This window comes from Actinoplanes sandaracinus (assembly GCF_030009775.1).
In the GTDB taxonomy this organism is placed as follows: domain Bacteria; phylum Actinomycetota; class Actinomycetes; order Mycobacteriales; family Micromonosporaceae; genus Actinoplanes; species Actinoplanes sandaracinus.
The window spans coordinates 330,956-388,626 of the sequence record NZ_JASCTH010000004.1 but is presented as its reverse complement, the minus strand read 5'-3'; the positions used below and the strand labels follow the sequence as shown (position 1 = coordinate 388,626).

The 57,671-nt window shown below is 71.2% G+C and carries 48 protein-coding genes (1 of these 48 cut by a window edge); 30 read left to right on the top strand and 18 right to left on the bottom strand.

All coding sequences use genetic code 11. The features are described from left to right. Nucleotides 1–161 precede the first annotated feature (161 nt). Nucleotides 162–1,004 carry a hypothetical protein gene (locus QLQ12_RS08625; protein WP_282758439.1) on the bottom strand — a complete coding sequence of 281 codons (843 nt, stop codon included), beginning with the start codon at nucleotides 1,002–1,004 and terminating at the stop codon, nucleotides 162–164. 407 nt (nucleotides 1,005–1,411) lie between these two features. On the opposite strand from QLQ12_RS08625, the gene QLQ12_RS08620 reads away from it, so the two are divergent. Both QLQ12_RS08620 and QLQ12_RS08615 read left to right on the top strand, forming a co-directional pair. Next, the gene (locus QLQ12_RS08620; RefSeq protein ID WP_282758438.1) at nucleotides 1,412–6,184 is read left to right on the top strand and encodes an ExeM/NucH family extracellular endonuclease; all 4,773 of its coding nucleotides are present in this window, start codon (nucleotides 1,412–1,414) and stop codon (nucleotides 6,182–6,184) included. Nucleotides 6,185–6,379: 195 nt separating this feature from the next. After that, a complete protein-coding gene (locus QLQ12_RS08615) occupies nucleotides 6,380–7,105 on the top strand; it encodes a hypothetical protein (RefSeq protein ID WP_282758437.1) in 726 nt (241 codons plus the stop codon). A gap of 35 nt (nucleotides 7,106–7,140) precedes the next feature. Here the strand turns inward: QLQ12_RS08615 and QLQ12_RS08610 are convergent, their stop codons facing one another. The 4 genes from QLQ12_RS08610 to QLQ12_RS08595 form a co-directional block, all read right to left on the bottom strand. Next, nucleotides 7,141–7,437: a DUF3040 domain-containing protein gene (locus QLQ12_RS08610; RefSeq protein ID WP_282758436.1), complete on the bottom strand. Its 297-nt coding sequence runs from the start codon at nucleotides 7,435–7,437 to the stop codon at nucleotides 7,141–7,143. A gap of 406 nt (nucleotides 7,438–7,843) precedes the next feature. Then, on the bottom strand, nucleotides 7,844–8,908 hold the full coding sequence (locus QLQ12_RS08605) for a 3-deoxy-7-phosphoheptulonate synthase (RefSeq protein WP_282758435.1): 1,065 nt from the start codon (nucleotides 8,906–8,908) through the stop codon (nucleotides 7,844–7,846). Nucleotides 8,909–9,113: 205 nt separating this feature from the next. Then, nucleotides 9,114–10,682 carry a sensor histidine kinase gene (locus QLQ12_RS08600; protein WP_282758433.1) on the bottom strand — a complete coding sequence of 523 codons (1,569 nt, stop codon included), beginning with the start codon at nucleotides 10,680–10,682 and terminating at the stop codon, nucleotides 9,114–9,116. Between the two features lie 2 nt (nucleotides 10,683–10,684). Further along, on the bottom strand, nucleotides 10,685–11,422 hold the full coding sequence (locus tag QLQ12_RS08595) for a response regulator transcription factor (protein ID WP_282758432.1): 738 nt from the start codon (nucleotides 11,420–11,422) through the stop codon (nucleotides 10,685–10,687). A gap of 208 nt (nucleotides 11,423–11,630) precedes the next feature. Here QLQ12_RS08595 and QLQ12_RS08590 point away from each other — a divergent pair, with 208 nt between their 5' ends. From QLQ12_RS08590 to QLQ12_RS08580, 3 genes are all read left to right on the top strand, one after another. Next, the gene (locus QLQ12_RS08590) at nucleotides 11,631–11,858 is read left to right on the top strand and encodes a hypothetical protein (protein WP_282758431.1); all 228 of its coding nucleotides are present in this window, start codon (nucleotides 11,631–11,633) and stop codon (nucleotides 11,856–11,858) included. Nucleotides 11,859–12,020: 162 nt separating this feature from the next. Next, nucleotides 12,021–12,392: a tetratricopeptide repeat protein gene (locus QLQ12_RS08585; RefSeq protein WP_282758430.1), complete on the top strand. Its 372-nt coding sequence runs from the start codon at nucleotides 12,021–12,023 to the stop codon at nucleotides 12,390–12,392. Between the two features lie 11 nt (nucleotides 12,393–12,403). Beyond that, complete coding sequence (locus QLQ12_RS08580) at nucleotides 12,404–12,688, top strand: Smr/MutS family protein (protein WP_282758429.1); 285 nt, start codon at nucleotides 12,404–12,406, stop codon at nucleotides 12,686–12,688. Here the strand turns inward: QLQ12_RS08580 and QLQ12_RS08575 are convergent. Both QLQ12_RS08575 and QLQ12_RS08570 read right to left on the bottom strand, forming a co-directional pair. Further along, entirely contained in the window at nucleotides 12,685–13,218 is a 534-nt protein-coding gene (locus QLQ12_RS08575) for a dihydrofolate reductase family protein (protein WP_282758428.1), read from the bottom strand. The genes QLQ12_RS08580 and QLQ12_RS08575 overlap by 4 nt on opposite strands. 71 nt (nucleotides 13,219–13,289) lie before the next feature. Next, the gene (locus QLQ12_RS08570; RefSeq protein WP_282758427.1) at nucleotides 13,290–15,644 is read right to left on the bottom strand and encodes a M28 family peptidase; all 2,355 of its coding nucleotides are present in this window, start codon (nucleotides 15,642–15,644) and stop codon (nucleotides 13,290–13,292) included. A 76-nt stretch (nucleotides 15,645–15,720) separates the two neighbouring features. On the opposite strand from QLQ12_RS08570, the gene QLQ12_RS08565 reads away from it, so the two are divergent. The 10 genes from QLQ12_RS08565 (at nucleotide 15,721) to QLQ12_RS08520 (ending at nucleotide 26,665) form a co-directional block, all read left to right on the top strand. Next, the gene (locus tag QLQ12_RS08565; protein WP_282758426.1) at nucleotides 15,721–16,077 is read left to right on the top strand and encodes a hypothetical protein; all 357 of its coding nucleotides are present in this window, start codon (nucleotides 15,721–15,723) and stop codon (nucleotides 16,075–16,077) included. Nucleotides 16,078–16,147: 70 nt separating this feature from the next. Beyond that, a complete protein-coding gene (locus tag QLQ12_RS08560; protein ID WP_282758424.1) occupies nucleotides 16,148–17,347 on the top strand; it encodes a PP2C family protein-serine/threonine phosphatase in 1,200 nt (399 codons plus the stop codon). Beyond that, nucleotides 17,344–18,942, top strand: a complete 1,599-nt coding sequence (locus QLQ12_RS08555) for a sensor histidine kinase (protein WP_282758422.1) — start codon at nucleotides 17,344–17,346, stop codon at nucleotides 18,940–18,942. Before QLQ12_RS08560 ends, QLQ12_RS08555 begins: the two co-directional genes overlap by 4 nt. Beyond that, nucleotides 18,939–19,391 (top strand): response regulator, encoded by a 453-nt coding sequence (locus tag QLQ12_RS08550; protein ID WP_282758420.1) that lies wholly within the window; start codon nucleotides 18,939–18,941, stop codon nucleotides 19,389–19,391. Before QLQ12_RS08555 ends, QLQ12_RS08550 begins: the two co-directional genes overlap by 4 nt. Next, entirely contained in the window at nucleotides 19,384–20,211 is an 828-nt protein-coding gene (locus QLQ12_RS08545; RefSeq protein WP_282758419.1) for an inositol monophosphatase family protein, read from the top strand. Before QLQ12_RS08550 ends, QLQ12_RS08545 begins: the two co-directional genes overlap by 8 nt. Nucleotides 20,212–20,270: 59 nt before the next feature. Next, a complete protein-coding gene (locus QLQ12_RS08540) occupies nucleotides 20,271–21,044 on the top strand; it encodes an SDR family NAD(P)-dependent oxidoreductase (RefSeq protein WP_282758418.1) in 774 nt (257 codons plus the stop codon). A gap of 63 nt (nucleotides 21,045–21,107) precedes the next feature. Continuing rightward, nucleotides 21,108–22,115 (top strand): coiled-coil domain-containing protein, encoded by a 1,008-nt coding sequence (locus QLQ12_RS08535; protein ID WP_407651435.1) that lies wholly within the window; start codon nucleotides 21,108–21,110, stop codon nucleotides 22,113–22,115. Between the two features lie 42 nt (nucleotides 22,116–22,157). Beyond that, nucleotides 22,158–23,714, top strand: a complete 1,557-nt coding sequence (locus tag QLQ12_RS08530) for a fused MFS/spermidine synthase (RefSeq protein WP_282758417.1) — start codon at nucleotides 22,158–22,160, stop codon at nucleotides 23,712–23,714. A gap of 286 nt (nucleotides 23,715–24,000) precedes the next feature. Beyond that, nucleotides 24,001–25,797, top strand: coding sequence for a serine/threonine-protein kinase (locus tag QLQ12_RS08525; protein ID WP_282758415.1), 1,797 nt, complete (start codon nucleotides 24,001–24,003; stop codon nucleotides 25,795–25,797). A 142-nt stretch (nucleotides 25,798–25,939) separates the two neighbouring features. After that, entirely contained in the window at nucleotides 25,940–26,665 is a 726-nt protein-coding gene (locus tag QLQ12_RS08520; RefSeq protein WP_282758414.1) for an SDR family NAD(P)-dependent oxidoreductase, read from the top strand. Between the two features lie 393 nt (nucleotides 26,666–27,058). Here QLQ12_RS08520 and QLQ12_RS08515 read toward each other — a convergent pair whose 3' ends face one another. Continuing rightward, nucleotides 27,059–27,457 (bottom strand): hypothetical protein, encoded by a 399-nt coding sequence (locus QLQ12_RS08515; RefSeq protein WP_282758412.1) that lies wholly within the window; start codon nucleotides 27,455–27,457, stop codon nucleotides 27,059–27,061. 1,445 nt (nucleotides 27,458–28,902) lie between these two features. Here QLQ12_RS08515 and QLQ12_RS08510 point away from each other — a divergent pair. Next, complete coding sequence (locus QLQ12_RS08510) at nucleotides 28,903–31,080, top strand: RecQ family ATP-dependent DNA helicase (RefSeq protein ID WP_282758411.1); 2,178 nt, start codon at nucleotides 28,903–28,905, stop codon at nucleotides 31,078–31,080. Nucleotides 31,081–31,589: 509 nt separating this feature from the next. Here QLQ12_RS08510 and QLQ12_RS08505 read toward each other — a convergent pair. Beyond that, nucleotides 31,590–32,051, bottom strand: a complete 462-nt coding sequence (locus QLQ12_RS08505) for a GNAT family N-acetyltransferase (protein WP_282758410.1) — start codon at nucleotides 32,049–32,051, stop codon at nucleotides 31,590–31,592. 567 nt (nucleotides 32,052–32,618) lie between these two features. Here QLQ12_RS08505 and QLQ12_RS08500 point away from each other — a divergent pair. After that, nucleotides 32,619–32,831, top strand: a complete 213-nt coding sequence (locus QLQ12_RS08500) for a heavy-metal-associated domain-containing protein (RefSeq protein WP_282758408.1) — start codon at nucleotides 32,619–32,621, stop codon at nucleotides 32,829–32,831. Beyond that, entirely contained in the window at nucleotides 32,824–33,831 is a 1,008-nt protein-coding gene (locus tag QLQ12_RS08495; RefSeq protein ID WP_282758407.1) for a hypothetical protein, read from the top strand. The genes QLQ12_RS08500 and QLQ12_RS08495 overlap by 8 nt, the downstream gene beginning before the upstream one ends. Here the strand turns inward: QLQ12_RS08495 and QLQ12_RS08490 are convergent. Next, nucleotides 33,824–34,960, bottom strand: coding sequence for a class I SAM-dependent methyltransferase (locus QLQ12_RS08490; protein ID WP_282758405.1), 1,137 nt, complete (start codon nucleotides 34,958–34,960; stop codon nucleotides 33,824–33,826). The two genes, QLQ12_RS08495 and QLQ12_RS08490, sit on opposite strands and share 8 nt — an antisense overlap. Nucleotides 34,961–35,227: 267 nt before the next feature. Between QLQ12_RS08490 and QLQ12_RS08485 the strand changes: the two genes are divergently transcribed. Further along, a complete protein-coding gene (locus QLQ12_RS08485) occupies nucleotides 35,228–35,527 on the top strand; it encodes a DUF2470 domain-containing protein (protein ID WP_282758404.1) in 300 nt (99 codons plus the stop codon). A 28-nt stretch (nucleotides 35,528–35,555) separates the two neighbouring features. Here the strand turns inward: QLQ12_RS08485 and QLQ12_RS08480 are convergent, their stop codons facing one another. The 3 genes from QLQ12_RS08480 to QLQ12_RS08470 all read right to left on the bottom strand — a co-directional run bounded on the left by QLQ12_RS08480 (nucleotide 35,556) and on the right by QLQ12_RS08470 (nucleotide 38,682). Next, entirely contained in the window at nucleotides 35,556–37,490 is a 1,935-nt protein-coding gene (locus QLQ12_RS08480; RefSeq protein WP_282758403.1) for a DEAD/DEAH box helicase, read from the bottom strand. A gap of 248 nt (nucleotides 37,491–37,738) precedes the next feature. Continuing rightward, nucleotides 37,739–37,963: a DUF3107 domain-containing protein gene (locus tag QLQ12_RS08475; RefSeq protein WP_106315613.1), complete on the bottom strand. Its 225-nt coding sequence runs from the start codon at nucleotides 37,961–37,963 to the stop codon at nucleotides 37,739–37,741. Between the two features lie 59 nt (nucleotides 37,964–38,022). Beyond that, a complete protein-coding gene (locus QLQ12_RS08470) occupies nucleotides 38,023–38,682 on the bottom strand; it encodes a TetR/AcrR family transcriptional regulator (protein ID WP_282758402.1) in 660 nt (219 codons plus the stop codon). Nucleotides 38,683–38,981: 299 nt separating this feature from the next. Here QLQ12_RS08470 and QLQ12_RS08465 point away from each other — a divergent pair, with 299 nt between their 5' ends. From QLQ12_RS08465 to QLQ12_RS08440, 6 genes are all read left to right on the top strand, one after another. Continuing rightward, nucleotides 38,982–40,802 (top strand): Daple, encoded by a 1,821-nt coding sequence (locus QLQ12_RS08465; RefSeq protein WP_282758401.1) that lies wholly within the window; start codon nucleotides 38,982–38,984, stop codon nucleotides 40,800–40,802. Further along, nucleotides 40,802–41,767, top strand: a complete 966-nt coding sequence (locus QLQ12_RS08460) for an alpha/beta hydrolase (protein WP_282758400.1) — start codon at nucleotides 40,802–40,804, stop codon at nucleotides 41,765–41,767. The genes QLQ12_RS08465 and QLQ12_RS08460 overlap by 1 nt, the downstream gene beginning before the upstream one ends. A 230-nt stretch (nucleotides 41,768–41,997) precedes the next feature. Further along, a complete protein-coding gene (locus tag QLQ12_RS08455; protein ID WP_282758399.1) occupies nucleotides 41,998–42,906 on the top strand; it encodes a DUF3152 domain-containing protein in 909 nt (302 codons plus the stop codon). Nucleotides 42,907–42,998: 92 nt separating this feature from the next. Further along, on the top strand, nucleotides 42,999–45,353 hold the full coding sequence (locus QLQ12_RS08450) for a DUF3152 domain-containing protein (RefSeq protein ID WP_282758397.1): 2,355 nt from the start codon (nucleotides 42,999–43,001) through the stop codon (nucleotides 45,351–45,353). A 109-nt stretch (nucleotides 45,354–45,462) separates the two neighbouring features. Further along, nucleotides 45,463–46,644, top strand: coding sequence for an adenylyltransferase/sulfurtransferase MoeZ (moeZ, locus tag QLQ12_RS08445; protein WP_282758396.1), 1,182 nt, complete (start codon nucleotides 45,463–45,465; stop codon nucleotides 46,642–46,644). A gap of 87 nt (nucleotides 46,645–46,731) precedes the next feature. Beyond that, nucleotides 46,732–47,535: a prenyltransferase/squalene oxidase repeat-containing protein gene (locus QLQ12_RS08440; RefSeq protein ID WP_282758394.1), complete on the top strand. Its 804-nt coding sequence runs from the start codon at nucleotides 46,732–46,734 to the stop codon at nucleotides 47,533–47,535. 6 nt (nucleotides 47,536–47,541) lie between these two features. Here QLQ12_RS08440 and QLQ12_RS08435 read toward each other — a convergent pair whose 3' ends face one another. From QLQ12_RS08435 to proB, 3 genes are all read right to left on the bottom strand, one after another. Then, the gene (locus QLQ12_RS08435) at nucleotides 47,542–47,712 is read right to left on the bottom strand and encodes a hypothetical protein (protein ID WP_282758392.1); all 171 of its coding nucleotides are present in this window, start codon (nucleotides 47,710–47,712) and stop codon (nucleotides 47,542–47,544) included. A 71-nt stretch (nucleotides 47,713–47,783) separates the two neighbouring features. Then, nucleotides 47,784–49,025: a glutamate-5-semialdehyde dehydrogenase gene (locus QLQ12_RS08430; RefSeq protein WP_282758391.1), complete on the bottom strand. Its 1,242-nt coding sequence runs from the start codon at nucleotides 49,023–49,025 to the stop codon at nucleotides 47,784–47,786. Nucleotides 49,026–49,065: 40 nt separating this feature from the next. Then, entirely contained in the window at nucleotides 49,066–50,178 is a 1,113-nt protein-coding gene (gene proB / locus QLQ12_RS08425) for a glutamate 5-kinase (protein WP_282758390.1), read from the bottom strand. A 62-nt stretch (nucleotides 50,179–50,240) separates the two neighbouring features. Between proB and QLQ12_RS08420 the strand changes: the two genes are divergently transcribed. Then, nucleotides 50,241–50,552, top strand: coding sequence for an MGMT family protein (locus QLQ12_RS08420; RefSeq protein ID WP_282758389.1), 312 nt, complete (start codon nucleotides 50,241–50,243; stop codon nucleotides 50,550–50,552). On the opposite strand, the gene QLQ12_RS08415 is transcribed toward QLQ12_RS08420, so the two are convergent. Continuing rightward, nucleotides 50,542–51,225: a TetR/AcrR family transcriptional regulator gene (locus QLQ12_RS08415; protein WP_282758388.1), complete on the bottom strand. Its 684-nt coding sequence runs from the start codon at nucleotides 51,223–51,225 to the stop codon at nucleotides 50,542–50,544. The genes QLQ12_RS08420 and QLQ12_RS08415 overlap by 11 nt on opposite strands. A gap of 102 nt (nucleotides 51,226–51,327) precedes the next feature. Between QLQ12_RS08415 and QLQ12_RS08410 the strand changes: the two genes are divergently transcribed. Then, on the top strand, nucleotides 51,328–52,251 hold the full coding sequence (locus QLQ12_RS08410; RefSeq protein WP_282758386.1) for an NAD-dependent epimerase/dehydratase family protein: 924 nt from the start codon (nucleotides 51,328–51,330) through the stop codon (nucleotides 52,249–52,251). A gap of 104 nt (nucleotides 52,252–52,355) precedes the next feature. Here the strand turns inward: QLQ12_RS08410 and QLQ12_RS08405 are convergent, their stop codons facing one another. After that, entirely contained in the window at nucleotides 52,356–53,747 is a 1,392-nt protein-coding gene (locus QLQ12_RS08405; RefSeq protein ID WP_282758385.1) for a gamma-glutamyltransferase, read from the bottom strand. A gap of 49 nt (nucleotides 53,748–53,796) precedes the next feature. On the opposite strand from QLQ12_RS08405, the gene QLQ12_RS08400 reads away from it, so the two are divergent. The 3 genes in view from QLQ12_RS08400 to QLQ12_RS08390 are tightly spaced (at most 22 nt apart) and all read left to right on the top strand, a layout consistent with a single transcriptional unit that may run on beyond the window. Next, nucleotides 53,797–55,134, top strand: coding sequence for an MFS transporter (locus QLQ12_RS08400; RefSeq protein WP_282758384.1), 1,338 nt, complete (start codon nucleotides 53,797–53,799; stop codon nucleotides 55,132–55,134). A 22-nt stretch (nucleotides 55,135–55,156) separates the two neighbouring features. Then, nucleotides 55,157–56,458 (top strand): beta propeller repeat protein, encoded by a 1,302-nt coding sequence (locus QLQ12_RS08395; protein ID WP_282758383.1) that lies wholly within the window; start codon nucleotides 55,157–55,159, stop codon nucleotides 56,456–56,458. A gap of 9 nt (nucleotides 56,459–56,467) precedes the next feature. Then, nucleotides 56,468–57,671, top strand: partial view of a pyridoxal phosphate-dependent decarboxylase family protein gene (locus tag QLQ12_RS08390; protein ID WP_282758382.1) — the 5' portion only. Its footprint extends 287 nt past the window's final position; 1,204 of the gene's 1,491 nt are visible here — the first part of the coding sequence; the start codon lies at nucleotides 56,468–56,470; the stop codon falls past the right edge of the window.

Here is a 57,671-nt window from a genome sequence, read left to right as displayed (position 1 = left end):
CTCGATCGGTTTCTCGGCGAAGCCGATGCCGTTTCCGCGCCCGGAACCGGCGGGCCGACATGCGGTGTCCCGAATAACGTTTCAAGGCGTGACGAAGCCGATTTCGCCGACCACACGTTTCGCGCGGGGGCGCGCATGAGCCCGCCGAACCCGCGGACGGTTCAGAGGCGGTAGCGGCTCTTCAGGTGACGCCAGAAGTCGCGCAGCATCCATCTGTCGAACTCGGTGATCCGGGTGGCGCTGCCGGCCAGCATGATGAAGCCCTGCCTGCCGTCGAGCGGGTCCCAGTCGTAGAAGTCGTCCAGGCCGTAGGTGTGGCCGATCTCGTGCAGCAGCACATGGATGTTCTCGGTGTTCAGGTTGCTCATGAAGTACTCGGAGCCGATCCGCTGGCCCCAGTCGCCGCCCGCACCGCCCTCGAAACCGCTGGTCAGCCACAGCGAGTGGTCGTAGTGGCGTGACTTCCCGCCGGCGCACCCGGAGTAGTCGCCGTTCTGGTGGAAGAAGCGGCCGCACGGTTCACCGCACTGCGGGGCGTCCTCGCGGATGTCGTTGACGTAGATGTCGACCGAGGTGTCGGTCCACTCCAACTGGGCCCGGTCCCGCACGGCCCACCCGACCACCTTGACCGGAACCTGCTGGTACGGCCAGCTCTCCCACCCGGTGAGCTGGTCCATCCACTTCTGGTACTGCTTCTGCAGCGTGGCGTGCACGGCGTCGCGCTGGGCGGCGGTGACGCGCTCGGGCGAGTCCCAGCGAACGCAGTAGTTGACGCTGCCGCCGTTCGCCATGATCTGGTCCCAGCCGTAGTTCTTGAAGCCGTACAAATCGCCGTAGGTCTCCTCCTGGTGCCGCCAGACCGCGGCGAGCGGTCCCGCCAGTGTGGACGGCGGGTTCCACGAGCCGGTGGAGGCCGGCGCGGGGATCGTCGAGGGGGTGCCGGTGGCGGCCGGGGTGGCCGCGTGCGCGGTCTGGAGCGCCGCCACGGCCGACAACGCGGCCACGGCGCAGGCCGCGATCCACGCGATACGTCCCTTCCGTAGTTCCGGGAACAATGCGGGCCTTTCCGAGAGAGGCGGAGGTTGTCTCCCTGGTAGTGGCCGTTGCCGCCGGAAAGGTTGGTCACCACCGGCGAGTTTTCCGGGATGTGACCGTGGGTCTACGATTAGGCGTCCGTACAAAAGCGAACAATGAACGGCCGGGAAATCCTCGATCCCGTACCGCGTCCAATGCCTTTCCGTTACCTTTCCGAGTGTCTTTCGTCATCAGCGTTACCTACGCTGCGGCGGATCTACTTCGTTCGGAGGGCCCTACCTCGATGCGTGATTACATACGCAGCGTGGGTGCCGCCGGACGGTCTCTCCCGGTACCGCGAACCCCCGCAGGGTTCCGTGCGCTGGGTGCTGCCGTCATGGCCACCACGCTCGGTCTCAGTCTCACCGGTCCGGTCGCCGCGGCCACCGATGTGCCGTTCATCAGCGAAATCCACTACGACAACACCGGCGCCGACATCGGTGAGTCCGTTGAGATCGAAGCCCCCGTCGGGTACGACCTGAGCGGCTGGAAGCTCCACCTCTACAACGGCAACGGCGGCGCCACCTACACGCCGACGGCCACGCTCAGTGGTGTGGTGCCGGCTTCCGGTGTGGTCGTGCAGACCTACACCGCCAGCGCCGGCCTGCAGAACGGCTCTCCGGACGGCATCGCGCTCGTCAAGCCGGACGGCACGGTCGCCGAGTTCCTCAGCTACGAGGGCGTCATCACCGCGACGAACGGCCCGGCCGCCGGCCTGACCAGCGTCGACATCGGAGTCTCGGAGCCGGACACCACCGCTGCCGGCCAGTCGCTGCAGAAGATCGACGGAGTCTGGAAGGCCCCCGCGGCGAGCAGCTTCGGCACGCTCAACACCGTGGTGAAGCCGGAGGAGCCCGAGGAGCCGGAAGAGCCCGGCGCCGGCTGCGCCACCGCGGTCACCCACACGATCGCCCAGGTGCAGGGCACCGGTGCGGCCACCGGCGTGGCCGGCTCGACGGTCACCGTCGAGGGCGTCGTCACCGCCGACCACCGCACCGGTGGCTACAACGGCGTCTACATCCAGACCGCCGGCAGCGGCGGGGATCGTCCGGTCGCCGCCGGCACCGCGTCGGACGGCATCTTCGTCTACATGACCTCGACCGCCGCGAACCACGCGGCGGTGGCCGTCGGTGACCTGGTCCGGGTCACCGGCACGGTGAGCGAGTTCAACGCGTTCACCCAGATCACCATCGGCGCGAAGACCGACGTGCAGGTCTGCTCCTCCGGAGCCACCCTGCCGGCGCCGGTCGCGCTGGCCCTGCCGCTGAGTGACGATGCCCGTGAGTCCGCCGAGGGCATGCTGGTCGCCCCGGTCGGCGCGTTCACCGTCTCGGACGTCTACAACATCAACCGGTTCGGCGAGGTCGCCCTCGCCGCCGGCAACGACCCGGCCCGGATCCCGACCGACGTGGCCCGGCCCGGCTCGGACGCCGCCAAGGCGGTGAAGGCGGCCAACAAGGCCGGCCGGGTCCTGCTCGACGACGGCCGGACCACCAACCTGGCGTCGGCCGCCCTGCCGCCGCCGTACCTCTCGAAGAACGAGCCGCTGCGTGTCGGCGACACGGTCGAGAAGTTCGGCTCCAGCGTCCTGAGCTACGGCTTCAACGAGTGGCGGATCCAGCCGTCGACCCCGGTCGACGCGAACACCCCGGCGGTGTCCCGCACCTCGTTCAAGGCCACCAACGCGCGGACCAGCGCGCCGGCCAACGTCGGTGGTGACATCAAGGTCGCCAGCTTCAACGTGCTGAACTACTTCGTTCACTTCGGTGGCGAGGCGCGCGGCGCGACGACCGAGGCGGCGTTCGTCAAGCAGGAAGCGAAGATCGTCTCGGCGATCACCGCCCTGGACGCCGACGTGATCGCTCTCATGGAGATCGAGAACTCGGTCCGCTTCGAGGCGACCGAGACCCAGCTGGCGCTGAAGACCCTGGTCGGCAAGCTCAACGCGGCTGACGGCGCGGGCACCTGGGACTACGTCCGGTCGCCGGCCGAGCTGCCGGCGGCGGCCCAGCAGGACTTCATCACCAGTGCGATCATCTACAAGCCGGCCGCGGTCACGCCGAAGGGCGCGTCCAAGTCGATCAACGACGAGACGGTGTGGAGCAACGCGCGCGAGCCGATCGCCCAGACCTTCACCTCGGGCGGCATCGACTTCACCGTGGTGGCGAACCACCTCAAGTCGAAGAGCGCCTCGGTCCCGCCGGCCGGCGACAACGTCGACACCGGGGACGGGCAGGGCTCCTACAACGGCGACCGGGTCCGCCAGGCGCAGTCGCTGGCGACCTTCGTCGAGGGCCTCGGCACCGAGAACGTGATCCTGCTCGGCGACTTCAACGCGTACGGCCAGGAGGACCCGCTCCAGGTCCTCTACGCCAAGGGCTACACCGACGCGCACCACACGTTCGCGCCGGACAAGTCCTCGTACGTCTTCGGCGGGGAGTCCGGTTCGCTGGACCACGCGCTCGTCACCGGCTCGCTCGCGAAGCGGATCACCGGCGTCGACATCTGGAACATCAACTCCGTCGAGTCGATCGCCTTCCAGTACGACGGCTTCGGACCGTTCTTCGACAGCGGCCCGTTCCGGTCCAGCGACCACGACCCGGTGGTCGTCGGCCTGGAGACCGGCCTCGCCGGCCCGGTCGACCTGCAACTGCTCACCATCAACGACTTCCACGGCCGGCTCGAGTCGCCTGCCACCGTCAACGGCCAGGCCGTCGGTGGCGCCGCTCAGCTCGCCGGGCTGGTCGACCAGCTTCGGGCCGCGAACCCGAACACCGCGTGGGTCTCGGCCGGTGACAACATCGGCGCCTCCACGTTCATCTCCGCGATCGACAGCGACAACCCGACGATCGACGCGCTGAACGCGGGCGGCCTGGCCGTCTCCGCGGTCGGCAACCACGAGTTCGACCTCGGCCTGTCCGACCTGCTCGGCCGGGTCAGCGACCGGGCCGACTTCCCGCTGCTGGGCGCGAACGTCTACAAGGACGGCAAGCGGGTCCTGCCCGGCTACGACGTGCAGAACCTGGGCGGCGTGAAGGTCGGGTACATCGGTGTCGTCACCGAGCAGACCGGGTCGCTGGTCAACCCGGCCGGCATCGTCGGTGTCGAGTTCCGTGACCCGGTCGCCGAGGCCAACACCCTGGCGGCAGAGCTCTCCGACGGCAACGCCGCCAACGGTGAGGCCGACGTGCTGGTGCTGCTCGCCCACGAGGGCGCCGCGACCGAGAACATCGCCTCGGCCGAGGCCCTGCAGGCGGACCCGGTCTTCGGCAAGTTCACGCAGGTGAGCGCCGAGATCGACGCCATCCTGACCGGCCACACCCACCAGCCGTACGCCTTCCAGGTCCCGGTTCCCGGGGTGCCCGGCAAGACCCGTCCGGTCGTCCAGGCGGAGGACTACGGCGAAAAGCTGGGCAAGGTCGTCCTGACCTACGACCCCGCCGGCGGCGACGTCACCGCCTCCACCTCTGAGCTGATCACGGTGGCCGGCTACCCGTCGAACACCGCGGTCGCCGGCATCGTGGCCGCGGCCAAGACGAACGCCACCGAGCTGGGCAAGCGGCCCCTGGGCAAGATCTCCGGGGACATCATGCGGGCGTACACCGCCGCGGGCGCCGAGAACCGTGGCGCCGAGTCGGCCATGGGCAACTTCATCGCCGACGTGCAGCTCGACCAGACCAGCAACGCGGGGCGTGGTGGCGCGCAGATCGCCTTCATGAACCCGGGTGGTCTGCGGGCCGACCTGAAGTACGGCACCGACGGCACGATCACCTACTCGCAGGCCTTCGCGGTCCAGCCGTTCTCCAACGACGTGGTGACCCGGACCCTCAAGGGCTCGGCGATCAAGGCGGCGCTGGAGGAGCAGTGGCAGCCGGCCGGGGCCGCCCGGCCGTACCTGCACCTGGGTGTCTCGAAGGGGTTCACCTACTCCTTCGACGCCAGCCGTCCGCAGGGCAGCCGGATCATCGCTTCGTCGATCAAGCTGAACGGGGTCACGCTCGACCTGAACGGCGACTACCGGGTGACGACGAACTCGTTCCTCGCCGGTGGCGGGGACAACTTCCCGTCCCTGGCCAGCAAGGTCGGCGTGGTCACCACCGGTGACAACGACCTGACGATGCTGGTGAACTACTTCGCCAAGAACACGCCGATCACCGCGGACACCAAGCCGCGTGCCACCGCCGGTGTCCTCGACGCCACCGCCCCGACGGGCACCTACGCCCTGAACACGGCGGCGATCTGGCCCGGCCAGGCGGTGACGCTGACCGAGTCCGTGCTCGACGACGACGTCAGCGACAACTCGAAGATCACCCGGGTCGTCAACTGGGGCGACGGCAGCGCCGCCGAGACCCTGGCGGCGGGCGCCACCACCGCGACGCACACCTACGCCGCGGCGGGCAGCTACCCGGTGACCGTCACCCTGACCGACGAGGTCGGCAACAGCGGCGCGGCCACCCTCACCGGCGCGTCCACCGTGGTGGTGGCGGCGCAGTCCGGCACCTTCAAGCTGGACAAGCAGTCGATCTGGGAGTCGCAGTCGATCACCCTGGCCCTGAGCGGCGTCACCGGCGCCACCGAGGTCTCGGTGAACTGGGGCGACGGCACCACGACCAGGGCCTCGGTGAACAACGCGACCGTGTCCCACGCGTACACCAAGCCGGGGATCTTCACGGTCAAGGTGACGCCGGCGAACCCGTCGGGTTCCGGCAAGACGGTGACGGTCGGCGGCGTCCTGGTACTCAAGGACATCTTCGACCCGCAGATCCGGCTGACCGAGCCGCGCAACGAGGAGCGGGTGTCCTCCTGGCAGACGCTCACCGGCACGGTGTCCGACAAGGGCGCCGGCGCCGCGTACGCGAAGGCCAAGGTGGTCCAGGAGCGTAGCGGCAAGTGGTACTACTACGCCGCCGGCACGTGGACCAAGGCGAGCTCGGAGCGGGACGCCGAGGCCAAGGCCGCGGTGCTCTCCGCCACCCTGGACGCCAAGTGCGGCTGGAGCATCGCGCTCACCGGTGTCGAGCGTGGCAAGCTGCGCATCAGCTACTGGGCTGAGGACCGGGCCGGCAACGACTCCAAGGTCCGCGTCCACACCGCGCGAGTCACCAAGTAACAGCACGGGTCACCAAGTAACAGCACGGAGAAGGGCCCTCGCCGGTAGGCGAGGGCCCTTTCGTGTTCCGCTTCCGAACGCCCGGCCTACCAGTCGGACGACCTGTTCGCCACGTCATACGGCCGGTGCCCGCGCGCCGGCCGTATCACCGCCGGTAACCGGTATCTTGATCACCAGCGGGAGGTGGAGGGACGGATGGGCGCTCGAACGAGTCGATCCTCATGGATTGTTCTCTTCACCGGACTTGCGGTTTCTGTCCTCGGTGTCGTCCTGTTCCTCGCCGGCAGCGTCGGCTGTGCCGGCACCGAGATGCATGTCGGCAACCAGTGTGTCACCTACGGTGACGGCTGGGAGGTCGCTCGCCCGCCGGACCGGCGCAGTGACGTCCAGCGCCTCGCGGCCCTGACCGCCATCGGTCTCGGCGGCCTGCTGACGGCGGCCGGTGGATGGCTGTTGTTCTTCGCCGACCGGTCGGCCCGGCCGGCCACCGGCGTCGGCGACCGGATCGAGCTGGCACGCCGGCAGGGCTGGCAGTTCGTCGACGTCGACCCGGAACTGCTGACCGACTGGAAGGACACCCCCGACTTCGGGGCGGGCCAGCCGGCGTTCGCGGTGTTGCGTGGCCTCTACGGCGATCTGGACTTCGTCGTCTTCGACTTCCGCAAACCGGACACCGGCGAGTTCGCCACCGCCTGGATCGTCTACCTGCCGCACCCGTCCCGGATGTTCGTCGAGTGGGCGACGGCCCAGGAGCCGCTCTATCGCCGTCCGCTCCACATGGTCGGGGTCCGTGCGGACGCGGTCGTCGAGATCGGCCGTGAACAGCACCGCTCCACCGAGCCGGACAGTGTTCTGCGCCAGGTCCGGGCCCTGGCCGAGATCATCCACCGGTTCGAGGCCCGGGCCTCGGCCGGTTCCTGAAGCCTCGGCTGGTTCCTGAGCTGTCGAGAGGGCCCTCAGGCCTGACGAAACGCCTTCTCGGCGCGCTGCTTGCGCAACCGGTAGACCGCGGCGCCGAGGGTGATGACCGTCCAGACCGCTACGATCGAGGCGGCGATCCACCAGCCGACCGCTCCGAGCACGATCGCGGCGACGGCGATCACGGCGGCGACGATGAACAGTGGTAGCGGAGGGCGAGTGGTTGACGACACGCTGAAGTTTCCGCCGCCCATCCGGGCACAGAAGTCGGGGTCGTCGCGTCGAAGCTGCCGTTCGAGCTGAGCCAGCCGCCGGGTGTCCTCTTTGCTGAGCATGTTCGCCACCTTCCGGTCCGCCTCGCCGGTGAAGCATGGATCGAGAGTGGGCGATCCCGATCAGAGCCCATTGTTACCTCTGAGTTGCCCCTGTGATACGCCTTCGTGTGCCGAATTTTCGGTCCGTTCCGTTCCGGACAGCCAGACCTGTTGAAATCCTCCGACATCGGGTATAACGGTCCGGTTGATCAGGAATGACGCGGGAAACACCCCGCCCGCCGCACGCTCACCCTGGCGAGGGCACCGACTCCATTTCGGATCAAAACCTCCGTGGGGTACGGCCACACTTCCCCCCACCGCACCGAGATCGTTCCCCGCCTTCGGCGGCTACCGCGCTCCATCCGGCCGTCACGCCGAAGCGGGCGGCCCCCGATTCGGGAGCCGCCCGCTGTCCAGCCGGGATCAGTCAGAGGGCGCGGCGCTTCGCCGAGGCCGCGGCCAGCCGCTCCAGCACGCTGACCGTGGCGTCCCAGCCCATGCAGGCGTCGGTCACGGACTGCCCGTAGGTGAGCTCCCCACCCAGGTCCTGCCGGCCGGGCTCCAGGAAACTCTCCAGCATCACCCCGCTGATCGCCCGCTGACCGGCTTCCATCTGCTGCGCGATGTCCTCGGCCACAATCGGCTGCCGGTTGTGGTCCTTGCTGCTGTTGCCGTGCGAGCAGTCAATCACCAGACGCTCCGGCAGGCCGGCCTTGCGCAGCAGAGCCAGCGACGACTCGACGTCCGCGGCGCTGTAGTTCGGCTTGCCGCCGCCACCGCGCAGCACCAGGTGGCAGTCGGGGTTGCCGGTGGTGTGCAGGATCGCCGGGGTGCCCGAGTAGTCGATGCCGGGGAAGACGTGCGTCGCCTCGGCGGCCTGGATCGCGTCGACCGCGGTGGAGACACTGCCGTCGGGACGGTTCTTCATGCCGATCGGCATGGACAGGCCGGACGAGAGCTGACGGTGCACCTGCGACTCGACGGTCCGGGCGCCGATCGCACCCCAGGCCACGGTGTCGGCGATGTACTGCGGGGTGATCGGGTCGAGGAACTCCACCGCCACCGGCAGGCCCCGCCGGACGACCTCGAGCAGCAGCTTGCGGGCGATCCGCAGGCCGGCGCCGACGTCCCCCGAACCGTCCAGGGCCGGGTCCATGATCAGGCCCTTCCATCCGACCGTGGAACGCGGCTTCTCGAAGTACACCCGCATCACGATCAGCAGGTCGCCGCTGAGGCGCTCGGCCTGGAGCGCGAGACGGTCCGCGTATTCGCCGGCGGCCTCGGGGTCGTGCACCGAACACGGGCCGACGACCACGATCAGGCGCTGATCTCGGCCGTTCAGCACGTCCTCGACCTGCTTACGGCCGGCCAGCACGGTGTCGTGCAACTCGCTGGTCAGCGGCAGCTCGTGGTGCAGCAGGGCCGGGCTCATCAACGGGACGACCTTCTCGATCCGCTGGTCACGGACGCGCTGCACCTCTGGGGCGGTCATAGCGATTCTCTCCTTCGCCGGCGCCGCCTTCAGGCGTGAGCCGGCTTGCTCGTGGCAAACAAAAAGGCAGCGACGTGGTCGCTGCCTCGGCCGGCTCTGGCGGGTGTCTCAGGACATGCGGTCATGGCCCGAGGCACCGGCTTGAGCCGGCCTCGTAAACCAATAAAACGACCACGTGTGAGACATGCCCGCCAGCATAGCCACTTCAGGCAACCGGATGCAGCATCTGCGGCTGCTGTTCAGCTATTGGGACGATCGGAGGCGGCCCGACCGGCAGCATCACGGTGAATACGGTCCGGCCCGGCTGGCTCTGCACACCCACCTTGCCGCGGTGCGAGGTGACCACGGCGTGCACGATCGACAGGCCGAGACCGGTGCTGCCGGCGGCCCGGGAACGGGAACTGTCGCCGCGGGCGAACCGCTCGAAGATCCGGGCCACCAGATCGGGCGGGATGCCCGGACCGTCGTCGATCACCTGGATCACCGCGGCGTTCGGCACCGAACCCACCTTGACCGTCACGGTCGACCCCTCCGGCGTGTGCGTACGCGCGTTGGCCAGCAGGTTGGCGAGCACCTGATGCAGCCGGGCGCCGTCACCGATCACCGAGACCGGTTCGTCCGGGAGATCAAGCTGCCAGTAGTGGCCCGGGCCGGCGGCGTGCGCGTCACTGATCGCGTCGACGGCCAGCATGGTCAAATCCACCGGGTCCTGGGCGAGCGGCCGGCCGGCGTCCAGGCGGGCGAGCAGCAGCAGATCCTCGACCAGCGCGGTCATCCGCTTGGCCTCCGACTCGACCCGGGTCAGCATGTGCGCGATCTCGTCGGGGACGACCTGACGGCTGCGGCGGCTCAGCTCGGCGTAACCGCGGATCGCGGCGAGCGGGGTGCGCAGCTCATGGCTGGCGTCCGCGACGAACTGGCGGACCTGTGTCTCGCTGGCGTGCCGAGCCTCCAGGGCGTTGCCGACGTGATCGAGCATCCGGTTCAGGGCGGCGCCGACCTGGCCGACCTCGGTGCGCGGGTCGGTGTCGGCCTCGGGGACTCGCTGCGCGAGCCGCACCTCTCCGGCGTCGAGCTTCAGCTCGGACACGCGCGTCGCGGTGGCCGCCACCCGATCCAGGGGCTGGAGGGTGCGGCGGACGATGAGCGCCCCACCCCATCCCGCGATCAGCAGCGACCCGGCGATCACGCACCCGGTGAAGGCGGCGACCTGGAGCAGGGTGGAATTGACGTTCTTGAGGGAGATTCCGATGTACTGGATCCTGCCGTCGGACTGCGTCTTCGCCATCACCCGGTACTCGGACAGCTCGCCACCGAGGTCCACGTCGGCTGCCTCGCCGTCCGGCACGACCTCGTCCTTCATCGCGGTTTTCGCGGCGTCGGAGAGGTCGTCGAACTTGTTGTCATCGCTGCCGGAGGCGGGGAAGCGCACGATGCCACCGGTGACGGATCCGTCGGTCTCCACGGTCATGATGACCGAGTCCTTGAGGCTGCCGCCCGGCGGCTTGCCGTTGCCGAAATGGGTGGTTTTGTTCGGGCTGGGGCCCTTGCCCCCGCTCGGGTAACGCACCCGGTTCGACATGTCCCGCAGTTCGTTGTCGATGGTCTTGTGCAGCGAAGTGTAGAGGTAGAGCTCGGCGGTGCCGCCGACGACCAGGCCCAGCACGGCGAGCAGCGCGATCATGATCGTGACGATGCGGGTGCGCAGGGACCAGCCCGCCGGGTCACGCCAGCGGGCGGGGCGCCGGGTGCGGGCCGAGGCGGCAACAGGCATGGTCAGTCGGCCGGCTTGAGCACGTAACCGGCGCCGCGCATGGTGTGGATCATCGGCGCCCGGCCGGCGTCGATCTTCTTCCGCAGGTACGAGATGTAGAGCTCGACCACGTTCGCCTGCCCTCCGAAGTCGTAGTTCCAGACCCGGTCCAGGATCTGCGGCTTGCTCAGCACCCGGCGCGGGTTGCGCATGAGATAGCGCAGCAGCTCGAACTCGGTCGCGGTCAGCGTGATCAGGTCGCCGGCGCGGCGTACCTCGTGCGAGTCCTCGTCGAGGGTGAGGTCGCCGACGACGAGCTGCGACTCGGTGCGCATCGGGGAGTGCCCCATCCGGCGCATCAGGCCCCGCAGCCGGGCCACCACCTCTTCGAGGCTGAACGGCTTGGTCACGTAGTCGTCGCCGCCGGCGGTGAGGCCGGTGATCCGGTCTTCGACGGAGTCCTTGGCGGTGAGGAACAGGACCGGCACCTCGGGTGACTCGCCGCGCAGGCGGCGCAGCACCTCGAGCCCGTCGATGTCGGGCAGCATCATGTCCAGGACGACGGCGTCGGGGCGGAAGTCGCGGGCGGTGCGCACGGCGGTCATGCCGTCTCCGGCGCTCCGCACGTCCCAGCCCTCGTAACGCAGCGCCATCGAGAGCAGCTCGGCCAGGGTCGGTTCGTCGTCCACCACGAGGACCCGGACCGGGGTCCCGTCGGGCCGGCGGAGCTCGCTGCTGGGGTCTGCGTTCGCCATCGTCATGCCCCTACTGTGGCGCCTGACGCTCAGCGCCGGCTTTCCGTTTCCTGTGTAGCAGCTGTGGGCCTGACTCGGTGACGTCACGGGGGCCGCACAGTTCCCGCACATGCCTGGACGCCATGGTTTTCGGCATGGGGAATCCGGTTCATGAGGATCCGGGCGAGCGGAGTGGCGGGACAGACCTGTAGGGGAAAGGGGACATACTGCCTTTATGGTGCTTGGGCGGCGACTCGTGGCGGTGTTCTCCGCACTCGTCCTGATTCTGCTCCCGCTGATGCCGCCGGCCTGGGCCGACTCGGAGCCGCGCAAGCCGGAGCGCGCCGAATGGGTTTCCGAGCCGCACGAGCTCCCCGGCGGCGGGCTGAGCCCGATGCTGCTCGCCGCCATCGGCGGATACCTGCTCACCGGCGGCCTGGCGCTGTTGCTGCTGCGCCGCTGAGCGAACCCGGCCATCAGCAGCGCTGATGCCGGGCTGAGCACTGGCTGACCGGGTGGCCGTTCACCCGTTTGTCGCGCACCTCAAGACGGGGAACACTCGATGTTGAGGCGTTGTTGTGCAAGCGTTGGTCAACGTCGCGGTGCGAGTGTGAGGAGCGTGCACGTGGATCTTCTCGAGGACTACCGCAGGGCCACCTTCTTCTTCGAGTCCGGCGACCCGCTCGGCGCCGCCCGGCTGCTCGAACCGATAGTCGAGGCCGAGCCGCACAACACCGCGGTCCGGCAGCTCCTGGCCCGCGCCTACTTCAACTCGGCCCAGCTCAACGGGGCGGAAACCCAGCTACGGGTGCTGATCGACCATGATCCGTCGGATCACTACGCGCACCACGTGCTCGGCCGGACCCTGGAGAGGGCCGGCCGTTTTCGTGAGGCCCTGCCGCACCTGCGGCTGGCCGCCGCTATGAAGACGCAGACCGACTACCAGGACGCCGTCCGCCGGGTCGAGACCTGGCTCGGCAAGAACACCGCGGCGTAGGGTTCTCGCTTGTGAAACTGAAGCTGGACCTGCACGACATCTTCAACAAGGGTCATGAGATCGACCGCGCCCTGCGGGGGATCATCGACGAGGCCATCCAGAAGAAGGCCGCCCTCGTCGAGATCATCCCCGGCAAGGGCAGCGGCGCCCTGAAGAAGAAGGTCCTGCGCTTCCTGGATCAGCGAGAGATCAAGCAGCTCTACCACCGGGTGGAGAAGGACGGCGACAACTGGGGCCGTCTGTTCATCCACTTCCGCCACGACGTCTCCACCGGCCGGCGCGGGCGCGGGCGCTAACGGCGGACGGCGTACCAGAGGGCGTTGGCCAGCGGTGACTCACTGCTGCTGAGCCGCTCCAGAGTGACCTGGCCGTCGCCGTCGTAAAGGCGTGTGCCACCGCCGAGCAAGACCGGAGCGGCGAACACCAGGATCTCGTCGAGGAGCCCGGCGGCCAGGAGCTGCCGGGCCACCTCGGCGCCGAGGACGTTGACGTAACGGTCGCCGGCCGCCTCGCGGGCCGCGGCCAGGCCCTCGTGCAGGTCGGTCACGAAGACGACGTCCCCCTGGGCCCGCGCCGGCGGGTGGTGGGTCAGCACGAACGTCGGCCCGTGCCAGGCGCCCTCGAAGGCGCCCTCCTTCTCCGTGCCCTTGTGCGGGTCGTCGCCGCCGAACGTGCGGTTGCCGACGAGCACTGCGCCGATCCGGGGGACCAGTTGCTCGGCCGTCGGGTTGGGGCCGAGGAACGGGGTCAGCCAGGACATGTCGCCACCGGGGCCGGCGATGAACCCGTCCAGAGACATGGTCGCCGAGTAGAGAACTTTCGCCATGCCCGCATTTCTACCCCGGGCGGGCCGGTCGCGCGCCCGCCGGAAGCGAGCGCGCGAACGGCGTACCGGCGTCAGAGGGTGTAGGTCTTGGCGACCGCGACCATCTCGCTGCTGTGCGAGCCGAGGACGCCCACGCCCGGCGGCCGTGCCTGGAAACCGGGCACCGTCGCCAGGTCGTCGCTGCCGTCCATCGCCCGGAACATGACGGGGCCGGTGCCTCGTACCGTCAGATTGATCTCCACGCCGGTCTCCGGCGGCGCGTGGAAGGCGAACCCGAAGCCCCACAGGCCGCCGTACGCCGGGTCGGCCTCGACCGGGCGGCCGCCCACCGTGGCGGCGGTGACCGTGGTCGCGGAGGCCACGTGCAGGGTGGTGAAGCGGACCGGCCGCTGCGGGTCGAGCAGCAGCCGCATCGTGCGTTCGTCGCCGGAGACGGTCTCCGACAGCAGGGTGAGCGCCGGGGCGGGCAGCGCCGCGGCCGGGGCCGGGCCGCTGCGCAACTCCTCCGAGCCGAACGCGGGAAGCCGGTCGGCGACCGTCGCGGGTGTTCCGGACACGTACCGGGCGGTCCACTCCTGCGGCGACGCCTCCTCGCTCAGCCAGCGGGCCGAGCCGTTGTCGGCGTCCAGCGCGTACATCAGGTGGGTCAGCGACGGGTGCTCGTCGTCGAACCGGTCGACGGCCAGGCCGGTCGCCGTGCACGCGATCACTGCCACGGCCGCTGCCAGCGTGGGCAGCGCGCCCCGGCGGCGGGCCCGGAGCGCTTCCATGCCGCGGGCGCCGCCGGCGGCCGGATGGATCAGGTCGGCCACCGGCAGCAGGGCGAGGCCGAGCAGCACGGTGAGGAACGCGCCGATCCCGGCCATCGGCATGCCCAGCGCCGGGAACAGCATGAGCACGGTCGGCAGCAGGATGACGACCGGGACCACGGCTCCGGCGGTGAGGACGGCGACGGCCGGCCAGGGCCGGAGGTGGATCGCGACCAGGCCCGCCACGGCGCCGGCCAGAGCCGGCAGCGCGGCCAGGTAGGAGCCGCCGGGAGTGAAGGCGGCCAGCGCCACCCCGAACACCGCGAGCCAGGCCAGCCCGGCGACGGCCAGGGCGGCCGGGGTCAGGCGGCGGCGTAGCAGGGCATACCAGACCAGGACGGTCAGGGCGCCCAGGGCGATAACCGCCAGGCGGTACCACATCGGACGGTACGGGTCGATCGGCAGACCGCCGTACTCCGGGCGGATCACCACCAGCAGCGCCCACAGGCCCTGCGCCAGCAGCGGCGCCACCACGATCGGCAGCAGCGCCGACCCGGTCGCGACGGCCAGGTGCCGTCCCCGGGCCCGGCCCTGCCGCCGGACCAGCCAGCCCAGTGCCAGCACCGCGGCCAGCGCGAGCACGGCCAGCGGCCACACCAGCTCACCCGGGTACCGCACGAGCAGTCCCGGCACCGGGAAGTACGTCGCGTCCCCGCCGTTGTCGAGCGCGGTGAGGTCGAGGCCGCCGAAGCCGCGGGCCAGGGCGAGCGCGTTGTCGCCGTGGTGTTGCAGGCTGGCGGTGTTCATCGCCTCCGGCCTGTCGGTCGGCGCGTGATAGACCGCCGCCCCGTCGATGTAGGCGGTGTTCAGCCCCTGAAAGCCGGGAGTCTCCCGGAACGGCGTGAAGTCGGTGTCGTTCGGGAGCAACCGGTAGATCTCGACCGCGAACGACGTTCCGACCGGGTACGGCACCGTCGCGTACGTCTCCACCAGTTTCCGGTTGCCCGCCGACGTCTCGAACATGATCGCCGGCCCGTCGCTGCCGCGAGCCTCCAGGTTGAGCACCACCCCGCCGTCACGAGCCAGCGGATGCTGGTCGACGAACGCCTTGGCCCCGCAGAGACAGGCCTCCTCGGCGTCGGTGAGCACCAGCACGATGTCGTTGCGCGGCCGTTGTCCGCCGGTCAGCGCCCGGGCCGCCTCCAGGATCGTGGCCGTGCCCGCGCCGTCGTCGTTCGCACCCGGCGCCACCTGCGCCGAGTCGTAGTGCGCGACCAGGAATACCCGGCCCGTCGAGGCCGTGCCGGGGATCACCGCGACCACGTTGCGGACCCGGGCCAGCCCGGTCCCGCCGGCCGACGACGAGAGCCCGGCGCCCTGCACCGACACCACGTCCTGCGCCTCGGGGGAGAGGCCGAGGCCGGTCAGGGCCGACACCAGGTGATCGCGGACCCGGTCGTTGGCGGCACTTCCCGCCGGGTGCGGGGTGGACGCGATCGTGCGTACCGTCTGAAAGGCCCGCGCGGCGCTGAACTCGCCCGCCGGCGCCGTGTCCGCCCGTGCCGCGGGAGGCTGGATCGAACGGACCGCGGCCAGGCCGGCCAGCGCCAGGACGGCCAGGACGGCGGCCGCGGCGAGACCGCGGCGTGCCGGCCGGGTGAGAGCTGAGTCACGCATGGGGACATCTAACAGTCCGGGTGCGCCCGGCGGGTACCGGAGAAGATCCATCAGCCCGTGCAATAGCGTTGTGCGGGTGACTACGCCGCTTGACCCAGCCGCCGTCATCGCGGAGTTCATCGACCGGGTGTCGCCGTACAACCGGCACCCGGACGCTTCTCCCGTTGCCGTCCTCGGCGTGCGCACCGCGCTCGGCGAAGACGTCTTCACACTCAGCGATCACGTCATCCGTGCCCTGTGCCGCGCCCTGGAGTCCTATCGGGACCCGGAGGACCGCGGTGACTGCAGCAACTGCGGTGGCCGGCATCTCGACGAGAACCTGCACTGCGCGGACTGCGGGCAGTTGCACGGCATCCTGGGCCAGGTGATCGCCGACCACGCGCGACGGGTCGCGGCCGCCGGCGACGACCCCCGGTCAGCGAGCGCGGGATGACGGAAGTTGTGCGGCGAAGCCGGGTGGTACACGATTTGCGGGTCACCTATGCGTCGAGTGGGGAATCGGAATGACGGAGCGGTCGCTCGCGCCCCGCAGATATGCGACAGATCAGATGGAGCGGCTGCGGATCCTCCTCGTCGAGGATGACGAGGGCGACGCCTTCCTGGTTCGTGAGCTGCTCAGCGAGGCGGAGGCGCCGTTCGAGCTGATCGTCGCGAGCAGCCTGCGCGAGGCCCGGGGCAAGTTGACCGGTGTCGAGTGCGTGCTCCTGGACCTGGGGCTGCCCGACGCCGAGGGCATCGACGGCCTGCGCAAGCTGCTCGCTGTCGCGGGCAGTGCCGCGGTCTGTGTGCTGACCGGCCGCTCCGACGAGCATCTCGGTGTGCAGGCGGTCGCCGAGGGCGCCCAGGACTACCTGGTCAAGGGCCAGGTCGACGGGGTCCTGCTGATCCGGTCGCTGCGGTACGCGGTCGAGCGGAAACGCGCCGACGAGAACGCCCGCCGGTTGCGCGAGGCCGAGCTGCGGGAGGCCGAGTCGGCCCGCCTGGAGCGGGGCCTGTTGCCGAAACCGCTGAAGCGCGATGACTTCGCGATCGCGGTGGAGCCGTTCTATCGCTCCGGGCGGGCGATGGGACTGCTCGGCGGCGACTTCTACGACGTGGTGCAGATCGGCGACGACCGTCTGCACGTGATCGTCGGCGACGTGTGCGGGCACGGGGTGGACGAGGCGGCGCTCGGCGTCGAACTGCGGGTCGCCTGGCGTGCGCTGGTGCTGGCCGGTGTGCCGGAGGACCAGGTGCTGCCCTCGCTGGAGCAGGTGCTGATGTCGGAGCGGCGGGCCCGGGAGGTGTTCGCCACGGTCGCGTCGGCGGTCATCGACCTGCCGGGGAACCGCGCGACCGTGTGGGTGGCCGGTCATCCGCCACCCGTCGTCCTCTCCGGTGGGCGTGCCGCCCCGGTCGCGGTGCGTACCGGAATCGTGCTCGGGGTACGTCCTGCTCCGACGCCCGCGACGGAGTTGGAGTTCACCGGACATGACTGGTCCCTGTTGATGTACACGGACGGGCTCATCGAGGGTCGCACCGGCGTGGGCCACGAGCGGCTCGACGTGGAGGGGCTGTGCAAGCTCATCGACGAGCCGGAGGCCAAGGCCACATCGCTGCGTGACCTGCCGCAGTGGCTGGTGGCCCGGGCCGACGAGACCAACGGCGGCCCGCTCACCGACGACGTCGCGATGCTGCTGATCTCTCGGGGTGGTGGCCGGTGAGCCCGCTCAGCATTCGCGGCTGGACGCTGCGGGGGCGGATCTTCGCGATCTGCGTCGCGGCCGGTCTGCTGCTCGGCGGGCTCGGGGTGGTCGCCGCCTTCACCGCGGCCTCGAACAACCGGCAGGTGGACGACATCCTCGACCGGGCCAGTCCGATGCGGGCCGCCGGCGAGACGCTGAACACCGCTCTGGTCGACCAGGAGACCGGCGTTCGCGGCTACGCGATCACCGGGCAGATCCGCAATCTGGAGCCGTACCGGAAGGGCATCGAGGAGGAGAAGAAGCGGGTCGCCGAGATCGAGTCGATGCTGAACGCGGAGGACGGTGAGATCCGCGCCTCCCTCGATCGGGTGGAGTCGCTGGCCGCGAAGTGGCGTGCCGAGGTCGCCGAGCCGCTGGTGGAGACGGTCCGCACGCAGGGCACCGAGGCGGCCCAGCAGCGGTTCGAGGCGGTCGACACCCAGGACTTCGACGAGGTTCGTGCCGCCGTGGAGGTGATGCAGGACCACATCCAGGTGCTGCGGGCCGAGTCGGCCAAGGCCGCCCGTGACTCCAGCCAGACCCTGGTGATGATCGAGATCATCGCCGCGGTGATCATCCTGGCCACCGGCGTGATCCTGCTGATCCTGCTGGACCGGCTGGTCAGCCGCCCGATCCTGCACCTGGCCGATCAGGTGCGGCAGGTCGCGACCGGCGACTACGAGCGGCGCATCGACAGCTCGTCCTACGGCTCGGCCGACCTGGTCGGGCTGGCCGACGACGTGGACCGGATGCGCCGGCAGATCGCCAGCGAGCTGAGCGAGGTGCGCAATGCCCGCCAGCAGGTCGAGTGGGTCAACCAGCAGCTCCAGTCGCAGGCCGAGGAGCTCACCCGGTCCAACCGCGACCTGGAACAGTTCGCCTATGTCGCCTCGCACGACCTGCAGGAGCCGCTGCGCAAGGTGGCCAGCTTCTGCCAGCTGCTGCAGCGCCGCTACGCGGGCCAGCTCGACGACCGTGCCGACCAGTACATCGGCTTCGCGGTCGACGGCGCCTCCCGGATGCAGCGCCTGATCAACGACCTGCTCGCCTTCTCGCGGATCGGCCGGCTCACCACCGGCTTCACCGAGATCGACCTGAACGACCTGCTCCGCGATGTGAAATCGCAGCTGGAGACGCGGGCCGGCGAGGACGCCGAGATCATCTGGTCCGGTCTGCCCACGGTGGAGGGTGAGGAGCCGCTGCTCACCACGCTGTTCGTGAACCTGGTCGGCAACTCGCTCAAGTTCCGTCGCCCGGACGTGCCGCCGGTCATCCGGATCACCGCCGAGCGGGAGGGCCGCGAGTGGCGGATCAACGTGCGCGACAACGGCATCGGCATCGAGGCCGAGTTCGCCGACAAGGTGTTCGTGATCTTCCAGCGGCTGCACGCGCGTGATGCCTACGAGGGGACCGGCATCGGACTCGCGATCGTCAAGAAGATCGTCGAATACCATGACGGACGGATCTGGCTGGACGTCGATGTGCCGGAGGGCGCGTCGATCTGGTTCACGCTTCCGGTGATTCCGGGCACGGTGGAGCCGGAAACCGCCGATAAGGAGGAGATCGCGGCATGAGCTTGGAACGGGACAACGGCACCCCGATAGAGGTGCTGCTCGTCGAGGACGATCCCGGCGACGTGCTGATGACCCAGGAGGCGTTCGAGGAGCACAAGGTCCGCAACCGGCTGACCGTCGTCTCCGACGGTGCCGAGGCGCTCTCCTACCTGCGGCGCGAGGGCCAGTACGCGAACTCGGTGCGCCCCGACCTCATCCTGCTCGACCTGAACCTGCCCCGCCGGGACGGGCGCGAGGTGCTCGCCGAGATCAAGAAGGACGACGATCTGGGCCGCATCCCGGTCGTCGTGCTCACCACCTCGTCCGCCGACGAGGACATCCTGCGCAGCTACCAGTTGCACGCGAACGCGTACGTGACCAAGCCCGTCGACTTCGACCGGTTCATCGCGGTGATCAGGCAGATCGACGAGTTCTTCGTCAGCGTCGTGAAGTTGCCGCCGCGTGCCTGATCGGGTTCTTGATCAGGTCGCCGAGCTGATCCGCGATGTCGCCCACACCGTCGTGCTGCCCCGCTTCCAGCGGCTGGCCGCCGACGAGATCCACCAGAAGTCGCCCGGTGACCTGGTCACCATCGCCGACCAGGAGGCCGAGCGGGCGCTGACCCGCGGACTCACGGCGCTGCTGCCCGGCTCGGTCGTCGTCGGCGAGGAAGCGGTCGCGGCCGACGGACGCGTCCGGGACCGGCTCGGTGCCAGCGGCGCGGTCTGGATCGTCGACCCGGTCGACGGCACCAACAACTTCGCCGCCGGGAAGACGCCGTTCTGCGTGATGGTCGCCCTGGTCCGTGACGGCGCCACCACGGCGGCCTGGATCCTCGACGTGGTCGGCGACCACCTGACGGTGGCCGAGGCCGGCTCCGGCGCCTATCGCGACGGGGTGCGGGTGAAGACCCGCACCGACGATCCCGGCGCGGCCGCCCTGCACGGTGTGGTCGCCCACAAGTACTTCCCCGACGACCTGCGGGAACAGGTCCGCGCGAACGCCACCGGGCTCGGTGGCTCCACCACCGGCAGGCACTGCGCGGGGTACGAGTACCCGGCCGTCGCCACCGACGAGCAGCAGTTCGCGATGTTCTGGCGGATCCTGCCGTGGGACCACGTGCCCGGCGCGCTGATCGTGCGCGAGGCCGGCGGCGTGGTCCGTCACCTGGACGGCAGCGAGCACCGGCCGGACGGTCATCAGCGGGGCCTGCTGGCCGCCGCCAACGAGGACATCTGGCGTACGGTCCACACCACGCTCTTCCCGGACGGCGCTCCCCCTACCGGGTGAGAGCGCGGTCACTTTCGATGGGTGCCCGCGCGGGCGGCCCGCGGATCTAGGGTGCGGTCATGGCGTCGTACCTCGAAGAGCTCTTCGGTCTGAGCGGGCGCACCGCGGTGGTCACCGGCGGCAGTTCCGGGATCGGCCGCGCGATGGCACTCGCGCTGGGCCGCGCCGGAGCGCGGACAGTGGTGGTGGCCCGCCGCGAGGCGCCGATGGCCGAGGTGGTCGCCGAGCTGCGCGCGCACGGCGCCGAGGCGGACGCGATCTCCGCCGACCTCGCCGATCGCGCGGCTGTCCGGGCGGTCGCCGACAAGATCATCGAGGGGTACGGGGAACCCGACATCCTGGTCAACTCGGCAGCCGTCAACCTGCGCCCGCCGCTCGGCGAACTCACCGACGACGAGTGGGACCTGACCCTCGCCGCCAATCTGACGGCCCCGTTCCTGCTCGGGCAGGTCTTCGGCCCGGCGATGGCCCGGCGGGGCTGGGGCCGGATCGTCAACGTCGTCTCCCAGCAGGCCTTCCGGGCGTACGGGAACAGTGGGGCCTACGGGGCCGCGAAAGCCGGGCTCGTCGGCCTCACCCGCTCCCAGGCCGAAGCGTGGTCGCCGAGCGGTGTCTGCTGCAACGCGGTCGCCCCCGGGGTGGTGCACACGCCCCTCACCGAGGCCGTTTTCGCCGATCCCACGAAAGTGTCCGCGCACGCGGGCCGTACGATGATCGGTCGCAACGGTATCCCCGACGATTTCGCCGGGTGTGTCGTTTTCCTGGCGAGTGATGCCGGCCAGGCGATAACGGGACAGACGATCTTCGTCGACGGTGGATACTCCGCCACCTGATCGATCTCCCTTTGGCCTGCTCCGACACGGTAAAGTACCGGCGCTCACGACTTGGAGGTATCTGTGGCGGCCAGTCTTCCGCGCCGGTGCACCGCCCTGCTCGCGCTTCTCGCCACCGCCTTCGCGGTGATGCTGGCCGCGCCCGCGTCCCCGGCCGCCGCCGACCCCGAAGGCGGCACCAAGAAGCTGCGCGCCGCGCTGGAGGCCGCGGCCAAGGGTTACGACTCGGCCAAGACGAAACTGGCCAACTCCAAGGCGCGCCAGAAGCAGCTCACCGAGGCGATCAAGCAGTCCGAGGCCAACGCGACCGCCCTGACCGGCCAGGTCAACACGATCGCCAACCGGGTCTACCAGATGGGCCGGATCAGCACCGTCAACCTCCTGCTCGACAGCACCTCACCGAGCGGCTTCGTCGAGCGCGCACAGAGCCTCGACGAGCTGGCCCAGACGGACGGCGCCACGCTCACCCGGTACCGCCAGGAGATCGACACCTCGAAACGCGCCAAGGTCGGGCTGGAAGCCGAGATCAACGAGCAGCAGCGGCAGCTCAACGTCATGGCCAAGAAGAAGCGCGAGGCAGAACTCGCGCTGGCCGAGGTCGGCGGCGGCGCGGCCGGCGGCTTCGTCGACGCCAACTCGGCCGCGGCAAAACCGGCGCCCCGCAACTCCGACGGGTCGTGGCCGAAAGAGTCGTGCACCGTCAAGGATCCGACCTCCGACGGGTGCATCACGCCCCGCACGCTGCACGCCTACCAGCAAGCTCAGGCGGCCGGGTTCAAGCGCTACACGGTCTGCTTCAGCGAGCGATCGTCCGGCGAACACCCGAAAGGCCGGGCATGCGACCACTCGGCCGCCGCGGGAGGCTTCGAGAACTCGGCGGCCACCGGCGCCGACAAGACGTACGGCGACCGGCTCGCCGCCTACTACGTCAAGAACGCCGACGAGCTCGGCGTCATGTACGTGATCTGGTACCGGCAGATCTGGATGCCCGGCACCGGCTGGCGTGCTTACAGCGCCGGTGGCGGGCCGGCCGCGGTGCACACCAATCACGTACACCTCTCCATGCTCTGAGTCTGCTCGGTCGATCCCTGGTCACACCGGTAACATCCCGGCGTGGAAACGAAGCCGCGTGCCCTGCCCTCGGCGTTGGCCACCGCTCTGGCCTTCGGCGCCAGCGGGGCCGTGCTGGTTCTGGAGATCGTCGCGTTGCGCCTGGTCGGGCCCTACGTCGGCGTGACCCTCCAGGTCAGCAGCTCGGTCATCGGCGTCGCCCTGGCCGCGATCGCCTACGGCGCCTGGATCGGCGGACGCCTCGCCGACAAGTTCGACCCGCGCACCCTGCTCGCCCCGGCGCTGATCCTCGGCGCCATCGGGACCGCGATCACCCTGCCGCTGGTCCGGTGGGGCGGCGAGCTGCTGCGCGGCGGCGCCGCGCCCGCCGTGCTCCTGCTCGCCGCGCTCGCCATCTTCCTGCCCGCCCTGGTGCTCTCTACGGTCGCGCCGATGGTCGTGAAACTCCAGCTCGGCGACCTGCGGGAGGCCGGTTCGGTGGTGGGCCGGCTGTCCAGCGTCGGCACCCTGGGCGCGATCACCGCCACCCTGGTGACCGGGTTCGTCTTCGTCGCCGCGATGCCGAGCAGCGCGATCATCCTGAGTCTGGCCGTCCTGCTGGCGGTCTCCGGGGCTCTGCTGGCCTGGTGGCTGCGCCGCGACGGCACCCGGCCCGACCTGCCCGGCACCCCGAAGATCCGGGCGTCGCTGGCGGCGGTGGGCCTCGTCGGCGCCGGGCTGGGCGCGGCCGCGCCGACCCCCTGCGATGTGGAGACCGCCTACCACTGCGCCAGCATCGTGGAGGACCCCGCCCGGGACGGCGGCCGCACTCTGGTCCTCAACTCGGCGCGACACTCGTACGTCGACCTGACCGACCCCACCTACCTCGAGTTCGAATACGTCCAGTGGATCGCCGCCGCCGCCGGAGTCCTGAAACCGGCCGTCCCCGCCGCCGTCGGATCGGCCGCTCCCGGCGCTCTGGACCCGGCCACCGCCCCGATCGATGCCCTGCACCTCGGCGGCGGCGGCTTCACCGTCCCGAACCTGCTGCGCGCGGTCCGCCCTGGCAGCCGCCAGCTCGTCCTCGAACTGGACGGCGGCCTCGTCGACCTGGACGAACGCGGCCTCGGCCTGAAAACCGGCCCCGACCTGACGGTCCAGGTCGGTGACGCCCGGGTCGGCCTCGCCGAACGTCCCGACGCCTCCTACGACCTGGTGGTCGGAGACGCCTTCGGACACCTGGTGGTGCCCTGGCACCTGGCCACCCGCGAGATGGCCGAGGACGTCGCCCGAGTCCTGCGCCCCGGCGGCGTCTACGCCCAGAACGTGATCGACTATCCGCCCAACCGCTTCATCCGGGCCGAGGTGGCGACGGTCGCCGCGGCGTTCCCGCACGTCGCGTTGATCTCGACACCGGCGGCGCTCGACGGCGAGAAGGGTTCGAACTTCGTCATCCTCGCCTCGCGCGAACCCCTGCCCGTCGACGCGATCAGCCCGCTGCTCGCCGCCCTGAAGGAGCCGGCAAGCCTGCTGAGCGGCGCCGCCCTCACCGACTTCGTCGGCGATTCCCACGTCCTGACCGACGACTACGCCCCGGTCGACCAGCTTCTCGCCGGCTGATCCTCGCCCTTTTCGCGGCGGCTGATCCTCGCCCTTTTCGCGGCGGCTGGTCCTTGCCGTTTTCGCGGCGGCTGACCTTCGCTGCTTCCTTGCCGGCTGGCCCTCGCTCTTTCTCGGCGGCGGGAGATGCTGCCGAGGGGGACGGGGTTGCGTTCGGGGGTGACGGCCTTTTCGCGGTGGTGACCTGGACTTCTGTCGGTGGGTGGGTTCCGATTCGGCCGCGGTTTCCGGGCGGGTTTCGCCAGTGCGGCATCGGACGGCGAGGTGCGCGGGCGAGAATCGGCGCATGGGGCGTACGGAGCGAAACGGGCACGACGGGTCGCTCCGTCTGGCCGGCCGCTATCGCCTGATCGAGAAGCTCGGCGCCGGCGGCATGTCGGTCGTCTGGCGCGGTTACGACGAGATCCTCGGCAGGGACGTCGCCGTGAAGGTGCTCTCACCACGGCTGGCCGAGGACCGCACCTTCCGCGACCGCCTGCGGCAGGAGGCACTGGCCGCCGCACGCCTCTGCCACCCGCACATCACCGGAATCCACGACTTCGGCGAGGCTCCGATCTCGGAACGCCTGACCGTCCCCTACGTGGTGATGGAACTCAACGACGGCGAGTCCGTCGGCGCCCGGCTCGGCCGGCAGGGCTCCCTCGACTGGCGCGAAGCCGTCCTGATCACCGTCGAGGTCGCGTCCGCGCTGGCCACCGCACATGCGCGAGGGCTCGTGCACCGTGACATCACACCCGCGAACGTGATGCTCACCGGCTCCGGCGCGAAGATCGTCGACTTCGGCATCTCCGCCGTCGTCGGCCAGCGGGACGCCGCCGCGGACGGCAGCCTGCTCGGCACCCCGGCCTACCTCGCCCCGGAACGGCTCGGCGGCTCCGCCGTCTCTCCCGCCACCGACGTCTACGCCCTGGGCCTCCTGCTCTACCGGTCCCTCACCGGCCGGATGCCGTGGAACGCCGGGAACACCGCCGAAGCCCTCCGCGCCCACCTCTACGCCGATCCCGACCCGATCCCCGAACTCGCGGGAATGCCGGCCGTTGTCGCCGACCTGTGCCTGCGCTGCCTGTCGAAGACGCCCGCGGGCCGGCCCGAGGCCGCCGAGGTGGCCAGGGCCCTCGCCGCGACGATCGGGGTGCGCCCGATCATTCCGCCGTTACGGCAGGGAGAACGGCAGGCGACGCCGGCGGCCCGGGCGGTCGTGCCCATCCCGGCCGCCCGGGGCGACAACAGCGGGGTACGGCAGACCGTGCGGGCCTGCCTCGGCCGGCCCGCGAGCGCCGTCGCGACCGTACGCCTCAGAGCCGGCCTGAGAATCGGGGCGGCCCTGCGCCTCGGGCCGGTGCGGCCGCTGGGTGGCGGCCTCTTCGTCGGCAACCGGCGTGGCCGCGACGTGCTCTCGGCGAACCGTCTGCGAGGCGGCCGGGACCGGAGACCGGCCATCGCCGCCCTGGCCACCGTGATCCTGCTCGTCGCCACCGTCCTCAATTGGTCGGCGCACCTCAGTGGGCCGCCGCACCGTGAGGCCGGCGACACCGCCCGGACGCACGCCACCGCCGGCGCCCCGCCCGCCGACGGCCGGGAACGAGTCCACTGCACGGTTCGCTACCAGGTGCGACGCGACTCCGGCGCCTACTTCGAGGCGCGGCTGAACGTGGCGACTACCGCGACGTCGGACTGGCGGGTCGAGTTCTCCTACCCGGGTACGCAACGCCTGGCCGCGACCCCCGAGTCCGTGGCGCAGAAGGGCCGCCGCGTGGCGGTGAACGGGCGGGGCCGGGTCGGCACGTTCACCCTGCACGGGGGATACCGCGACCGGAACCCGCTGCCGCTGTCCTTCGTGCTGAACGGCGAACCGTGCCGGGCCGAGGTCATGGGCGGTGTCACCCGCGGTTCGGCCGGCGACGGCTCGGTCAACGCGGCCACCGTCGAGGAACCATCGACCGAACGGGAGACCGCCCAGGAGCGGAAACGCCTCCCGAGCCGCCGTGGCGGCAACCCGCGCAGGAACCCGGTGCCGGCCCCCGCCGACGGAGACGTCAACCCGGCGCCGAAACGCTCGGCCGGCTTCTCCCTGGCGTTGTGAGCCTCTGCTGCGATGCGGCGGTCTTCGCCCGGGTGGGTGTGAGCCTCTGCCGCGACTCGGCAGTCTCCGTCCCGGTTGACTTCCGCCCGGGGTTGGCTGGCCCAGCCCGCCGGAAGGATGATCCGTCGATAGGGTCGACGTCATGACAAGACTCGCAGTGGTCACCGGCGGCGGCACCGGGATCGGCAAGGCGACGGCCGGCATGCTCGCCGGCGAGGGCTTCGACGTGATCATCGTCGGGCGCCGGGCCGAGGTCCTCGACGATGCGGTGAAGTGGATCGGACCACAGGCCACCGCGGTGGTCGCGGACGCCTCCGACCCGGCCCAGGTCCCGGCCGTGGTCTCAGCCGTAGCCGGTCGCGCGGTCGACGTGCTGGTCAACAACGCGGGGGCGTATGTCAGCGGCGACGACAGCACCCTCGACGGAGTGGCCGCCCGCTGGCGGGCCACCCTCGACTCGAACGTCCTCTCCGCGGTCCTCATGACCACCGCGCTCCTTCCGCACCTGCGCCGCCCTGGCGGCAAGATCATCCTGACCAGCTCGATCGCCGCCCAGCGTGGTGGCGGCGGTCCCTACTCCGCGGCCAAGGCCGCCCTGCACGGGTACGGCCTGGACCTCGCCACCTCCCTCGGCGCCGAGGGCATCACAGCGAACGTCATCGCACCCGGATACGTCACCGACAGCGAGTTCTTCGCCGGCCGGATGACCCCGGAGGGCCACCAGAAACGCGTCGACGCCAGCGTGCTCAAGCGGGCCGGCACTCCCGACGACATCGCCGAGGCCGTCCGCTGGCTGGTCGGCCCGGGCGGCGGCTTCGTGACCGGCCAGATCATCAACGTCAACGGCGGTTCCGTTCTGGGCCGCTGACCCGTCCCCAACCCGGACGGGCTCGTCACCCAAGCGGCCAGCCCCATGCTCGGCGAACTGACCGCCGCGCGCCCATCTTCACCAAGTGGGCCGTTCGCTGTGTGCCCGGGTCCGCTGGGCGGACCGTTCGCTGTGTGCCCGGGTTCGCTGGGTGGGGCCGTTCGCTGTGTGCCCGTCTTCGTGTGGCGGGCCGGTCGCTGCCGTTCGCCTTGGGCTGGCGGTGCAGCTCACGGCTGGGTGGGGCCGTTCGCTGTGTGCCCGTCCTTGTGCGGCACGGCCGTCATGCCGTTCGCCCGGCATCGCAGCTCACGGCTTCACGGTGTCGCTCGGCGCGTGCAGTTCCGCTTGGTCAGGCCCGCCCCTCCCATGGCGGCCCTGGTCCCACCGAACCGGTCATCCCGTGCCGTCGGTGAATCGGCCCTCGTCGGCCCGGTTGGTGCGGAAGCGCAGCCCCGACCAGCGCTCGTCGATGACGATCTGCCCGCACGGGCGCATGTCAAAATCGGCCACGATCGGCCACAGCGAGTCCTGGTCGATGTCGGCCTTGTTGCCCTTCGGATAGGCGATCCAGAAGGCGCCGGGCTTGTCCAGGTCAGCACGATGATCCTCCAGTTGTCTCCGCACGCCGGCGGTGTCCTCGGCGAACAACACCGCAGTGCTCGCGGTGGCCAGGGTGCCGGTCTCCCGTACTCCCTCCGGCATGGGAGTGAGCAGCGGGAGCCGGGCCGGTTCGTTGATCCACACGGTCGAGTTGGGCTTGATCAGCAGTTTTTCGGCGATCGTTTCGGTCATGTCCTGAGGTTTCCATTCACGCGGCGGCCGTTCGCCGCGTTCCGCCAAGGCATCCCACCTCGGTGCCCACCTGCGGCCACCCACTGCGCACTCCGGTGACCGCACAGCGAAGGTGCGCCGCCTCAGCACCGGTCCGATTCGGCATGGTCACCAGCAGGACGGCACGGTCCGGCCGGCAGCGTTGTCCCGGCCGGGCGGCGTTGTCTCGGCTGGGGTGTCCCGGGGGTGTTGTCCGGCTGGGCGGTGTAGTTCCGGGATGGCGTTGTCTCGGCTGGGGTGTCCCGGGGGTGTTGTCCGGCTGGGCGGTGTAGTTCCGGGATGGCGTTGTCTCGGTTGGGGTGTTGTCCGGCTGGGCGGTGTAGTTCCGGGGGATGGCGTTGTCTGGGTTGGGTGTTGTTCAGGGGCGGCGTGGCCAAGGCCGGAAGGTGTGGGCCGGCTGGACGGTGTTGTTCCGGGACGGCGCAGTCTCGGCTGGAGGGCGTTGTTCCGGCTGCGCAACGTTGTTCCAGGGCGTCGGCGCAGCCACGGCCGGACGGTGTCGGCCCGGCTGGACGGCGTTGGTTCAGGACGGCGCGGCCCTGCCGGAGAGCGTTGCCTCGACCGGACAGCGTTGCTTCGGCCGGACCGCTCTGGCTTGGCCGCCGGACAGCATTCGCCCCGAGTGCCACCCCCGAGTGCCACCCCCGAGTGCCACCCCGGGTGTCGGGTTGCCGCCCGTCCGGGGTGGCACCCGCCCGGCTGCCGCCCGTCCGGGTGGCTACCGCCACCGGACCGGGGTGCCACCGATCCGGGATGCGGCCAGAGCCCTCTCAGGCACCGGCCGGGTGCGGTCGGCACTCCTCTGCCAAGGGTGCCGACCGGGTGAAGGCGCGCGCCCAATCCTGAAGCGTCGACCGAACGCCGCCACCCTCTTGTGAGTGAGGTGGCCCGGTGCGGCCATATCTCCCGATCGAACCCGCGAACCCGCGAACCCGCGAACCCGCGAACCCGCGAACCCCCGAACCCGCGAACCCGCGAGGACGCGAGGACGCGAGGACGCGAGGACGCGAGGATGCGAGGATGCGAGGGGACGGCCTAGTGCGGCCCTCCGAGGGTGGCCTGGTGTGGCCGGCGCCTGCGTCCGTCAGGCGCCGGCCGCTGGGGGGAACGGGCCGGTCAGCGACCGGCCCGCCTGGTGGTGGACGCGGCCCGGCCTCTGCGGGTTTGACACCGCTGCGCGCCGGAACGACGCGGCCGACGGCCCGTGCCCCTCCCAGCGGCCCGACCCTCTGGGCCGTCCATCTGCTTGACGTCTGCACACCGACTCCCGAACTCCGATCCGCTGGAACGTGCAGCAGCATGGCCGATCCGCCGGAACCGCCGCTCGAAACCAGCGGCCGGCCTGTGGACAACTCCCCGCTGTGGATAACTCGGGGTAGATCACCCCGGGCTGATAGACATGCCGGGTGACTGAGACGACGGGGACGACGGCAGGCACGGCCGAGCGAGCGGCGGTGCGGGAGCGTGCCGAGGAAGTGCTTCGCCGGCTCGCCGGTGAGCACGCGGTGCTCCGGGAGGACCAGTGGCGGGCGATCGAGGCGCTGACCGTGGACCGGCGGCGCGTGCTGTGCGTGCAGCGCACCGGGTGGGGCAAGTCGGCGGTCTACTTCGTGGCTACGGCGCTGCTCCGGGCCGGTGTCACGGCCGAGTCCGGTGACCGGCCGGCGGGTCCGACGGTCATCGTGTCGCCGCTGCTGGCGCTCATGCGCAACCAGGTCGACTCGGCTGCCCGCGCCGGCATCCGGGCGCGCACCATCAACTCGGCGAACCTCGACGAGTGGTCGCTGATCGAGCAGGAGATCCGCGCCGGCGAAGTGGATGTGCTGCTGATCAGCCCGGAGCGGTTGAACAACCCCGACTTCCGCGACAATGTGCTGCCCGGTCTCGCCGGCAGCACCGGCCTGCTCGTGGTCGACGAGGCACACTGCGTCTCCGACTGGGGGCACGACTTCCGCCCGGACTACCGGCGGCTGCGGACCTTTCTGGCGGGGCTTCCCGCGCGTACCCCCGTGCTCGCGACGACCGCCACGGCGAACGCCCGCGTCACCGCCGACGTCGCCGACCAGCTCGGTGACGCCTTGGTCCTGCGCGGCACGCTTGAGCGTGATTCGCTGCGCCTCGCCGCTCTGCGCCTGGAAAATCCCGCGCACCGGCTGGCCTGGCTCGCCGACAACCTGGAGCGGCTGCCGGGTTCCGGCATCGTTTACACCCTGACCGTCGCGGCGGCCGCCGAGACCGCCGAATTCCTGCGTTCCCGGGGCTTCGAGGTGGCCTCATACACCGGCCAGGTGGAGGACGCCGAGCGCCGAGCGGCTGAGCAGGATCTGCTCACCAACAAGATCAAGGCGCTGATTGCGACCTCCGCGCTGGGGATGGGCTTCGACAAGCCCGACCTGGGGTTCGTCGTTCACCTCGGGGCTCCGCCGTCGCCGATCGCCTACTACCAGCAGGTCGGCCGCGCCGGTCGCGCGGTGGAGCACGCCGAGGTGGTGCTGCTGCCGGGCCCCGAGGACACCGCGATCTGGCGTTACTTCGCCTCGCTCGCGTTCCCGCCGGAGGACCAGGTGCGCGCGGTGCTCTCCCGCCTCTCGCCGGACCAGCCGATGTCGACCCAGGCCCTGGAGCCGCTGGTCGATCTCCGGCGGACCAGGCTGGAGCTGATGCTCAAGGTCCTCGATGTCGACGGCGCGGTCCGCCGGACCCGCGGCGGCTGGCTCGCCACCGGCGAGCCTTGGACCTATGACGAAGCTCGGCTCCGACGCGTCGCCGAGGCACGCGAGGCCGAGCAGAAAACCATGATCGAGTACGCCGTGACGACCGCCTGCCGGATGGAGTTCCTCCGCCGGTGTCTCGACGATCCTGAGGCCGTCCCTTGTGGACGGTGTGACAACTGCGCCGAGCCACTGTTCGGCACCGAGGTGTCTCCGGTCTCGCTGGCAGCGGCCGACGCCTTCCTGGGCCGACCTGGCGGTGAGATAGCCCCGAAGAAGATGTGGCCCACCGGCCTGGCCGCGGTCGGCCTCACCCTGAAGGGCCGGATAGCCCCTGCCGAGCAGATCGAACCGGGCCGGGCTGTCGGCCGTCTCTCCGACCTCGGTTGGGGCAACCGCTTGCGCGCGGCCGTCTCACCGGAGTCTCCCGACGCTCCGATCCCCGCCGACCTGGCCGGTGCCGTGATCGAGATACTCAAGGCCTGGGCCAGGGGTGATGATGCTTGGAAAGAGCGTCCTGCCGCTGTCGTGGCAGTTTATTCACAGCGTCATCCACAACTTATCCACAGCCTCGCCGAGCACATCGCCACCGTCGGCCGCCTCCCGATGCTCGGCTCTCTCGAACCCACGAACCCGGCCGCTCTCACCGGCTCCGGCACCCATCGCGGCAACAGCGCCCAACGGGTGCGTGCCCTGCACGACGCTTTCACCGTGCCGCCGCGGCTGGCAGCGGAGCTGTCCCAACTCGCCGGCCCGGTTCTCCTGGTCGACGACCTGACCGACTCCGGCTGGACGCTGACGCTGGCCGGCCGGGCCCTCCGCAAGGCCGGCGCCCCCGCTGTCCTCCCGCTGGCTCTGGCCATAGCCGGCTGACATTCTCGGCCCAGGCTGTTCGCCCTGGCTGACATTCGGCCAGGTTGTTCGCCCTGGCTGGCATCGTTGGCGTGGGCGGTTGGTGCTTGGTGGTCTGGGCCGTGCGTTAGTGCTGGTTGCCCGCGCTTGTGCGAGGCGGTCTGGTGGCTGGGTGGTCCGGCCCCGCCCGTTCGCTCCGGCCGCCGCACGGTAAGTGCGGCGGTGCGAGAGTCTGTTCATGTCCTACGGGTCATGTCCTACGGGCCGCGCCGTCATCTGCATCGCGCTGGCCACGCGTCCTCAGGTCCAGCCTCGCAGGCGTGCCAGAACCTCGTGTTCACGCCGTTGATGCGATGGCCACCAGAAGATGTTGATGCGGTGACCACCAGAATCGGTGGCTGTTGCCTCAAGATCGCGAGTTCGGGCGGGACGCGGCGCGGGGCATGCGCTTGCGGCATTCGGTCTGAGGGCTGGGGCGTGCGCGGGAGTTGCGGACGGGAGATGGCTGCGGGGTTGCCGGAGTCGGGCGGTCAGTGCGTGTCGAGGATGGCGTTGCGGGTGGGGCGGCGGTCGATCTCCATGAAGCGGTTGGCGCCGGCCAACTCGACGAAACCGGAGCGGCGGTAGACCTCGTGGGCGTCCTTCGTGGCGAGCAGGAAGCGCTGGATTCCGCGGTCCGAGAGGTCGGCCAGGATGCTGTCGATCAGCCATTTCCCGAGGCCGTGACCGCGGTGGTCCTGGTCCACGAAGACGTCGCAGATCCAGGCGAAGGTGGCGCCGTCGGTCACCGCGCGGGCGAAGGCCACCTGCTCGCCATCGGCAGAGTTGAAGACGGAGTAGGGGAGGGAACCGTCGATGGAGCGAGCCACCAAGTCGTGCGAGCGGCCGGCCGCCCAGTAGGACTCCTCGGCGAGCCAACGGTGCACCCGGGTGAAGTCGACGCGTTTCGGGTCTGTGGTCAGTGCGTACCCGTCGCGTACCAGGTCTTCCATCGAACTGCTCCTTCGTCATGTCTCCGCAAAGGGCCGGTCGCATGGTGTCACAGCAGCCTGCCCACAACATCGGCGAGGCGGGGCCGGCCGCCCGGCCCCGGTGGATGCGCCCGGCGGGCCTGCCTGGTCTATGGGTGGGTGAGCCCGGGAGGCTGCCCCGCTCGGGTGGTGTGCCCGGCGGGCTGTCTGGTTTATGGGCGTTGTGCTCGGGAGGTTGTCGGGCTTCGGGTGGGTGGCTTCGGCGGGCGGGATGCGCCCAGGAGGCTGTCCGGCCTCGGGTGCGTCCGGCAGGATGCCGGCCACAGGCCAGTGCGTCGCCTGTAGACCCGCCGGCGCGGCGGCCGGCCCGGATCCCGCCCCGCCCCGCAGCGCCGCCGGGTCACGAAGCCCCCTGCCCCAGCCGGCCCGTGAACCGCCCACGATCGAAGCAACACGTAGAGGGCCGACCGCCGGACGGCCGCGGATCGGCTCCCCCGCGCGCCCCGGCCGAGCCGTGACATCGAAGGGACGGCTATCCGGCGGAGGGTAGGCTCACGAACGAGTCAGACCGGGCGGAAAGGATCCCTCATGGCTGTGACCAGCACCTTCACGGTGAAAGGCATGACCTGTTCGCACTGCGTCCAGTCGGTCACCGAGGAGCTCTCGGCGCTGCCTGGAGTCACCGGCGTGCAGGTCGACCTCTCGTCCGGCGGGGTGACCGTGGCCAGCGAGGCGCCGCTCTCCGATGAGGCGGTGCGGGCAGCGGTCGACGAGGCCGGCTACGAGCTCGCGGATGCCTGACGACAAGCACGAGGCGGGAGCGGAAGACGCCGGGGAGCCGGCGTTCGGGCTGGCCCGGCGTGACGGGCCGGAGGGTTCGGGTTTCCGCTTCGCCGCCATCGGCGCCCTGCTGATCGTGGTGCTCTTCGCCGGTTACGGTCTCGGCCGCCTCAACACCGGCAGTGCGGCAGGTGGCGGCCCGGCGGCGGCGACGTCCCCGGCCGTGCCGTCGGCGAGCCCGTTCGACGAGAGTCAGCCGCACGTGCACGGCGCCACCGCTCCGATCGGCGCGACTGGCGTCGGCGGGGCAGGGGGCGCGGCCGTCGGCGGGCTTTCGCTCAGCGGCGGCGGTCTCACCCTGACTCCGCTGATCACGACGTTCGATGCCGGCCGGTCGCAGCGGCTGGACTTCACGATCAACGGGCCGAACGGCGCGCCGGTCACCACCTATGCGGTCGTGCACGACCGGCCGCTGCACCTGATCCTCATCCGCCGTGACCTCACCGGCTTCCAGCATCTACACCCGGTGATGGCGGCCGACGGCACGTGGAGTGTCGACATCACCCTGGCCGCGCCCGGCTCCTACCGCATGATCGCTGACTTCACCGCGCTGTTCGGCGGGGACCAGGTGGTCAGCAGCCTGGGCAGCGACCTGACGGTCGCCGGCGATTACGCCCCGCTCATCGTTCCGGATCCGGTGCGGGCCGCGACCACTGACGGTTTCACGGTGGGGTACGAAGGAACGCCCGCCACCGAGTCCACCCAGCCCTTGCTGATGACCGTCACCGACGGCGCCGGCAAGCCGGTGACGGTCGAACCGTACCTGGGTGCCTACGGCCACCTGGTCGTGCTCCGTCAGGGTGATCTCGGTTACGTCCATGTGCACCCGGAGACCCAGCTGGTCGACGGCAAGGTCAAATTCTGGCTGGCCGCGCCCAGCCCCGGCACCTACCGGATGTTCTTCGACTTCCAGGTCGCCGGGAAGGTCTCCACAGCGGCCTGGACCGTCGTCGTCAGTTGATGAGCGAGGCCAGGGCCGGTGTGACACCCCACTGGCCGGTCAGTGAGTCGTACTCGGCCCGCTGATCGTCGGTGGGGGTGGCGCCGGTCCGCCGGGCCCGCAGCATCAGGTTGCGCGGGGTGTGCGCCGAGTCGATGAACTCGACCACGTCGACGCGATATCCGTGCAGCCGCAGCAGCGCGGCACGCAGCGAGTCGGTCAGCACGTCGGCGAACCGCTCCCGCAGGATGGCGTGGCGGGTGACCTCGGCGTACGGCGAAGGGGCCGGATTGCCCTTGAGCTGCGCGGCGATGTCATGGTGGCAGCACGGGGCGGCCAGCACCCACCGTGCCTCCCAGCCGACCGCCCGGGCCAGCGCCTGGTCGGTCGCCGTGTCGCAGGCGTGCAGCGCGAGCACCAGGTCGGGGGCGAACGGCAGCTCCGCCTCCTCGATGGTGCCCGCGACGAACGTCACATCCTCGGAGCAGCCGAGTTCGGCGGCGACGGCGCTGTTGCGTACCCGCTGATCCTCGCGGACGTCGACGCCGACGACCTGGACGTGCGCGCCGCGCCCGGACAGATATCGGTAGGCGGCGAAGGTGAGGTAGGCGTTGCCGCAGCCCAGGTCGACGACGCGCAGCGGCGACGGAAGATCGTCGGGCAGGGTCGCGGCGAGCGCCCGCAGGAAGGCGTCGATCTGGCGGCGTTTCGCCGCCGTGCCGCCGATCACGGAGAAGAGCGGGTCACCCGGATCGAGCAGCCACTGCTTGGCCCGGTCGTGCCCCTCGAGCGCGCGCGGCGCGGCGACCGCGGCGGACCGGTGCACCTGGGCGTCGCCCTTCTTCGTCACCCTGACCTGGACCGTCGACGAGCCGGTCTCCACGTGCCAGTTGCCGAACGGCTCGGCCAGCAGCGCGTCGACCGCCGCTGCGGCCTCGTCGCCGTCGACGTTTCGCGTGTACGGCCGCGCGCCGTCATCGGTGACGATCTGCAGTTTCCGCCCGTGTTTGAGGGTGACCGGGCGCACCTGGGCGCGAGCCACCGAGGGCGCGTGCCCCCGGCGCCGGCCGGCCGCGACGGCCCGGGTGAGGCCCGGTGCGAGCAGAAGTTCGCGCACCTCGGCGAGGACTGTTTCGAGCGGCTCTGGCATGGGTTCCATTCTGCCCGGCGCCCGGGATGTCCCCTCGGGGCTGTCGATCCGGGGCGACCGGGCACGTGGCCCGTCACCGCATCCGTTTGTCCCGGTGACCTCGCGGGTGGGGCGGTGACCGGGCAGGCGGTCGTGGAGGCGTAGGCCCGCTGCCAAGAGCGGCTCAACGCCGTACCCTGGTCGCGGGTGGAGCGGGACGCCCTCCTCATCGAGGTGGCGACACCGGCTCGACATCGAACTGCCGGCCGAGTCGTGGGGGCGCTGGACGTGACGGATCCATTCGGGCCCGAGGTGGTCGCGCAGATCGCCGACCACATGAACGGCGACCACGCCGACGACAACGTGCTGATCGTGCGGGCGCTGGGCGGTGTGCCGGAAGCGACCGCGGCCCGGATGACCGGGATGGATCAGGAAGCGATGATCTTCGCGGCGAGCGTCGGCGGGGCCGAGGCCGAGGTCAGAGTGCCGTTCACCGAACGGCTGACCGAGCGCCGGCAGGTGCGGGCTGAGGCCGTCCGGATGTACCGCGAGGCCTGCGAGAAGCTGGGCGTGCCGGCCCGCCACTGAAACGGCGGCCCGGCACGGGCAGGTGAACTCAGCTCTCGGTGGTGGTTCCCCCGCCGGCTTCGGAGCCGCCGGAGAGATCACTGTCGGTCGTGCCGGCGGTGCGGCGACGCCGGCGACGCGGCGGGGCCGCCTCTCCCGCGGCCGAAGCGTCAGCCGAGACGGGCGCGGCGTCAGCCGAAGCCGGCGCGGCGTCAGCGGTAGCCGGCGCGGCGTCAGCGGTAGCCGGCGCGGCGTCAGCGGTAGCCGGCGCGGCGTCAGCGGTAGCCGCGGCGCCCTCGGAGGGTGCGGCACCGCCCTCGGAGAAGGGCAGCGCGGTCGCGGCGGGCCGGCGACGGCGGGTCCGGGAACGGGGCGCCGCGGGGGCGGCCTCCACCGTCGAGTCCGCTGCTTCCGGCGCCTCCAGAGTGGGGGCGTCGGAGGACGACGAGACCGGGGTGGTCGCCTCAGGCGCACCGGGACCGTCCTCGACGACCCGGCGACGGCGACGCTCCCGCTTGGGGCGCTCGCTCACCTCTGGCGAAGCCGAGCCGGAGCCCGGCGTGGAGCCCGACCCGGAACCGAATCCCGAACCCGAGTTCGACGACGAACCGCGGTCGTCGCGGGAGCGCCCGCGGGTGTTGTTCCCCCGGGTACGGCCACCACCCCGCCGCCCGACGGTGCCCAGGTCTTCCTCGACCTCCGCGGAGAGCCCGGCCCGGCTGCGCTCGGCAGTCGGCAGGGTGCCGGAGATCTCGGTCGGGATGTCCAGGTCGTGGTAGAGCGCCGGACTCGTGTGGTAGGTCTCCGGGGGCTCCGGCATGCTGAGACTGAGCGACTTGTCGATCAGCACCCAGCGCGGCATGTCCTCCCAGTCGACGAAGGTGACCGCGACGCCAGTGGCGCCCGCCCGGCCGGTGCGGCCGATGCGGTGCGTGTAGGTCTCCGGGTCTTCCGGGCAGTCGTAGTTGATCACGTGGGTGACACCCGACACATCCAGCCCGCGGGCCGCCACGTCGGTCGCCACCAGCACGTCGATCTTGCCGCTGCGGAACGCCCGCAGCGCCCGCTCACGGGCGCCCTGGCCCAGGTCACCATGCACGGCCGCGACCGCGAAGCCGCGGAAGTCGAGGTCTTCGGCGACCCGGTCGGCGGCCCGCTTGGTGCGGGTGAAGATCATCGTGAGGCTGCGGTCCTTGGCCTGCAGGATTCGAGCCACCATCTCCAGCTTGTTCAGCGGGTGGGTGCGGTACACGACCTGCTTGGTCAGCGGCGAGGCGGCGCTCTCGGTGGTGTGCCCGGCGTGGATGGTGACCGGGTTGTGCAGGAACCGGCGGGACAGGGCCACGATCGGGTCCGGCATGGTCGCCGAGAACAGCATCGTCTGCCGCTTCGCGGGGATCATCGCGAGGATCTTCTCGACGTCCTCCAGGAAGCCCAGGTCGAGCATCCGGTCGGCCTCGTCGAGGACCAGCGCCTTGACCGAACCCAGCTTCAGCATCTTCTGCTTGCACAGGTCGAGCAGCCGGCCGGGGGTGCCGACCAGGATCTCGACGCCCTTTTTGAGAGCCTCGACCTGCGACTCGTAGGCCACCCCGCCGTAGATCGGCAGGACCCGGACGCCCCGGGTGCTGCCCGCCGCCGCGAGGTCGCGGGCCACCTGGATGCCCAGCTCGCGGGTGGGAACGACGATCAGAGCCTGCGGCTGGCCGTCGGCGCCCTCGGAGGGGGCGAGGACCCGCTCCAGCAGCGGAAGGCCGAAGCCGAGGGTCTTGCCGGTGCCGGTGGGCGCCTGCCCGATCAGGTCGGTGCCCCGCAGGGCGATCGGCAGCGCGTACTCCTGAATGGCGAACGCGTGGGTGATCCCAGCCTTGGCCAGGGCCTCCACCGTCTCGGCCCGGACACCCAGCTCAGCGAAGGTGGGGCTGTCGGGACGGACCGGTGCACGTGTGGTGACGGGTACTAGAGCCTGCTCAATATCGGTCATGAAGTTTTACGGGTGCCCTCTCGTGGTGCGCCCGTCGAATGTCTGGGGCGCGGTCTCGTATAGGCGCGGGCCACACGCTGTAGGAAGCGGGCCGCACGCGCGATCGCCAAACCCCTGGCTGATGAAACAAGCCGGTCGATTTGGCGACGACGGACGTCAGTCTACCCGACCTGGGGCCGGACGCACCCGAGAGCAAGTTACGCGAGGGTGCCCTGAGACCAGGGCACCCTCGTGATGCGAAAAAAACTTCAGCGAGTGGTGAAGCCGAACGGGCGGTGCGACGCCTCGGCGATCTCCACGTAGGCCACCTTGGCGATCGGGATGATCACCTTGCGGCCCTTCTCGTCAGTGAGTGTCAGGACGCCGTCCTTGGCCAGAGCATCCGTCACGGCCTGCTCGACCTCTGCCGGGGTCTGAGCACTCTCCAGCACAAGCTCGCGCGGCGACTGCTGCACGCCGATCTTGACCTCCACGGGGCCCCTCCTCCAGAAAACATCCACCGACGGGAGTCAACCGTCTACCGATCGAAAGGCTATCCGATTTCCGGTGCCATTCCGGCCGTTGAACCGCCCTGCAGCGGGAAGCTGGCGATCCCGCGCCAGATCAGTGCAGCTACGAGCGCTTCGGCTTCCGCTTTAGGCGTACGCCGTCCGTTCGCTAGCCAGAACTGTGCGGCCTGCCCGGCCGCCCCGGCGAGGCCCGAGGCGAGGAGCTCGGCCTGGTCCGGGCGGAGGCCGGTGTCCGAGATGATGGTGTCCGTCACGGCGGCGATGCAGCCCTGCTCGACCCGTTCCACCCGCTGGCGGACCTGGGGGTCGTTGCGCAGGTCCGACTCGAAGACGAGCCGGAACGCCTCACTCTCGTGATCCATGAAGTCGAAGTACGCCCGAACGGCGCCTTTCACACGATCCTTGTTGTCGGGGGACGACATCATGGCCCCGCGCACCTTGGCGATTATCGCGTCGCAGTGCGTGTCCAACAGGGCCAGGTAGAGCTCCAGCTTGCCGGGGAAGTGCTGGTAGAGAACAGGCTTCGAGACGCCCGCCCGCTCCGCGATGTCGTCCATCGCGGCGGCGTGGTAGCCGTGCGCGACGAAGATCTGCTGCGCGGCGGCCAGCAATTGCTTGCGGCGCGCCGAACGGGGCAGGCGTGTGGGACGTGTGGTCTGTGGCCCGCCGGACGCAGCGGTCATTTCTGTGAACCTCCAGGGGGTCGGGTCCCCGCGGTCTGTCGTCTCGGTTTGCCCGGATCGGCGCATGTCGCGGTCGTGCGGGCAATTGTCGCGACGCTGCAACTTATCGCCACTGCAACGACACGGTAGCCTCAGCGGGGGCGAGCGAGGAGCACGCGGTGGATGAATCAGGGCATTCCGGAGACACGGGAGCCTCAGCGGGTGGCAACGGCGCCGACTCGCATGACCGCACACGGGTGAACGGCTGGGCCGACGACGAGAGTCCGTGGCCCAACACGGGAGCGGCATTGGAGCAGGGAGTGGACACGCCACCTTGGCGGCGCCCGTCCGACGGGCGGACCTTCGGCCGGCGGCAGATCCCGGCGGAGCGCCCGCTCGGGGCCGCGCCTGCTTCCGGGGTCCCCGCGCCACCCGCGAGTCCTGAGATTCCCCCGTCCGGGTCACCGGAGGCGTGGTCCGCCGACCGGAGCCGGCTCGCCGACATCCTGGGCCACCACCGGCGTCCCCCGGTGACACCGTCGCCGAACAGCGCGCCGCCCTACCCGTACGAGGGTGACCTCGACGACTCCTACCAGCCGCGGGCCGCCGTCCCGACGCCGCGGCCCGACTGGCTGCCCGAGCCGGTTCAGGGTCCGCCTCCGGCCGCCCCGGTCTCCGGCGAACCCGGCCGATCCCGGCACGCTCTGGTGACCGACACCCTCGCTCAAGGGCTGCCGCGGTTGGACAGCCCGGCGGCCGACGCTTCGGCGTACGATTCGCCGGGATTCCCCCGCCGGCCGTACGAGCCGGTGCCCGATGTCACACCGACCTACAACCCGCCCGCCGCCGTTCCCGGTTTCCCCGGCCAGCAGGCCGATGATCCCGAGACCGACGGCGAACAGCACGGGTCACTCCCGCAGCGCGTCCCGGCCCAGCCGGACGTCCCGAGAGTTCCGGAGCCGCCCTCCGTGGAACCGTCGGCCGAAGCGCCCGCCCTCGCCCGCATCGCGACGCACCTGCGCCGCGGTGATGTCGTGCCCGCCCAGGAACGCCAGGAGGGCTTCGACGTCCAGGACATCCTCGCCGCGGTCCGCGAGGTCGCCGGGGTCCGGGACGCCTCGCTGCGGGCCACTCCGGCCGGAGCGCACAGCCTCCGGCTCGACCTCGCCGACGGCGCCGACGCGGCCGAGGTGAGCCGCCAGGTCGCCCGGCTGCTCCAGGAGCGGATGGGCCTGGACGCGGCCATGCCCGGCGACACGCCGGCCGCCCTGCGGCCCGCACGCTCCGCACCGGCGGCGCCGCCCGCACCGGCCGCGCCGCGCCCGTCCAGCGCCCCGGTCTCGTCGCCGCGCAACCCGCTGCTGCCCAACCAGCCCGTCCGGGCGGCCCGGGCCGCGGTGCCGGTCGCCCCGGTCTCCAGCCCGTCCGCCCCGGTCTCCAGCCCGTCCTACAGCCCGTCCGCTCCGGTCTCCAGCCCGGCGGCCCCGGCTCCGGTCTCAGCGGCGCCCGCCCCGGCCCCGGTCCGTGTTCCGGCCCCCGCGCCGGTCTCGGCGGCGCCGGTGTCCGCGATGCCGCACACTCCGCCGGCTCCGCCGTTGGAGACGAGGGAGCCCCGGGAGCCGAGAGAGTCCAGGGAGCTCAGGGATTCCCGGCCACAGGTGCTCAACACGGGTGCCGCACTGGTTCCCGCCGACGCCTCCAAGCCACGCCCACTGGACCCGGGCGACACCCCCGGCCCGCGCGTGATCATCGAGAACGTGCACGTCAACACGTTCGGCGCGGACGCCACGGTGGAGGTGCGGCTGCGCGCCGGGGGCCGGACCGCCTCGGGTGTGGCCACCGGTCCGGCCGTCGACGGCTACCTTCTCCGCCTCTGCGCGACGGCCACCGCCGGCGCCGTCGACGAACTGCTCTCCGGTTCGCAGCACGAGGACGGCCCGGCCCGCTGCTTCGTCGAGCACGCGGCCGCGGTCTCCTTCGGGCCGATGCAGGTCGCGGTGGTCGTGCTGCTGCTCTCCTGCGGCGGTGGCTGGGTCGAGCAACTGGCCGGCTCGGCCGTCGTCACCGGCGACGACCGGCACGCCATGGTGCGCGCCACACTATCCGCGGTCAACCGGCGGCTTGAGGCACTCTTGGCTTGATGAAGGGTGCGATTCTGGCCGACGACAGCTCGCTGTTGCCGGAATACGAGGTTCCTCCGCCGTGGCCCGCGCGCCGGGTCACGGTCAATGGCGCGATGCTGCATGTCCGTGACACGCCGGCGCAGAGCCCGGACGCCGAGCCCGCGGTCTACGTGCACGGTCTCGGCGGCTCCTCGCAGAACTTCACCGACCTGGCCGGCCTGCTCGCCGACCGTCTCGACGGTCAGGCCGTCGACCTGCCCGGTTTCGGTTACAGCGACCCGAGCCCGCGCTATTCGATCGCGGCCTTCGCCGCCACCCTGATCGACTGCCTGGAGCACTCCGGCCGTGGCCCGGTCCACCTGATCGGCAACTCGCTGGGCGGCTCGATCGCGGTGCGGGTGGCGGCGCTGCGGCCCGACCTGGTCCGGACCCTCACGCTGATCTCCCCGGCCATGCCGTTCCTGGACCCGCGCCGCACCGCGCAGGGCCCGGTCCTCCCTCTGCTAGCCGTCCCCGGCGCGGAACGCCTGATGGCCTGGGCGCTCACCCGGATCACCGCGGAGGAGATGGCCGAGCAGGTGCTGGCCGCCTGCTTCGGCGACACGTCCAAGGTGCACCCGCAACGCCGCGCCGAGGCGATGGAGGAGATCCAGCTCCGCTACACGGTCGCCCACTACCCCAAGGCCTACCTGGGCACTCTGCGCGGCCTGGTCGGCAGCTTCCTCCGGGCGTACCTGCCGGGCGTCAACTCGCAGTGGCGGCTGGCCGCCCAGATCCAGGCGCCCACGCTGGTGATCGGCGGCCTCAACGACCGCCTGATCGACCCGCGCGTGCCGGTCCAGGTCGCCCGCGTCGTGCCGGACAGCCGGCTGCTGATCCTGCCCGGCGTCGGCCACGTCGCCCAGATGGAGGTTCCCCGCCTGGTGGCCCGCGCCGTCGTCGGCCTCCTCGACGATGTCCGCACGGTCACTCCCGGTCGCTGACCCGCCGCTGGTTCCGGTGGTCCGGCACGCCCGGCTCAGTTCCTTTTCTCTCGTACGGCCAGAGAAGCACCGTGAGCCACGACGCGAGGCGCTGCGCCCTCGCGGTCCCGGCGCGACTCTCGGGCTGAGGCGACACGTCACCGGGCGGTCAGGTTGCGTGATGTAGCGAAGGGCACAAGATCTTCCCCGGGGCGGGAGCGGTGCACGATTTTGTGCCAATCTGGACACCTATGATCTCTCCTGTCCGGCCCGCTCCCGAGCCTCAGCCCCTGTCCCGGGAAGACCGGTGGCGACAGGCCTGGCTGGTCGTGCTGGCCGCGGCGCTGGTCCTGCTGACGGTGGTGGCGGTCGGGAGGCCGTTCGGCGAGCCGGGCCCGCCCGGTAACGCCGCCTCGGCCGTGTCGCCGCCGATCCCGCAGCTCGCACCGGGCGCCTCGGCCGTACCGTCGCAGGCGCCTGACGGAGTGGCCGTGACGTCGGAGCCGCCCGCATCGCCGGCCCCGGCCGAGCCTCCGTTTCCGGCCGAGGGTGTGCTCCGGCTCGACGGGGACACGCCGGTCACGGGTTCCGGCGACTTCGAGTTCGTGAACGAGCGCGGCCCGGTCGCCGGTTCCCAGGGCACGATCCGCCGGTTCAAGGTCGCCGTGGAGAAGGGCAGCGGCGAGGACGTCGCCGGGTTCGCCGCGCAGGTGCGGGCGGTCCTGTCGGACGAGCGGAGCTGGATCGGCGCCGGACGGTTCCGGCTGCAGATGGTGGCCGGCGCCGACCAGGCCGACTTCACGGTCTACCTGGCCACCCGGGAGACCGCGGGCCGGATGTGCGAGCGGGGTGGCACGAACATCCGGATCGGCGGGGTGCCGTACACCTCGTGCCGGGTCACCGGTAAGGCGATCATCAATCTGGATCGCTGGCGCGGTTCGGCGCGGCCCTACGTGGAGGCGGGGACCGGGCTCGCCGCGTACCGGCAGTATGTGATCAACCATGAGGTCGGGCACGAGTTCGGCCACCGGCACGAGGGCTGCCCGGTCTCCGGCGGGCCGGCGCCGGTGATGGTGCAGCAGACGCTGACTCTGCGCGGCTGTGTCCCCTACTCGTGGCCCCGTCGCGACGGTCAGGATCTCTCCGGCCCACGCCTCTGATCCCACGCCCCGACCTGTGGTTTGCGCAGTTCTGGTACGGAAATCCGAAAGTCCTGTGACAGGCGGGGAGTCATGGCAGGCTGGCGCTTGCTATGGCAAACGCGACAAATGGCCCCCTTGACCCGAACGCCGACATCGACCGGCGTGGCCGGGCCGAGCGTTCCCGCGCCGAGGCCGCGCCCCCGGCCCCCGCCGGCACGCCCGCCTCCGCATCGTCCCGGCGCCGCACCGTGCCGGCCACGTCCACCACGGGCCGGACACCGGTCACCGCACCGGCCGAGCCGGCGCGGAAGACCGTGCGCACGAGCGCGGCCACCGAGAAGCCGACCCGAGCGGCGGCGGCCCGGAAGCCCGTCACGGAGAACGCCGGACCGCCGGTCAAGCCGGCCGCGGCGGTCAAGTCGACCTCGTCCCGGGCGACCACCGGGCGTTCCCCGGCCCGCAAGACGGCCACCGCCAAGGCGCCGGTGGAGGCGCCGGCGGACCAGCCCGAGGAGACGGCCCCGCCCCGGCCGGCCCGTCGCCGGAGCGCTGCGGCCACACCCGCCCCGGAACCAGTCGACCGCGAACCGGTCCGGCGCGCCACCAGGCCGGCGGCCGAACCCGCCGCGGAGACGGCGCGACCCGCGGGGCGTACCCCGAGAACCGGACCGGCGACCGCGAGCCGCGGGATCACGCCGGACACGCAGACGCGGGGCCGCCGTCCGGCCCGGACCGCGCTGGACGGACCGGCGGGAGCGGACCGGCCGGCGCTCACCGCCGGCGGGCCTGAACAGCCCGGACCGTCCCTCCCTCCGCCCGAGATGACCCGGGGCATCCTGGAGCTCGCGGCCGAACGCCTCGCCGCCTCGACGCGGCTCGCCGAGCCGGAGCCGCGGCCTCTCGCCGACGGCGACCCGATGGCGGCGCCGGGCTCGTACGTGAACCCGCGTGCCACCGGTTCGCGCCGGGCCAGCCGGACCGTTCCCGGGAGTGCCCGCCCGCCGGCCGGCCCGGTCGAGGGCGCCCGTCCGCCGGACGCCGACGTGGAGCGGTGGGACGGCGCGTCGGCTGAGAACGGGTGGCTCGGGCTGCCCGGAGCACCGGAGCGACCCGGCCGAGGCGACGAGACCGCGCACATCGCCGGTTCGGACGTGCGCCGTGCGGCGACCGTCTCCGAGCCGTTACCGGACTCGCTCGATGCCGGCCGGACCGATCCGCGGCCCGCCGGTTCCGTGGGCGGCGCCGGGCTGGACGACCAGTACCCGCGGACGATGAACCGGCCGGCGATCGGGCTGCCGGCGAGTGTGCGGCTGCCGGCCGAGTTGCCGGACAACCTCTGGCCGCCGAAGCACATGCTGGAACGGAATCTCACCGAGAACATCTACGTCCCGGCCGCTGTGCCGTTCCGGACCGAGGACGCGGACGCTGTTGCTGAGGCTGAGCAGGCCGTGGACGAGCGCGTCTACGTCCCCCCGGCGCCGTCGTCGCCCGAGCGGCACCGCAGCGCCGTGGAGGTCTTCCGGGAGGACGAGCACGAGGACGAGCCGGAACCCGACTTCCTGCCGTCCGTGCTGTCGCGGGAGGACGACGAGAGCGAGTACGTCCCGTCGCACTCGCGGTCCACGAGTTCGGCACGGCACGCGGCGGCGGAGACGGTCACCGCACGGCGGACCCGGCGCCGCCGCAGGGCGATGCTTCTCACATACCTCCTCGCGGTGGTCCTGGTGTTGGTCGTCGGGCGCGAGTTGCGCGGCGATGAGCAACCGCTGGCGCCCGGGCGGGAGGCCGCGCAGCGCGCGGCCGAGCCGGCGGGCGTGGGACCGGCGGCCGCACCGGAGCCGGCGGCGCCGATGAAGGCCGAGCCGGCCGAGCCCGGCGCCGTTGAGGCGCCCGGGGTGGCGGAGGCGGGCGAGTTCGGTTATGCCCGGAGCCGCGGTCCGATGCTGGGCAGCGCCGGCCGGCTGTACCGCTTCCGGGTGGCGGTCGAGAAGGTCGTCGAGGACACCTCGCCGGGCGAGTTCGCCGAGAAGATCGACGAGACCCTGGGCGACGGGCGGAGCTGGACCAACGACGGGCGGCTGCGGCTGCGCCGGATGCCGAAGGCCGGCGCCGATGTGGACTTCACCATCTACCTGGCCTCGGCGAAGACGTCCGAGCAGATGTGCGCGGCCGGCGGGCTGAACACCGAGGGTTTCACCTCGTGCCGGCTGCCCGAGAAAGTGATCATCAATGCCGACCGGTGGGCCGGCGCGGTGCCCGACTACGAGGGCCGGATCGGCGAGTACCGGCAGTACACGATCAACCACGAGGTGGGACACGAGCTCGGTCACGGGCACGAGGCGTGCCCCGGTGAGGGCGAGAAGGCGCCGGTGATGATGCAGCAGACGTTCGGTCTCAAGGGCTGCACCCCGAACGCCTGGCCCTACCTGGACGGCAAGCGGTATGCCGGAAAGCCGATAGCCTGAGTTATTCCGCGATCCCGCATGTCGGGCCGTGGCCAACGTCATGGATGCCGTCGTGCGAATCGAGCAACAATGGGCGGCGATCCTTACCACCGAACCCGGGGAGTGAACTGTGGCTCTGCCCCCGCTCGTCGAGCCGGCCGCTGAGCTGAGCATCGACGAGATCCGGCGCTATTCGCGTCACCTGATCATCCCCGACGTCGGGATGGACGGGCAGAAGCGGCTCAAGAACGCCAAGGTCCTCGCCGTCGGCGCGGGCGGCCTCGGCTCGCCGACCCTGCTCTACCTGGCCGCGGCCGGCGTGGGCACGCTCGGCATCATCGACTTCGACACCGTTGACGAGTCGAACCTTCAGCGCCAGATCATTCATGGTGTCTCCGACATCGGCACGCCCAAGGCGGAGTCGGCGGCGCGGAGCATCGCCGAGGTCAACCCGCTGGTGAATGTGGTCATCCACAACACCGCGCTGGACCGCGACAACGTCAAAGAGATCTTCAGCCAGTACGACCTGATCGTCGACGGCACCGACAACTTCGCGACCCGTTACATGGTCAACGACGCCGCGGTGCTGCTCGGCAAGCCCTATGTCTGGGGCTCGATCTACCGTTTCGACGGCCAGGCCTCGGTCTTCTGGGAGGAGCACGGTCCCTGCTACCGCTGCCTCTACCCGGAGCCCCCGCCGCCCGGCATGGTCCCGAGCTGCGCCGAGGGCGGCGTCCTCGGCGTGCTCTGCGCGTCGATCGGCTCGATCCAGGTCAACGAGGCGATCAAGCTGATCACCGGCATCGGTGAGCCGCTGGTCGGGCGCCTGATGGTCTACGACGCCCTGGAGATGGAGTACCGCAAGATCAAGGTTCGCAAGGACCCGAACTGCGCGCTCTGCGGCGAGAACCCGACGGTCACCGACCTGCTGGAGGACTACGAGGACTTCTGCGGCGCGGTCTCCGAGGAGGCGCAGGAGGCGGTCACCGGCTCGACGATCACCGCCCGCGAGCTCAAGGAGTGGCAGGACAGCGGCAAGGACCTGTTCCTGGTCGACGTCCGCGAGCCCGCCGAGTGGGAGATCAACCGGATCCCCGGCGCCGTCCTGATCCCCAAGGGCGAGATCCTGTCCGGCGAGGCGCTCGCGAAGTTCCCGCAGGACCGGCAGATCGTGCTGCACTGCAAGTCGGGCGTGCGCTCGGCCGAGGCCCTCGCCGCGATCAAGGTGGCCGGCTTCAAGGACGCCGTGCACGTCCAGGGCGGCATCGTCTCCTGGGTCAACACGGTCGACCCGTCGTTGCCGTCGTACTGATCTCACGGGTCCAGGGAGTCACCTTCGGGTGACTCCCTGGATGGAACTGGCCTGCGCTCCACAGGATCGGCCGGTACCGTCTTTACCGTGATCGATATAGACGCCGCGATCGGCTACGTGGTCGCTCATGGTGATCCGGTGGAACGGGCGCGGTTGTCGCACCTCCGGACAGGGCAGCCGGCTCCGCCGGAGGCGGTGGAGCGGGTCGCCGCCGGGCAGATGCCCGAGGGCGGCTGGCCGGCCTCGGTCGAGGGCGCCATCCCGTCGATCGACGCCACCTGTTACCGCCTCGCCGAGCTCGACGACATCGGCGCTCTGAACAGCGCTGTCGGGGTGCAGGCCCTGCACTGGCTGGCCGCCGCGCAGCGCGGCGACGGCACCTGGCAGGAGCACGAGTCGCTGGCCGGGGAGGCGCCGGCCTGGGCGCTGCCCGGCGACCCGGAGGCGACCCTCTACCAGACCTCGGTAGCGGGCTTCTGGCTCACCGCCGCGGCCGTCGAGATCGACCCCTATCAGACCCGGACGCCGTGGGCCGACGTGCTGCGTGCCGCGGCGACCTGGGTGGTCTCCGAGATCCGCCCGGACGGCACGTGGCCGTCGTTCCTGGCCGTCGGGTGGCACGCCGCCGGGTTGCTGCACCAGCAGCAGTTCTTCTACGAGTCGGCGCGGGTGCAGCAGGTCCTCGGCGACCGTCTGCCGGACATGTCGCCGGCCGATGTGGCGTCGATGGCGGCGGCCCTGCGGCGGGTCAACCTGGGTGACGACTGGCTGTTGCAGAGCGCCCGCAAGCGGCTGGCCGCGACGCAGCGCCCCGACGGTGGGTGGGACAGCAACGAGGGCCCGCTCTTCGACGTGAACACGACGCTGACCGCCCTGCGCGCCTGCCGGTGAGACCACTCAGTCCATGACGCCGACATAGAGCGAGAGCAGCACCACCGCGACCATGACGATGACGCCGACGGCCACGGCTCCGGCGAGGAGAAGCATGCTGCTCTGTGTCGCCACGTAACGCCACAGGCCCCGGTCCGGCGCCGGCTCGGTGGTTTCGTCGTCCTCGAAGATGTCCACGAGCCCGACCGTAGCGTCGGACCGCGACCCGCCGGCGACTATCACCGAAAGGCCCCCAGCCGGAGTCGGCCTCAGCGAGTGTGGCCGTTGCCGGTGACGACGTACTTCGTGGACGTCAGCTCCGGCAGGCCCATCGGGCCACGGGCGTGCAGTTTCTGCGTGCTGATGCCGATCTCCGCGCCGAACCCGAACTCGCCGCCGTCGGTGAAGCGGGTCGACGCGTTCACCATCACGGCCGCGGCGTCCACGCCGGCGACGAAACGACGGGTCGCGGTGGTCGATTCGCTGACGATGGCCTCGGTGTGGCCGGTGCCGTACCGGCGGATGTGGTCCAAGGCGTCGTCCAGGGAGTCGACGACGGCGACCGAGATGTCGGGGGACAGGTATTCCGTACCCCAGTCCTCTTCGGTGGCGGTGACCACCGCATCGCTGTAGCCGGAGACACGGGCGTCGCCGTGCACCGTGACACCCGCCTCGGCCAGCGACGACAGGATCAGCGGCAGGAACGTGTCGGCGATCTCGACGTGCACCAGCAGCGACTCGGCGGTGTTGCAGGTGGAGTATCGCTGGGTCTTCGAGTTGAGCGTGACGCCCAGCGCCTTCTCCAGGTCGGCGGCCGAGTCCACGTAGACGTGGCAGTTGCCCACTCCGGTTTCGATCACCGGCACCGTGGACTGCTCGACCACCGTCTTGATCAGCGAGGCGCCGCCGCGCGGGATCAGCACGTCGACGAGGCCGCGGGCACGCATCAGCTCCTTCACCGAGTCGCGGGTGGTGGCGTCGAGCAACTGGATCGTGTTGGCCGGCAGGCCGGCGTCGGCGACCGCCTTGCGCAGCACCGAGACGATGGCCGCGTTCGACGAGAAGGCCGAACCCGAGCCGCGCAGCAGAGCCGCGTTGCCGGACTTGAGGCAGATGCCGGCGGCGTCGGCCGTCACGTTCGGCCGGCCCTCGTAGATCATGCCGACCACCCCGAACGGCACCCGGACCTGCCGCAGTTCCAGCCCGTTGGCCAGGGTCGATCCGCGCACCACGTCACCGACCGGGTCGGGCAGGGCGGCGAGCTGGCGCAGGCCGTCGGCCATCGCGGCGACCCGCTCCGGGTCGAGCGCCAGCCGGTCGATCACCGACTCGGAGAGGCCGTTCTCCCGGGCGTTCGCGATGTCGACGCCGTTGGCGTGCACGATGTCGTCGGTCCGCTCGACCAGGCGGTCGGCCATCAGCAGGAGTGCCCGGTCCTTCTCGGCGCGGGTGGCTCCGGCCAGGTCGATCGCGGCGACCCGCGCTGCGGCTGCCTGTTCCAGCACACTCATGGCAAACCTTTCCTCAGATCAAGACCAGGGTGGGGTACGTCTAAAGCAGCACCAGATCGTCACGGTGGACGACCTCTCGTTCATAGCCCGGCCCCAGCGCCGCGGCCAACTCGGGTGTGGATCGTCCGAGTAGCGCCGGCAGTTCGACCGCGTCGTAGTTGACCAGGCCGCGCGCCACCGGCGTACCGGATCCGGCGTCCACCAGGTCCACCGGATCGCCGGCGGCGAAGGAGCCGTCGACCGCGGTGATGCCGGCCGGCAGCAGTGATTTGCGCCGGGCGACCACGGCCGCGACGGCGCCGGCGTCGAGGTGCAGGCGACCACGGGGGGAGGTGGCGTGGGCCAGCCAGAACAGCCGGGCGGCGGGCCGGGTCGCCGCCGCTTCGAAGAGGGTGCCGACCTCGTCGCCGGCGAGCGCCGCCCCGGCCAGCGGCGCCGCGGTCAGCACGACCGGGATGCCGAAGCCGGTGGCGATCCGGGCCGCTTCGACCTTGGTCACCATGCCGCCGGTGCCGACGCCGGACTTGCCGGCCGACCCGATCGCCACCTGAGACAGGTCGGAGTCGCCGCGGACCAGCGGAATCCGTCGCGAGGAGGGGTCGGCCGGGTTGCCGGTGTAGAGCGCGTCCACATCGGAGAGCAGCACCAGCAGGTCGGCGTCGGCCAGGGCGGCGACGAGCGCGGCCAGCCGGTCGTTGTCGCCGAACCGGATCTCCTCGGTGGCGACCGTGTCGTTCTCGTTGACGATCGGCAGGGCGCCGAGGTCGAGCAGTTTGCGCAGAGTGCGGTACGCGTTGCGATAGTGCGCCCGCCGGGTCACGTCGTCCACGGTGAGCAGCACCTGTCCGACCGTCAGGCCGTGGCGGGCGAACCCGGCCGCGTAGCGCCCGATCAGCAGCCCCTGCCCGACGGAGGCGGCGGCCTGCTGGGTGGCCAGGTCGCGCGGCCGGCGGCGCAGGTGGAGCGGGGCGAGCCCGGCGGCGATCGCGCCGCTGGAGACCAGGACCACCTCACGTCCACCGGTCGCCAGCGCGCCCAGGACGTCGACGAGGGCGTCGATCCGTTGCTCGTCGATGCCGCCCGCCGCGGTGGTCAGCGAGGACGACCCCACCTTGACCACGATCCGGCGCGCGCCGGTAACCACTTCCCGCACCAGGCCCATTGTGCTCGGCAGGCCGGTGTCGATCGTTGTCAGATCCCATATCGTGGCGGTTGATGACACCGCAGGAGTACGTCGAAGAGGTTCTGGCCCTGGTGGAGAGCATCCCGGAGGGGCGGGTCATGTCGTACGGCGCGATCGCTGACGCCCTCGCCGAGCGTTCCGGCCGTAACTCGCCCCGGCAGGTCGGCCGGATCATGGCCCTGCACGGCGGCGGTGTCCCGTGGTACCGGGTGTGCAGCGGCGGTGGCCGGCTCCCGCCCGGTCTCGAGGCCCGGGCTAAGGCGCTTCTCACCGCTGAGGGCGTGCCGATGCGCGGTGACCGGGTGCTGATGGCGGACGCCGGCTGGATGCCCGCTATCCGGTGAGTCCGGCCAGCTTCGCCGCCGCCCGCAGTTGATAGTCGAAGAAGCCCCGGCGGTCCTCCACGATCCCGTTGTTGAGCTGTCCGAAGAGTTCGTAGCTGATGGCGCCGCAGACCTGGAAGAAGGCGGCGATGGTGTCGGCGATGAGGCGCGGCGGCAGATCCGGATAGTAGGTGGCCGCGAGTGGCACGATCTCCTCGGCGAACCGGCCGGTGAGCGGCTCACGCTCGGCGACGGTCCCGGCCCGGTACGCCTCCGCGACGATCGCCCCCAGCAGGAGCAGCACCCGGGTGGCCGGCTCGACGGTGTCCTTCGGCGCCGCGTAACCCGGCACCGGACTGCCGTAGATCAGCGCCCACTCGTGCGGGTTGGCCAGCGCCCACTCCCGTGCCGCGTGCCCGGCCGCGAGCCACTTCTGCAGGGGGCTCCCGGCTGCGGCGGCGGCCTGCTCGGCGGTGTCGCCGACCGCGTCGTACGCGTCGATGATCAACGCGGTGAGTAGTTCGTCCCGGCTGGCGAAGTACCGGTAGACGGCCGACGAGGCCATGCCGAGGTCGCGGGCGACGGCCCGCAACGACAGGTTCGCCCCTTCGGTGGCCAGGTGGCGCTTGGCCACCGCCTTGATCTCTTCGGTCATCTCGGCCCGGACACGGGCGCGCAGGTTGGCGGCACTCATGCGGACCAGTGTGCCATATCGAGAGCACTGCTCTTGCAAATGTGGGCAGGCGTATGCGATCGTTGTTCTTGTTAGAGAGCACTGCTCGCAAAGGAGAATGCCATGCACCTCGTCATCGGTTCCGGTCCGATCGGCTCCACCGTCGCCACCGTGCTCGCCCAGCGCGGCGAGCGCGTCCGCATCGTCACGCGCAGCGGCAGCGGGCCCGCCCACCCGCTGATCGAGCGGGCCGCCGCCGACGCCGCCGACGCGCGTCGCCTGACCGAGCTGGCCCAGGGCGCCGAGGTGGTCTACAACTGCGCGAACCCGAAGTACACCGAGTGGGCCGAGAAGTGGTTCCCGATGAACAACGCGATGATCGCCGCCGCCAGGTCGGCCGGCGCCGTCTACGCCATCACCGGAAACCTGTACGGATACGGACCCCGGCCCGGTGGCCTGATGACCGAGAGCACCCCGCTCGCCGCGACCGGCCGCAAGGGCCGCATCCGCAATCGGATGTGGCAGGACGCCCTGGACAGCGGCGTGCGCGCCATCGAGGCCCGCGCCTCCGACTATCTCGGCGCCGGCGCGGTCGGGATCTTCTCGACGGTGCTGCTTCCGGCGATGAACGCGAACCGCACCGCCTGGGCCCCGGGCGACCCCGATCTGCCGCACAGCTTCACCTACGTCGGCGACATGGCCCGCACGCTGATCACACTGGCCGGTGACGAGCGGGCGCACGGCAAGGCGTGGCACGTGCCCTCACCCGCCCCGGTCACCATTCGTGAGCTGGCCGACCGCTACTGCGCACTGACCGGCCGGGCCCCGGTGACCGTCCGCAAGCTGCCGCGTTTCGTGATGCGCACGGCCGGCCTGGCCGTCCCGATGGCTCGCGAGCTGGCCGAGATGGACTACCAGTTCTACGCGCCGTTCGTTCTCGACTCGTCGCTGACCGAGCGCACCTTCGGCCTCACCGCCACCAGCCTCGACGTGGCCTTGCGCGAGACCGCCGCCGATGCCGAGGCCATCGCCGCCCGGACCATGTGACAGCGCCGGGAGCCGCCGACGCCGAGACTGGCGCCGCCGCACCATGTGACAGCGCCGGGGTCGCCGACGCCGAGGCTGGCGCGGCCCCCGATGCGGCGGCGCTGTCAGAGCAGGAGACCGAGGCCACCGCGACGGGGGTCGCCGGCGGCGCCGGTCCGGCCGACCGCGGTGACCCCGCCGAAGTAGTGGTTGATGTCCGGCCATTCGACGATCCGCCAGCCGTCGGCCGCCAGCGCCGCCAGCTCGTCCTGCGGGCAGCCGGCCTCCGCGTGCACGGTGTCCTCGACCGCGTGGAAGCGCGGCCGAGCGATCGCCTCGGGCACGCTCAACCCGTCGACCAAGACGCCGAGCAGCGTGTCGACCAGCGCGGTCCGGATCCGCGAGGCGCCGGCCGAGCCGGCCGCGACCGCGAGACCACCGTCCGGGGCGGTCACCACGAGCGGGCACATATACGACGACATCCGCTGCCCGGGCGCCAGCTCCCCGTTGAGCAGCTCACCCTCGCCGAGCATCGAGTTCAGGTTGATGCCGAGCCCGGGCAGCCACACCCCGGCGCCCAGCCCCAGCGTCGTGGTGATCACGCAGGCGTTCCCCTCGGCGTCGACCACCGACACGTTGGTGGTGTCGCCGAGCCGCTGGTCACCACGGTTGAGCAGGGCCGTCGCGACCCCCGGGGCACGACCGGGCCGGGACAGGTCGGCGGGCAGCGTGGCGATCGTGTCGATGGTCCGGTTCAGGTCGTGCCGGGCGTGCACCCGATATCCGGCGAGCGTCGCGTGGTCCACGTCCACCGACTCGACCCGGTACGCGGCCAGGTCGGCCGGCCCGATCGTCCCGCCGGCCGACCGCACCGTCTCGGACAGCAGTTTCCCGTACTCGCCGGTGTAGAACACCTCCGGCCCGTCGGCGGCCAGGGCGTCCATCGCGGTCGCCAGCCCCGGGTGGAAGAGCAGCTCGTCGCCCTGGAGCAGCCGCCCGCCCGGCTGATAGAGGGCCGCCCCGTCGCCATACGCCAGCGCGGGCGCGCACGACTCCAGGGTGCGGGCGTGCGCCGCGGGCAGCAGCACTCCGGTCCGGGCCAGCCCGGCGGCCGGCGCCACCACCTCCGGCCAGGGCAGCCGGCCCCAGCGCCGGTGCACCTCGCCGAGCCCGGCCGGCACTCCCGGCACGGCCACGCTCGCCCCGCCGATCGAGTAGATCTGTGGCAGCCCGCCGAAGAACACGTCCACGGCCACCATCGGCGACGGTTTCCGGTCGCCGTCCAGGCCGGGCACCGCGACGAAGAAGTCGAGGCAGGTGACCTCACGAGTACCCGCGTCGAAGTAGGTGGCGAACCCGCCGCCGCCGAGCCCCGTGTAGACGGTTTCGGCGACGCAGCAGGCCAGTACCGCGGCCACCGCGGCGTCGGCCGCGGTACCTCCGGCCTGCAGAACGCGCAGCCCGGTGCGAGCGGTCGCCGGATGACTGGCAGCGACGCCGGCAGCAACGCTTTTCATAGCGGCGAGCGTAGGCGGAGCAGGCCGATCATGGTTACGATGCGCGTCGATGACGGCCGCTGGTCCCTCTCCCGTGGTACCTCCGACGAGTGTTCTTCCACGCGGTGTTTTGGCTGGGTATGCGCTTGGCTCGGTGGTCACCGGAGCATTCGGCACGGTGCCCGGTTTGCTTCTTCTGCCTTATCTGACCGACACGCTGGGTGTCGCCGCCGGCGTGTCCGGATTGCTGGTTCTGCTGCCGAAGGCGTGGGATGTGCTGGTGAATCCGGTGGTCGGCCGGATCTCCGACCGCCGCGGTTCACGACGCCCGTTCTTGCTGATAGCGGGACTTCTGCTCGGCGTCCTCTTCGCCGCCATCTTCGCGGCACCCTTCGCGAGCGGGGCCGCCTCCGGCGCGTACGTCGCCGTCGCCTTCCTCGCCGCCGCGACCGCCTTCGCCTTCTTCCAGGTCCCCTACGTGGCCATGCCCGCCGAACTGACCGAGGGCTACGCCGAGCGGACCCGCCTGATGACCTGGCGGATCGCGGTTCTGGCCCTGGCCGTCCTGGTCTCCGGCGCTGTCGCGCCGCTGGTCGTCGAGATGTCCGGCGGGGGCCGCGAGGGCCACCGGTGGTCCGGGTCGTTCATCGGCGCGCTCATCGTCGTGGGCACGCTCGCCACCTTCTTCGGTACGCGCAAAGCCGAGTCCCGCACCGCGACCGAGTCCGAGCCGAGCCTGCGCGCGCAACTACGGGTGGCCGGCGGCAACGCCCCGTTCCGTGCTCTGCTGATCTGCTGGATCGTCCAGGCCGCGGGCATCGGCACCATGCTGGCCGGCGTCAAGTACTTCGCCGACCACGTGCTGGCCCAGGAAGCCGGCTCGACGTTCCTGTTCGCCGCGTTCGTCGGCCCGGCCCTGCTGGTCATGCCGCTGTGGACGATCGCCGGCCGCCGCCACGGCAAGCTCCGCTCCCTAGTCGCGGCCTCGCTGCTGTTCACCGCCGGCGCCCTGGCCCTGCTCGCCGCGCCGGTCCTGCCCCCGGTCGCGGTCTACCTGATCGTCGCGCTGGTCGGCGCCGGATACGCCGGCCAGCAGGTGTTCGCCCTGGCCATGCTGCCGGACTGCATCGCCCGCGACACCGAGCGCACCGGCCGCCGCCAGGCCGGCGTCTTCACCGGCCTGTGGACCGCCGGGGAGACCTTCGGACTGGCCCTCGGCCCCGGCGTCTTCGCGGTGATGCTCCAGATCTTCGGTTACGTCTCGTCGGCCACCGGGGAACCGGCGGTCCAGAGTGACACGGCCCGCCTCGGGGTGCTGCTCGGCTTCACCGTCGTCCCGGCCGCCCTGGTCGGCACGGCGGTGCTGACGCTCCGCGGTTACCGGGACGTCCGCCGTTCCGAATCTTGACGGCTTCCGTCAATATTGCCGGGTGAGACCACTCTCCTCCCGCTTGCCGGGGGTCGCCGTACTGGCGACCTGCGCCGTTCTGCTCGCCTCGTGCGCCGGCAACACGCCCGGCAACACTCCCGGGAACGGCGCCCGCAGCCAGGAGCCGCGCAAGGGTCTCGGTGACGTGCAGGCGACCGAACTCGGATTCACCCGGCACGCCGGCGCCGTGCAGTGGCCCGCCTCGAGCGACTGGATCCCGCCCGGCGATGGCCTGCGGATGCTTGTCCCGGCCGGTGACTGCGCCCTGGGCCTGGGCGACTACCAGAACGGTTACCGGGCGGTCAACGCCAACTGGACCGGTCCCGCCGCCTGCGACCGGCTCGCCCTCGACCCGGCGCCGGACGGGCGGACCGGCGGCGGTGACGGGCCACCGGACACCACGAACGGCTGGCCGGGCGGCGGCATCGCGGCGGACGCGGCGGTGGTGGAGCGGGACGGCTCGATCCTGGTCGCCCACAGCAGCGGCCTGGAACGGCACCGGCCCGGCGGGAAGGCCGAGGAGCTGGTCCGAAGCGACTTCTCCGAGCCCGGCTTCGAGGGCCAGGGCTCACGCAGTTCGGTACGGGGCCTGGCCGTGACCGGCCGCGGAACCATCGTTCTGAACGTCGGGCGGGCCACGCCCGGCCGTACCGCGCCGGTGCTTCTCGTGTCGGAGGACCGCGGCAGGACGCTGCGCCCGGTGAGCCTGCCCGAGTGGACCGCCGGTTCGGAGCCGGAACCGAACATCAGCGTTCTCGGCGCGGCGGGCGAGACGATCGTCGCTCTCGGTTCGGCCGCGCGGCGTGCGGCCGTGTGGCGGTCCACCGACAGCGGCCGCACCTGGAAGGTGTCGACGGTCGAAGGCCTGCCGCAGAGCCTGCTCATGACTCGCCTGGTCCGGGCCGGTGAGCGGTGGCTCGCCTTCGGCGGTGTCGACCACGAGACCGGCGAACAGGACGACACCCTGGTGCTCAGCAGCAAGGACGGGCTCGACTGGGCCCCGGGCGTCAGCACCGGGATGGGTGTGGGGCGGCTGCAGGACGTCACCGTCGGGCGCGACGGCACACTCGTCGCCATCGGGTCGATCGACGACGCGACCCGGCCCGCCCCCGACCAGCGCAACGAGTACTGCGGTGTGGTCTGGGTCGGCGACGGCGACAAGCCCTGGAAACGGGGCGAGCTCGGCTGCGGCGACTCCCCGCCGCAGGCCGTCACGACGTTGCGGGACGGGCGGGTGCTGATCGGTGGCAACCGGGATCTCTGGCTCCGGGCGGCCGATGCGCGAGGCGCGTCCGGCGGATAGCGTCACGGGATGATCGACGCGTTGCCGGAGAAGGGCGTGGCGAGCGACCAGATCCTGGCCGAACTGCGGGAACTGCGCGGGGCCGACCTGCCGACGCACGGCGGGCGGCTCTTCGCGTACGTGTACGACCCCGCCCTCGAAGGTCTGGACGACCTGACCCGCGCCGCCCACGCCGGCTCGGCCCACGTCAACGGCCTCGACCCGACCGCCTTCCCCTCTCTGCTGGCGATGGAGAACGCCCTGGTCGGCGCGGCCGCCAAACTGCTCGGCGGGACACCGGAGACGGTCGGCAGTGTCACCAGCGGCGGCACCGAGTCGCTGATCCTGGCGGTGAAAGCGGCCCGCGACGCCTACCCCGCGATCAGCGAGCCCCGCCTCGTCATCCCGGCCACCGCCCATGCGGCGTTCGCGAAAGCGGCCCATTACCTGCGGGTCGCGCTCGACGTCGTACCCGTCGAAGGGTTGCGGGCCGACCCGCGGGCGATGGCCGCGGCGATCACGCCGGACACCGTCCTCGTCGCGGCCTCCGCCCCGAGTTACGCGCACGGCGTCGTCGATCCGGTCGCAGAGATCGCGGCGATCGCCGCCGAGCGTGGCGTGCGGTTCCATGTGGACGCCTGCTTCGGCGGCTGGATCCTGCCCTACCTGCGGCGTCTCGGCGCGGATCTGCCGGACTTCGACCTCTCCGTGCCCGGCGTCACCAGCATCTCCGTCGACCTGCACAAATACGCGTACGCCCCGAAAGGCGTCTCGATCCTGCTGCACCGCGACCAGGCCCTGCGGCTGCCGCAGTACTTCGCCTACGCCGACTGGCCCGGCTACCCCATGATCAATCCGGGGATCGCGTCGACCCGCTCGGGCGGCCCGATCGCCGCCGCCTTCGCCACTCTCCGCGGCATCGGCGACGCCGGTTACCTGGAGCTGGCCCGCAAGACCCGCGAGTCGGTCGCGGTCCTGGCCGCCGCGGTCACTGCCACCGACGGGGTACGGCTGTACGCCCCCGCCGAGACCAGCGTCGTCTGCCTGGCCGCCGACACCGCCGCCGTCACCGAAACCGTCGCCTCCGACACGGCCGCATCTGACACCGCTGACACCGCCTCCGCGTCGGCCTCCGGGGGAGTCGACTTGTTCGTGCTGGCCGACGAACTGGCCGCCCGCGGATGGCACACTCAGCTCCAGATGGCGTACGCCGGCCTCCCACCCACCATCCACC

Bases quoted from the DNA above. Each gene is read 5' to 3' on its own strand.
- QLQ12_RS08550 (WP_282758420.1), top strand. From the start codon at position 18,939: ATGAGCTTGGAACGGGACAACGGCACCCCGATAGAGGTGCTGCTCGTC.
- QLQ12_RS08515 (WP_282758412.1), bottom strand. From the start codon at position 27,457: ATGACCGAAACGATCGCCGAAAAACTGCTGATCAAGCCCAACTCGACC.
- QLQ12_RS08570 (WP_282758427.1), bottom strand. From the start codon at position 15,644: ATGCGTGACTCAGCTCTCACCCGGCCGGCACGCCGCGGTCTCGCCGCG.
- QLQ12_RS08505 (WP_282758410.1), bottom strand. From the start codon at position 32,051: ATGGAAGACCTGGTACGCGACGGGTACGCACTGACCACAGACCCGAAA.
- QLQ12_RS08495 (WP_282758407.1), top strand. From the start codon at position 32,824: ATGCCTGACGACAAGCACGAGGCGGGAGCGGAAGACGCCGGGGAGCCG.
- QLQ12_RS08400 (WP_282758384.1), top strand. From the start codon at position 53,797: ATGACGGCCGCTGGTCCCTCTCCCGTGGTACCTCCGACGAGTGTTCTT.
- QLQ12_RS08500 (WP_282758408.1), top strand. From the start codon at position 32,619: ATGGCTGTGACCAGCACCTTCACGGTGAAAGGCATGACCTGTTCGCAC.
- QLQ12_RS08415 (WP_282758388.1), bottom strand. From the start codon at position 51,225: ATGAGTGCCGCCAACCTGCGCGCCCGTGTCCGGGCCGAGATGACCGAA.
- QLQ12_RS08615 (WP_282758437.1), top strand. From the start codon at position 6,380: ATGGGCGCTCGAACGAGTCGATCCTCATGGATTGTTCTCTTCACCGGA.
- QLQ12_RS08450 (WP_282758397.1), top strand. From the start codon at position 42,999: ATGGCAAACGCGACAAATGGCCCCCTTGACCCGAACGCCGACATCGAC.
- QLQ12_RS08460 (WP_282758400.1), top strand. From the start codon at position 40,802: ATGAAGGGTGCGATTCTGGCCGACGACAGCTCGCTGTTGCCGGAATAC.
- QLQ12_RS08605 (WP_282758435.1), bottom strand. From the start codon at position 8,908: ATGACCGCCCCAGAGGTGCAGCGCGTCCGTGACCAGCGGATCGAGAAG.
- QLQ12_RS08430 (WP_282758391.1), bottom strand. From the start codon at position 49,025: ATGAGTGTGCTGGAACAGGCAGCCGCAGCGCGGGTCGCCGCGATCGAC.
- QLQ12_RS08410 (WP_282758386.1), top strand. From the start codon at position 51,328: ATGCACCTCGTCATCGGTTCCGGTCCGATCGGCTCCACCGTCGCCACC.
- QLQ12_RS08610 (WP_282758436.1), bottom strand. From the start codon at position 7,437: ATGCTCAGCAAAGAGGACACCCGGCGGCTGGCTCAGCTCGAACGGCAG.
- QLQ12_RS08455 (WP_282758399.1), top strand. From the start codon at position 41,998: ATGATCTCTCCTGTCCGGCCCGCTCCCGAGCCTCAGCCCCTGTCCCGG.
- QLQ12_RS08560 (WP_282758424.1), top strand. From the start codon at position 16,148: ATGACGGAGCGGTCGCTCGCGCCCCGCAGATATGCGACAGATCAGATG.
- QLQ12_RS08520 (WP_282758414.1), top strand. From the start codon at position 25,940: ATGACAAGACTCGCAGTGGTCACCGGCGGCGGCACCGGGATCGGCAAG.
- QLQ12_RS08595 (WP_282758432.1), bottom strand. From the start codon at position 11,422: ATGACGATGGCGAACGCAGACCCCAGCAGCGAGCTCCGCCGGCCCGAC.
- QLQ12_RS08405 (WP_282758385.1), bottom strand. From the start codon at position 53,747: ATGAAAAGCGTTGCTGCCGGCGTCGCTGCCAGTCATCCGGCGACCGCT.
- QLQ12_RS08590 (WP_282758431.1), top strand. From the start codon at position 11,631: ATGGTGCTTGGGCGGCGACTCGTGGCGGTGTTCTCCGCACTCGTCCTG.
- QLQ12_RS08480 (WP_282758403.1), bottom strand. From the start codon at position 37,490: ATGACCGATATTGAGCAGGCTCTAGTACCCGTCACCACACGTGCACCG.
- QLQ12_RS08525 (WP_282758415.1), top strand. From the start codon at position 24,001: ATGGGGCGTACGGAGCGAAACGGGCACGACGGGTCGCTCCGTCTGGCC.
- QLQ12_RS08490 (WP_282758405.1), bottom strand. From the start codon at position 34,960: ATGCCAGAGCCGCTCGAAACAGTCCTCGCCGAGGTGCGCGAACTTCTG.
- QLQ12_RS08600 (WP_282758433.1), bottom strand. From the start codon at position 10,682: ATGCCTGTTGCCGCCTCGGCCCGCACCCGGCGCCCCGCCCGCTGGCGT.
- QLQ12_RS08540 (WP_282758418.1), top strand. From the start codon at position 20,271: ATGGCGTCGTACCTCGAAGAGCTCTTCGGTCTGAGCGGGCGCACCGCG.
- QLQ12_RS08470 (WP_282758402.1), bottom strand. From the start codon at position 38,682: ATGACCGCTGCGTCCGGCGGGCCACAGACCACACGTCCCACACGCCTG.
- QLQ12_RS08620 (WP_282758438.1), top strand. From the start codon at position 1,412: ATGGCCACCACGCTCGGTCTCAGTCTCACCGGTCCGGTCGCCGCGGCC.
- QLQ12_RS08575 (WP_282758428.1), bottom strand. From the start codon at position 13,218: ATGGCGAAAGTTCTCTACTCGGCGACCATGTCTCTGGACGGGTTCATC.
- QLQ12_RS08420 (WP_282758389.1), top strand. From the start codon at position 50,241: ATGACACCGCAGGAGTACGTCGAAGAGGTTCTGGCCCTGGTGGAGAGC.